This window comes from Rhodococcus sp. 7Tela_A2 (assembly GCF_049311045.1).
GTDB lineage: Bacteria > Actinomycetota > Actinomycetes > Mycobacteriales > Mycobacteriaceae > Rhodococcus.
Map to the genome: position 1 here is coordinate 1 of NZ_JAXION010000003.1, position 57671 is coordinate 57671.

A 57671-nucleotide genomic window follows, 5' to 3' on the forward strand; every position below is an offset into this window, starting at 1 on the left:
CTATGCGGGCCGGGCGGGGGATGGGTTCATCTGCACGTCGGGTAAGGGCATGGAGTTGTATACGGAGAAGTTGTTGCCGGCGGTGGCGGAGGGTGCGGCGAAGGCCGAGCGTGATGTCGCGGGGATCGACAAGATGATCGAGATCAAGATTTCGTACGACACCGATCCGGAGTTGGCGTTGGAGAACACCCGGTTCTGGGCGCCGTTGTCGTTGACGCCGGAGCAGAAGCACAGCATCGATGATCCGATGGAGATGGAGGCGGCGGCGGATGCGTTGCCGATCGAGCAGGTCGCGAAGCGGTGGATTGTGGCGTCGGATCCGGATGAGGCGGTGGAGTTGGTGCGGGCGTATGTGGATGCGGGGTTGAATCATCTGGTGTTTCATGCGCCGGGTCATGATCAGAAGCGGTTTTTGGAGTTGTTCGAGCGGGATTTGGCGCCGCGGTTGCGCGCACTCGCCTGACCGGTTTCCCACGCGAGTAGACGCGGGGTGTCCTCTCTCCGGGGACACCCCGCACTAGGGTGGCAACCATGAGTGCTGCTGAAGATTCCGTATCGAGCATCTACATCGCAGCCCCGGAAGGCGACACCGGGAAGTCGACGGTGGCCCTGGGCTTGCTGCAGACATTGTGTGCTTCCACCGCCCGTGTCGGCGTCTTCCGGCCCATCGCTCGATCCGACAGCGACACCGACCACATCCTGGAACTGCTGCTCGAGCGCACCACCGCGGATCTCAGCTACGACGACTGCGTCGGCGTGACCTACGACGAAGTGCACGCCAACCCCGAGGCGGCGCTCGGCGACATCGTGACCAAGTACCACGCCGTCGCCGACCGGTGCGACGCCGTGGTGGTCGTCGGCAGCGACTTCACCGAAATCGCCAACCCCAGCGAACTCGCCTACAACGCACGCATCGCCGCCAACCTCGACGCGCCCGTGCTGTTGGTGCTCCGCGGCGCGCGCCGCACCCCCGAGGAGATCGCACACCTCGCCGACCTGTGCGCGAGCGAACTCGCGTTCCACCACGCGCACCTGAGCGCCATCGTCGTGAACCGGTGTCCACCGGAGGCGCTCGAGGAGGTCGCTGCCGCACTCGGCGGCCGGAAGGAACCGGTATGGACCCTGCCGGAAGTGCCGATTCTCAACGCACCGACCGTCGCCGAACTGCAGACCGCGATCGGCGGCAAGCTCTACAGCGGCGACCCCGACCTGCTGCAGCGGGAAGCACTACGCATCATGGTCGGCGGCATGACCGCCGAACGCATTCTCGAACGCATCACCGAGGGTGTCGTCGTCATCGCACCGGCGGACCGCTCGGACGTCATCCTGACGCTCGTCAACGCCAATGCGGCAGATGGCTTTCCGACGCTGTCGGGCATCATCATGAACGGCGGACTGCTTCCGCACCCCGCCATCGCCCAGCTCCTGTCCGGTCTCGGCTCGAATCTGCCGATCCTCACCACCGACCTCGGAACCTTCGATACCGCTTCGGCAGCGGACCGCACCCGAGGACGCATGGCGCTCGGCGCGCAGCGCAAGATCGACACCGCGCTCGCTCTCGTCGAACAGCACGTCGACACTGCCGCGCTGCTGGAACGGTTGCGGCTGCCCCGGCTCTCGGTCACCACTCCGCAGATGTTCGAGTATCAGCTCATCGACCGTGCCCGCAGTGCACCACGGCACATCGTGCTTCCCGAAGGCGAGGACGACCGCATCCTGCGGGCTGCGGGGCGGGTACTGCAACGGCACATCGCGGATCTCACGATTCTCGGTGACGAGCCCGCGGTCCGGCAGCGCGCTGCCCAGCTCGGAGTGGACATTTCCGGTGCGCAGATCATCGATCCGCGCACATCCGAACTCGGCGAACGCTTCGCCGAGGAGTACCACAAGCTTCGTCAGCACAAGGGCATGACTCTCGACCGCGCGACCGAAATAATGCGGGACGTCTCGTATTTCGGAACGATGATGGTGCATTTCGGACTGGCCGACGGAATGGTGTCCGGCGCCGCGCACACCACCGCGCACACCATCCGCCCGTCGTTCGAGATCATCAAGACCGAGCCCGGAGTGTCGACGGTGTCGAGCATCTTCCTGATGTGCCTGTCCGACCGGGTCCTCGCGTACGGCGACTGTGCGGTCGTACCCGCGCCCACCGCCGACCAGCTTGCGGACATCGCCATCTCGTCGTCGGCGACGGCGGCGAAATTCGGAATCGAACCACGTATCGCAATGTTGTCGTATTCGACCGGAGAATCGGGTTCGGGCGCGGATGTCGACAAGGTGCGCACCGCCACGGCCCTCGTCCGGGAGCGCCGCCCGGACCTCGCGGTGGAAGGGCCGATCCAGTACGACGCGGCGATCGAACCGACCGTCGCGAGCGCGAAGCTTCCCGATTCGGAGGTGGCCGGGCGAGCCACGGTGTTCATCTTCCCCGACCTCAATACCGGCAACAACACCTACAAGGCGGTGCAACGCAGTGCCGGAGCCGTCGCGATCGGGCCGGTGCTGCAGGGGCTGAACAAGCCGGTCAACGATCTGTCGCGCGGGGCGTTGGTCCAGGACATCGTCAACACCATCGCGATCACGGCAATTCAGGCGCAGGGAGAAGAATCGTGAGCACATCCACCTCGTTGACCGCGGGGACCGTCCTGGTACTCAATTCGGGTTCGTCGTCGATCAAGTTCCAGCTCATTCACCCCGAAAGCGGTGAAGCTGTAGCGCACGGACTCATCGAGCGCATCGGTGAGCCGGAGGGGCGGATCATCTTCCACCACACCACCGGAACCGAGGAGCGGGTGGGCGAGATCCGCGACCACCGGGCCGGCTTACGCACGGTGCTGGACATGCTCGAGACGCTGGGCAGGCCGCTGCAGGAAGCCGGTATCGCAGCCGTCGGGCATCGGGTTGTTCACGGCGGCACAGTGTTCCACGAACCTGCCCTCGTCGACGACGACGTGGTGAAGGCCGTGGCCGAGTTGTCCATCCTCGCGCCCCTGCACAATCCGGCGAACGCCATCGGGATGGAGGTCGCGCGCGAGGAACTGCCCGACATCCCGCACGTCGCGGTGTTCGACACCGCGTTCTTCCACGCGCTGCCCGCGGCAGCCGCAACGTACGCACTCGAGCGAAACATCGCTCGCGAGCACGACATCCGGAGATACGGATTCCACGGGACGTCGCACGAATACGTCTCACAGCGCGCGGCAGCGTTCACCGGTCGCGACCAGGCCGAACTGAACCAGATCGTGCTGCATCTCGGCAACGGTGCATCCGCGTCGGCCATCGAAGGTGGCCGTCCCATCGATACGTCGATGGGGCTGACTCCTCTCGAGGGCCTCGTCATGGGTACGCGAACGGGCGATATCGACGCCGGCGTCGTCATGCACCTCAATCGGGTCGCGGGAATGAAGGTCGACGCGATCGACGACCTGCTCAACCGGCGCTCCGGACTCCGCGGTCTCTCCGGTGTGAACGACTTCCGCGCGCTGCTGAACCTTATCGACGAAGGCGACGAAGACGCGAAGATCGCGTACGACGTCTATGTGCACCGGTTGCGGAAGTACATCGGTGCGTACGTCTTCGAGTTGGGTGGCGCCGATCAGATCATCTTCACCGCCGGCGTGGGCGAGAACAATGTCGATGTCCGGCGTGACGCGCTCGCGGGCCTGGAACGGCTCGGCATCGTCGTCGACCTCGAACGCAACGCAGCCCCCGGTAAGGGGGAGCGGCGGATCTCCGCAGACGAGTCGGAGGTCGAGGTCTTGGTCATCCCCACGAACGAGGAACTCGCTATCGCCCGCGCCGCTGCGGAATTCGCGTAGCGGCCGGTACACCGGCTAGGCGGGGACGGTGGATTGCCGAACGACGAGCCGAGGAGTCAATGCCACCGACGACGCCGGTAATCCGTGGGTGACCGCGAGCAGCATCTCGGCCGCGCGCATGCCGATCTCCCGATGGGGACTGTGCACTGTCGTGAGAGGTACGGTCAGTTCGCTGCAGATGGAGATGTCGTTGTAGCCGACGACTGCGATGTCCTGTCCCGGGCGGAGTGAGCGCTCCCGCAGGACTCCGAGCACGCCGATCGCGCTGAAGTCGTTCGCGGCGAAGATCGCGGTCGGTGGCTCGGGTAACGAGAGCAACGCTTCGGCTCCGCGCCTTCCCGCGGCAGGATCGAATCCCTCTTCGCGCACGTAGGGGGCCGGCACGTCGATTCCGGCACCGTTCAGTGCCGCAATACAACCTTCCAGTCGATCGATGCCTGTGCTGGCCCACCTCGGTCCGGAGATGATCCCTACCCGGGTATGACCGAGGCGGGCAAGGTGCTCCCCGACGAGACGGCCGCCGAGGTGGTCGTCACACGTCGCCGACAGCGCTCCGGGATATCTTCGGCTGACGAGAACGAAAGCCACTCCGCGCCGAGAGAGTTCGTCCAGATTTGCGCTGTCGAGCCGAGCGTCTCCGAAGATGAGGCCGTCGACGTTGCGTCCGAGGAGGAGGTCGATCCGTCGGCGTTGCCGGGCAGCATCGTCATGGGTGTTCGCGACGAAGGTTTCGTACCCTGCCCGGTTGGCGGTGTCTTCGATCGCGTCGTACATGGCGGAGAGGACGATGTCGGTGAGGTGAGGGACGAGGACACCGAACGCCGTCGACTTCTTCGTCGTCAGGCTTGCTGCGTTGGGGTTGGGTACGTACCCCAGCTCCTGAGCGAGACGGGACAATCGGAGGTCGCTTTCGGTCGCGGACCCGGGACCTGCTGCCACGCGCCGCAACGCACGAGAAACCGTCGAAACGTGTACGCCCGCAGCTTCGGCGACCGTTTTCAACGTCACGTTTCCCGACGTCCTTTTCACCACGGTCGTTCCCTCCGCCGATCGCCAGTGCTGCCGTGATCTTGCTCGGCCCCTAAGCTAGCACCGCGTGCAATCGATTGCGCAACACGTTGCGCCGGCAAAGGAGTACACATGACCGGTCTCGGAGGCCTCAATCCGTCCCCATCTTCCCTGACTTTGGGCCTGGTGCAGCAGCAGGTTCCGCTGGTCGAAACAATGGCCGACGTCGACGCGGCCACCGATCGGGTGGTCGCGGCACTGCGCGACGCCAAGGAAGGGTTCTCCGCCCTCGACCTCGTCGTGTTTCCCGAGTACTCGCTGCACGGCCTCCGGAAATCCGGATGGGCCCGGGACGAACTCATGTGCGACCTGGACGGTCCCCAGGTCGAGCGGTTGCGCCTCGCCTGCAAGGAGGCCGCGGTATGGGGATGCTTCAGCGTGATGGAGAGCAATCCGAACGGCGCGCCGTTCAACTCGGGGATCATCGTCGACAGCGACGGTGAAATCGCGCTTTACGTGCGAAAACTGCATCCGTGGACCCCGAAGGAGCCGTGGGAGCCCGGCGACATCGGTGTGCCGGTGTGCCGGGGACCGAAGGGTTCGGTGCTGTCGCTGCTGATCTGTCACGACGGTATGTTTCCCGAGGTTGCGCGCGAGGCGAGTTACCGAGGAGCCAACGTCTTGCTGCGGACCGCGGGGTACAAGTTCCCTCTGAAGCAGTCCTGGCGGATCACCAACGAAGCCAATGCCTTCCAGAACCTTGCGTACACCGCGTCGGTGTGTCTCGCGGGGCACGACGGTAACGGCATCCCCTCGATGGGTGAGGCGATGGTCTGCGACTTCGAGGGAACGATCGTCGAGCGCGGTGACTCCACTCCCGACCGTGTCGTCACCGCGACCATCGAGCCTGCGCGGGCGGATGCTGCACGACGGGAGTGGGGCGTGGAGAACAACATCTACCAGCTGGGCCACCGTGGATACACCGCTCTCGCAGGCGGGGCGACGGATTGCCCTTACACCTACATGAGTGACCTCGTGGCCGGCCGTTATCGGGTCCCGTGGGAAGACGCCGTGCAGATCGTCGACGGAACGAGCGAAGGTTACGGGCCGCCCCGCCCGGCGGGATCCGGCGTGGACACCGCCCGGATCGGATTCGGCATTCGGTGAAGGGCCGGGCGTCCGGCGCGGAATGTGACGCGCACGTAACGGCAATGTGAAAGCTTCCGGATTCTGGGATGAAGCCTCGACAATTAGTCCGGGCTGCATCTATCTTTCGACTGACGCAATCGGTTGCACAACCAATTGCGCATCTCGACGGAGAGGCTTCACGTATGACATCCCAGAGCGGTGACCGCGCATCGGTCGCGGATCGGGCCCACTACGACATCGGTGCCATGACCGAAGGCGACGTGTACAAGTTGCTGTCGTGCGCGGTGCAACCCCGGCCGATCGCGTGGGTCTCTACCGTCTCCGCCGACGGGACTCGGAATCTCGCACCGTTCAGCTTCTTCACCGTCGCCTCACGAAACCCCGCGACCCTGGTGATCTCCATCGGCGAACGCATCGGGTCACCGGGCGAGCCGAAGGACACCCTGGTCAACGTCCGCGAGACCGGCAATTTCGTCGTCAACATCCCCGCCGCCGACACAGTGGAAGCCGTCACCGCATCGTTCGCCACCGTCGAACCGGACGTCGACGAGTTCACCCTCTCGGGCGCGACACCGATCCCGTCACACTCCGTTTCGGCACCGTCGGTACTCGAATCGCTCATCTCGCTGGAGTGCGAACTGCTCCGCGAAATAGACCTCGGCACCGACACCCTCGTACTCGGGACCGTCACGACCGTCACGTCCCGGCCGGGTCTACTGTCGGAGAGCCTGCACGTGGATACCCTGGAACACCCCTTTCTCGGCCGTCTCGCCGGGCCGTTCTACACAACGAGCATGAACAGGGTCGCGCAGTGACCGCGGCGGGCAAGCTGGACGCACCCGAAGCGCCCTCCGACGTGGATACCATCAATATCGCAGTGGTGCAGACGGAATCGCGCTCCGGTCAGTGGCAACGCAACATCGACATGGTGGCCGAAACCGTTCGCCGCCTCGCCGCCGAGGGCTCGGACATCATCGTTCTCCCGGAGTTCTTCGCCACCGGGTACGACCTCGAGGGCGACATCCGGTCCATCGCCGAAGAGGTGCCCGGCAGGACGTCCGACGCACTGGCCGACCTCGCCGCTCAAACAGGCACCGTCCTCGTTACCGCGCTCCCGCACCGCACCCCGGAAGGAACCGTCACGGACAGTTCCCTCGTGGTCGGTCCGGACGGACTGCTCGCCCTCGGGCACAAGCGATTCCTCTGGGGGCAGGAAAATTCGGTGTTCACCCCGGGTGCGCAGAGCGGACTCCTCGTGCCCACACCGTTCGGAACAATCGGCGTGGTCATCTGCTACGAAGCAGGATTTCCCGAAACGGTGCGGGCTCTGGCGCGCCGCGGAGCCGACATCATCGCAGTCCCCTCGGCGTTCGGTCATCCGCGCCTGCACGTGTGGAAGCTGCTGACGCGATCGCGAGCACTGGAGAACGGGGTTGTCGTCGCCGCGGCCGGTCTCACCGGCCGCACGGGCGGTGGCCCCCGGTTCGCCGGGCACAGCGTCATCGTCGGTCCGCGCGGCCGCACCATCGCCGAGTTGGACGAGAGCGTCGGTGCCGTCGCGGCAGTCGTCGCCCGCAATTCGCTTTCCGAAGCCCGCCGGGAAGTCCCGTACCTGCAGGACCTGCTACGTCTCGGAGGAATAGCCGAGAACACGAGCACCACCGAGAAGACACTGGAGAGGAACTGAGATGTTCGATCTGAGATCAGCCGATCTGCTGCGCGCGTTCACGCGCCAGCTCGAACTGTGCAAGGTCCGGCCCGGGGAACAAGTGGTGATCCTGGCGGAACCGGCCAGTCGCGGCGACTATGTTGCCGCCGCATTCGGTGCCGCCCAGAGTCTCGGCGCTCAGGTGCTGTCGGCGACCGTTCCGGGTGGTAGCGCCGCGCCGATGCCCAGCACCCACACCGGTGCCGGCCCTGGCCTGGTCTCCGTGATGAACAGCGTGGCGACGCAGAACCTGCTCAAGGCAGCCGATCTCGTCGTCGACCTCACGAGCGAGGGGTTCATCCACGCACCCATCCAGCAGGAGATTCTCGCCTCGGGCACCCGCATCATCTTCGTCTGCGACGCACCGGACGTGCTGATCCGCAATATGCCCCAGGAAGGCGACAAGGAGCGCGTACAGGCGGGCGTCGATCTGGTCCGGCAGGGATCGATCATGCGCATCACCAACGAGGCCGGCACCGATCTCACAGTGGAACTGCGTAATTCGCAGCCCGAGTTCCAGGTCGGCTTCGCGGACGACAAGGGACGATGGGATCACTGGCCCAGCACCATGGTGTTGTGCTGGCCCGAAATCTCCAACGGCCGGATCGTCCTGTCCGAAGGCGACATCCTGTTGCCCTTCAAGGAATACGTCCGCGAGCCCACGACCCTCACCGTGACGAACGGCCACATCGACGAGGTGACCGGCGGAGCGGAAGCAACATTGCTGAACATGTTCTTCGCCGACTCCAACGACAAATGGGCCCGTTACCTCTCGCACATGGGCTGGGGACTGATGAAGTCGGGCGACTGGTTCGCCGCAGCGATGTACGGCAAGGACGACATCATGGGCATGGATGCCCGGGCGTTCGCCGGGAGCTTCCTCTGGTCGACCGGACCTCACCCAGTTCTCGGGCGTGACTCCTACGCGCATCTCGACATCGGAATGCGCTCGTGCACCGTGTCCATCGACGGCATCGATGTCGTCACCGAAGGCCGATTGGTGGAGAACTGACATGGCACCCATCCAAGTAGTGATCGCAGGCGGAGGGCTCGGCGGACTCACGGCGGCACTCGCGCTGCGTCATCGGGGCCTGCAGGTCACCGTCCTGGAAGCGGCGGCCGAACTGGGCGAAGTCGGCGCGGGAATCCAGACCGCCCCGAACGCGAGCCGGATTCTCATCGGCCTCGGAATGCGACGCCAACTCGAGGCCATCAAGACCGAGCCCATGGATCAGGTGCGACGCCGATGGGAGAACGGCAAAGTTGTCGCGCTCACCTCGCTCGGTGAGTACTGCAAGGAGAAGTTCAACGCGCCGTACTGGCACTACCATCGAGCGGATTTGCATTCGGCGATCCATGTCAAGTGCCTCGATCCCGAGGGCCCCGGTCCCATCGTGGAGTTCGTGACCGACGCACAGGTGGTCGACGTCGACCGCACGAATCCCTCGCGCCCGGTGGCAGTCACGTCGAACGGCGGACGATACGAGGCCGATGTGGTCATCGGCGCGGACGGCATCCGCTCGACCGTGCGCGATGTCATCGGCCTACCGGACACGCTGGTCTTCTCGGGCGAAATGGCCTTCCGTGCACTGGTTCCCGGAGACCGCGTCGTCAAAGATCCCGCAACCCGCTGGCTCGTGGACCGTTACCAGAGCACGATCTGGTACGGCCCCGACCGTCACCTCGTCCACTACATGATCAGGGACGGGGAGTACCTCAACATCGTCGCTCTCGTCCCGTGCACCGACGAGGTGCGCGACGGAGGACCCAGGCTGGTGGGGCCCGAAGAGCTGATGGCGGCCTTCCCCGGCTGGGACGACCGCGCGCTCGCGATGATGGCCAAGGCCGACGAGAACGTGCTGTGCCAGGCCCTGTACTACCGCAGGCCCGATCCGAGATGGGTCGAAGGCCGGGTCGCCCTCCTGGGCGACGCGTGCCATGCCATGCTGCCCTACCAGGCCCAGGGCGCCTCGCAAGCCATGGAGGACGCCGCAGTCCTCGCGGAAGAACTCGGCAGGGTAACCGTCGCCGGAATCGATGAAGCGTTGGCGCGCTACGTATCTCGTCGCGCGCGGCACGCTCGCATGGTGCAGGATGCAAGCCTGCAGAACAAGACCTTCTATCACCTACCCGACGGACCCGAGCAACAGCTGCGGGACGCGACACTGGCGTCGTTCTCTGGGGAATCCGATATCTCGTACGACTGGCTCTGGAGCGGCACACCGCTCGACGACAGCGACGACGAGAAATTCCACTACGCGTTCGTCCGATAGCGAAATCGGATGCAGCGCACTCATATCCGCGCCGGAGGGTTGCGATGAAAACTGGTGACCAAGTAGTACAGGAACTCCCCTGGAAGTGGGGAGTGCAAGGGAAAATCTTCATCATCGGCGGTCTCGGGTACATGTTCGATGCCTGGGATGTCGCACTGAACGGGTTCTTGACGCCGCTGCTCGGCACCTACTGGGATCTGACCACCGCCGAGCGGGGCCTGGTCGCCACCGGAAACCTGGTGGGCATGGCGGTCGGTGCCGTGGTGTGGGGCACTCTCGCCGACCGGATGGGCCGCAAGCGTGCCTTCTCCCTGACGCTGCTGATCTTCGCGCTGTTCTCGGTGCTCGGCGCTTTCTCGCCGAACTTCGAAGTCTTCATTCTGCTCCGCTTCCTCGCCGGCTTCGGCCTCGGTGGTTGTATCCCCGTCGACTACGCACTGGTCAGCGAGTTCTCGCCCCGAAAGATTCGCGGCAAGGTCCTCTCGGCTATGGACGTGTGGTGGCCCATCGGCGCCACCGTGTGCGGCGTGGTCGCTACGCTCCTCGTGCCGATCGACGGCGACGTGCGCTGGCGATACATGTTGCTGTTCATGGTTCTGCCCGCACTGCTGCTCTTCTGGGTACGACGCGGCATTCCGGAGTCACCGATCTATCTCGCCAAGGTCGGCCGCGAGGCCGAGGCTCGTGCAGTCATCGACGACATGGTCGAGCGAACCGGTGCGCCGGTGGTCGAGTACGTCATCGTTCCGGAAACCGAATCGCGCGGTCCCGGCGGCCTGAGGGCCGGCTGGACGCAGCTCAAGTCCGTGTGGACCTACAGCCCCGGCATCACGGCCACCGCATGGATGTTGTTCGTCTCGATCATGCTGCTCTACTATGCCGCGCTCAGTTGGATGCCCTCGATCCTGCGGGCCGAAGGCTACGGGGAGTTTGCGGCCTTCGCCGGCACGACACTGATGACCGGCGTCGGAATCGTCGGCGTGCTCACCTCCGCGCTTTTGGTCGAGGTGTTCGGACGTAAATGGGTCATCGGGTTGTCCGGACCTGTCGCCGGTGCCGCGCTGGTGCTGTTCGCGATGATGCTGGACGTGCAGTCCGTCGCCCTGATCTGGCTCGGCATCTTCGGATTCGTCATCCAGCTCACGATTCCCGTGCTGTACTGCTACGTCTCCGAGCTGTATCCGACGACGATCCGCGCATCCGGCTTCGGCTACGCCTCGTCCGTCAGCCGTGTCGCTACCGGTTTCGCACCGTTGCTGTTCGGATCGGTGATGTGGCCGATCCTCGGCCTGCCGCTGACCTTCGGCATCGTCACCGCATTCGTCGTGTTCGCCGTGCTCTGGATGTCGTACTTCGCACCCGAGACAAAGAACCGCGAACTCGACACGCTCGTAGACGATTCCACGATCGACGGCGGAACCCCCGACGCTGTCGGGGGAGAGGTCCGGGTCTGATGAAGCCCGCACGATTCGACTATCACCGCGCACGCGACGTACAGGGCGCACTCCGGTTGCTTTCCGATCTGGGTGAGGACGCGAAGATCATCGCGGGCGGTCAGTCACTGGTCGCCATGATGAACTTCCGTCTCGCCCGCCCGGCTCACCTCGTCGACGTCGGTGCACTTCACGCGCTGCGTTACGTTCGCAGGGAAGACGACGGGCTCCACATCGGAGCGCTCACCACCCATCTCGAAGTGGAGTCGGGCGGCCTCGATGCGGACTTCGCTGTGCTCGGCGAAGCGATGCGATGGGTCGGCCACTACCCGATCCGGACGCGGGGCACGGTGGGCGGGAGTATCGCGCACGCCGACGCGACGGCGGAATGGTGCCTTCTCGCAGTGCTTCTCGACGCCGTGATCGTCGTCGAAAGCGTGCGCGGACGGAGGTCGATCGATGCGGGCTCGTTCTTCTTCGGTTTCTATTCCACCGAATTGGCATTCGACGAGATGATCGTCGAGATCGTCTTCCCGCACGCGGCTCCCCACGCCGCGGTAACGGAGTTCGCGGAACGGCAGGGCGACTTCGCGATCGTCGCAGCCGCCGTTTCGCTGGATCTCCGCGGGGTCGAGGTCGTGGGCGGGAGGGTCGCACTGGGTGGTGTCGGGGCCACGCCGGTGCGATCACCCGAGGCCGAACGGGTACTGGCCGCCGGCGGCACGTTCGACGACTGCGCCGAGGCCGCCGCCGACGCGCTCGAACTCGAGGACGACGGCGCGTACACCGCCGATTATCGCCGCACCCTCGTCCGCACGCTGGTGGCCCGAGCGTGCGGAGACGCACTGGTCTCCCAAGGAGTTTCGTCATGACGACTGTTGCACCCAGCCATGGGGAGGGCACCCCGGGGAAGTTCGTAGGAAGATCCGTGGCACGTCGAGAAGACCCGCGGTTGCTCACCGGCCGCGGCCGGTTCGTGGACGACATCTCCATGCCCGGCATGCTGCACGCCCAGTTCGTTCGTAGCACGGTGGCTGCGGGTTCGGTGACCGCGCTCGATGTGTCGGATGTCGTCGGCGTCGACGGTGTGCGTGCGGTGTTCACCGCCTCCGATCTCGCACTGAAACCGATCCGGGCCGAGCTGAGCAGGCCGCTCGAGGAGTTCGTTCCGACCGACATGCCGATTCTGAGCAGTGACCGGGTCCGGTACGTCGGTGAGCCGCTGGCACTCGTCGTCGCCGACGATGCCTACACCGTCGAGGACGGACTCGAAGCCGCCCGGGTGGCTTACGACACCGTTGTCGCGGTGACCTCTGCGGATCAGGCGCTCACACCGGGCGTGCCGCTGGTGCACGACGAGGCGGTGAACAACACGGTGGTGGACGTGCAGATGTTCGCGACCGAGGGCATCGACGAGATCTTCGATGCCGCGCACACGGTCGTATCGGTGCAGTCGCGCACCGGGCGCCAGAACGCGCTCCCACTCGAGACGCGGGGATGCATCGCATACTGGGACGACCGCGACGAGCAGTTGATCATCCATATCTGCACGCAGATTCCCCACCAGGTACGCACCGTGACGGCCCACTGCCTCGGGCTCGACGAGCGTCAGGTCCGGGTGATCGTTCCCGACATGGGTGGCGGATTCGGCCAGAAATGTGTGGTCGGGCGCGAGGAGATCGCCGTTGCCGCCGCCGCTTTGAAGCTGCGCCGACCGGTGAAATGGATCGAGGACCGCAAGGACGCTCTGACCGCGTCGTTCCTCGCCCGCGAGCAGCAGTACGACGTGCGTGCCGCGTTCGACGCCGACGGACATATTCTCGGGCTCGACGCCGACGTGATCTGCGACATGGGTGCGTATTCCTGCTACCCGTTCACCGCCGGCATCGAACCGCTGATGGCCGCAGCCGAAATGCCCGGTGTCTACCAGGTGCCTGCCTACCGTGTCCGGGGACGGTCGATCTTCAGCAACAAGACCCCCACTGCCCCGTACCGCGGAGTGAGCCGGCCCCAGTATGTGATGGTCATGGAGCGGCTGTTCGAGAGAGCTGCCCGGGAGTTGGGTCTCGACGCGGTGGAGATCAGGCGTCGCAACGTGATCACGGCGTTCCCGTACACGGGGATCAACAACGTGACCTACGACCCCGGCTCCTACCTGGAGGCGCTCGACGAGTGTGAGAAAGCCCTTCGCGACGAAGGCTGGTACGAGTTCAGGGAACGCGCGGAAGCGGAAGGCCGGCACGTCGGGATCGGCTACTCGTGTTTCAGTGAACGTACTGGTTATGGAAGCACGGCATTCGCAGCACGGAAGATGAAAGTCGTGCCCGGATTCGACATCTCGGAGGTCCGCATGGATGTCTCCGGGACAGTGTCAGCCACCACGGGCACGATGAACCATGGCCAGAGTCACGAGACCACGATGGCGCAGATCGTCGCAGATCGTCTCCGTGTCCAGGTAGAGCAGGTCAAGATCGTGCAAGGCGATACCGAGCGGATCACCTACGGGTTCGGCTCGTTCGCTTCGCGCTCGATCACGATCGGCGGGAGCGCCGTGTCCGTCGCGGCAGATAAACTCGGCCGGAAACTGTGCGAGATTGCGGCGCACCTGCTGGAGACCCGCAGCGATAATGTGGAACTCGCCTCCGGTCGCGTCCGGCAGATCGACGACCACTCGAAGTTCGTCAGTTATCAGGACATCGCGGACGTGGCCTATCTCCGTGCGCAGTTGCTGCCCAAAGGCGTCGATCCCGGATTGTCCGCAACTGCAAGTTTCGACGTGTTCAACGACGGAACGTTCTCCAACGCGACGCACGGTGTCGTGGTCGAACTGCACGAAGGCACCGGAAAAGTGGAGATTCTCAGGTATTTCTGCGTGGAGGACTGCGGGGTCGCCATCAACCCGAAAGTCGTCGAAGGGCAGTGCCGTGGCGGTATCGCCCAGGGCATTGCGGGTGCGTTGTTCGAGCAGGTCTCGTACGACGACAACGGGAACCCGTTGTGCGCGAGCTTTATCGACTACAAGGTACCGACAGCCTGTGAGATACCGGAGGTCGGGATCCACCATCTCGAAACCCCCTGTCTGTTCACCGAATCCGGTGCCAAGGGTGCCGGTGAGGGAGGGACGATCGGTGCGCCCGCCGCAGTCCTCAATGCTGTCAATGACGGCTTGCGCCGCACGGGTGTGGAACTGAACAACACGCCCATCACACCGGTAGCCGTTCAGCACGCTTTGGCGAAGGGAATCGCATGACGAACAAGCAACTGCTCGAATTGACCGTCAACGGTGTGCATCACGAGGTGATCACTGAACCGCGCCGCACGCTGGTGGACGTGCTGAGACACGATCTGAGGTTGACCGGTACGCACGTGGGATGTGAGCACGGTGTATGCGGCGCGTGCACAGTCCTGATCGACGGCAAGCCCGCCCGCGCGTGCCTCACCTTCGCTGCGCAGGTAGAGAATTCCGAGGTCCGCACAGTGGAGTCGCTGGGCAGCGACGGGATACTGACCGACCTGCAACAGGCGTTCGCCGACCACCACGGTTTGCAGTGCGGGTTCTGTACACCGGGCTTTCTGATGCTCGCCGAGGGCTATCTCGCCGAGAATCCGGACGCCACCAAGGACGAAATCCGCGAGGTGGTCGCGTCGAACTACTGCCGTTGCACCGGATATCAAACCATCGTCGAGGCGATCGATGCCTGTGCCGAGCAGCGTCGCTGCGCCGGTTGCCTGAAGCCCTGACGTCAGACCCGAACGGAGAAATGCTGTGTTATTGACCAATACACTCGACATCGATGCGGCAGCCGACGACGTATTTCGTTTGATCAACGATGACGTCGAAAAGGTGGCGACGTGCGTACCCGGCGCAGCGATCACCGGCAAGGACGGTGACACGTTCCTCGGAGGAGTCAAGGTCAAGGTCGGGCCGATCAGTGCGTCTTACTCCGGTACCATTCGTTTCCTCGAGATCGACCGGGATGCAAGGACACTGAAGCTCGCGGCCAAGGGTGCCGACTCGCACGGCAATGGTGACGCGGAGGCAGAGGTAGCGATCACCGTAGAACAGGTCGGCAACGGATCGCGGCTCACACTCGTTACCGACCTGGTGATCAGCGGCAAGATCGTCTCGTTCGGCAAGGGCGCGATCGTGGCCGTGTCCAACAAGGTGCTGCAACAGTTCGCTGTCAACCTCGGCGCGATGCTGGCCGGTGGCCAAGCGGTGCCGGCGGCTGCGTCCGTGCCGGTTACACACACATCCCATTTCACTGGTGCGCCACAACAGTTCGCTGCTCCGGGAGGTGGATCGGTAGCGGGAGAATTCGATGCGCTGGCCATGATTCCTGCACCGGCTCGCAAATACGGGCTCGTGACCGCAGTCTTTCTTGCAGGCATGGTGGAAGGTTGGCTCGTCACGCGTGCCTTCCGCCGGCGGTAGGCACCCGCCGTCACCGATGTCAGATCAGGCTGCGGGGACGGATGGCGTTCGCGAGATCGACCAGGACGTAGCGATGCGCGCGCTCGGGGCACTTGCGGGCGAGTTCGCGAAGGGCGGCTTCGGTGCCGCGGCGCAGACCGTTCTCCGTGAACCGGCTGTCGAGGATCCGGCCGTGGTCACGCCGGGGGGATCGTCCGGCCCGGATCCATTCGAGGGCGGTGCCGAGAACCAGGGCGCGCATCTGCAGGGCGCGGCCCTCGTCGGCGGGCAACGACGACACACGCTTCGCGGCGTCGAGGAGGTCGGCATCGGTCAGCTCGTCGATGTTGCCGTGACGCAGCAGGATCAGCGCTGCGGTCATGTTCGCGACGTTGTGGTGTCGTGACGTGTGGGGAACCTGGTCGAGGACGTCGACCGCGTCGCCGGTCCTGCCGCTGCCCGCGAGTTGGCGGGCGAGGCCGAAGGCGGCACTGACCACGCTGTGATCGGTGCGCCACACCGTGCGGTAGAAGTTCTCGCAGAAGGCACGCCAGGACGCGGGATCATCGCTCTCCCAGTGTTCGAGCGTCAATTCCGCGGTGGCGGCCAGCGCGAGTTTGGGTGCGAGTTCACCCGGCAATGCCTGCAGCACCCGATCGAAGCGGGCGAATGCGCCTTCGTAGTCTTCTTGTAGCAGGGCAGCGTTACCGGCGTACCAGTCGATACGCCAATCGGCGCCGGTCTCTCGTTCGAGCCGGGTGAGGATCTCGATGGCTTGTTCGCCGCGCCCCAGATCCAGATTGGCCCGCACTTCGGCGAGAGTGATCTCGCGGGAGAACGCGGCGTCGGTGGTTCCGGACACGCGCTCGAGTCCGTTGTCTCGGGCGTGCCGCAACGAGTCGAGGGTCTGCTGGGGTTCGCTGTGCACGGCTGCGGTGAGAAGGGCGGCACTCGGATCCGCGGGGTCGAGCAGCGGCACGGGCAGCGCCGCCGTAACGGCGCGAGGGGAGAGCACCACCGTACGATCGACTCCGTCGGCAAGCGCGTCGGTGCGAGCCACATCCTCATCGGTGCCGAAGGTCGTGCGTTGCGGGCTGAACATCGTGGAGAACCCGGGATGTTCGGTGCGGGTCTGCTGCGACAGGATTTCACGGAGCACTCCGGTGAGCTGGCCGGCAACCTCGTCGGCCGACGAGAACCGCAGGGCTGGATCCGCGTTCGTCGCGCGCAGGAGCAGGCGGTGGAACGAGTCGAATTCGGCGAGCAACGGAGCCTTTGCCGGTGTGGGCAGTCCGTCGAGGTACCGGCCCTTCTCCGAGGGCATTTCCAAGGTGAGTACCGCGAGCGTGCGGCCCACGGTGTAGATGTCGCTGGCGACGGTGGGACCCGTCCGCACGATTTCGGGAGCTTGATATCCGGGGGTGCCGTACAGGTACCCGTAGTCCTCGATGCCTGCCACGGCGCCGAGGTCGATCAGTTCGAGTTGCTCGTCGGTCACCATGATGTTCTCGGGTTTGAGGTCGTTGTAGACGAGACCGATCTCGTGCAGATACTGCAGCGCCGGAAGAACTTCCAGCATGTAGGCGATGGCCTGCTCCACCGGCATCCGTTGTGGCTTCGAGTACGTGTCGAGGACTTCCCTCAGCGTGTGCCCGCCGACGTACTCCATGACGATGTAACCCATCGGCGTGCCGTCGGGGAGTGGGTGCTCGACGAAGTTGTAGATGCGCACGATGCTCGGGTGGCTGACTTCCGCGAGGAATTGCTGCTCGGCGACCGCGACGGCTTGCGCCTCCGCATCACCCGAGTGCAGCAGACCCTTGAGGACAACCCACCGATCGCTGACATTGCGGTCCACAGCGAGGTAGATCCAGCCGAGCCCGCCGTGCGCGAGGCACCCTTGGATCTCGTACTGGCCCGCCACGAGGTCTCCGCGCTGCAGGACAGGGGTGAAGGAGTAGGGCGACCCGCACCGCGGGCAGGTGCCCGCTGTCGGTCCCGGGCCGGACGGTGTGCTGCGCCCGACCGGTTCGCCGCACTTCCAGCAGAACCGTTTCCCCTCCGCGACATGCGGCGTGCGCAGCACGGCGTGCATCGGGTCCTGTGGCGCAGCGACCGGGACGTCGACCAGTCCTGCGATGCGGCGACGGCCCGTTCCGCGCGGCCGGGTACGCCGGCTCGAGGAACGCTGAGAGGGAATCGAACGCTCGGACGGACCCGTGGCCGGGAGCGGGGCCCGCTGCGTTCCCTGCCCCGGCGCGGTCTCGCTCTGCGCGCTCGTGGAAGCGGAGTCTGCGTCGTCGGGCGTGCGGTTGGCGGACATCACTTCCTCAATCCACATACGTGGGTGCCGGTGGCTCCGGCGCGGGCCCCAGTACCGATAGGTACCTGTCGTAGAGCGCGGTCCAGGTGCCGTCCGAGCGGATACGTTCCAGTGTGCGGTTGACGAACCGAACCAGGTCGTCGTTGCCCCGGGTGATCCCGATTCCGTACGGTTCCGTGCGCAGCGAGTCCCCGACGACTTCGACGTACGGGTCCTGGGCGGCGAAGCCCGCCAGGATCGTGTCGTCGGTGCTCACGGCGTCGACCTGCCGTTGCTGGAGCACCACCAGGCAGTCCGCCCAGGACGGGACCGTCAGAATCGACGCGGACGGCTGTACCTCGCGCATCCGCTCGAGCGAAGTGGTGCCGTCGACGATGCACACGCGTCGCCCCACGAGGTCGGAGACGTTGCGGATCCCGGAATTTCTGACCACGAGCACACGTTGCTCGGCGCGCAGATAGGTTGTGGAAAAGTCCACGAGTTCGCGACGCGCGCACGTGATGCTCATCGTCTTCGCCACGATGTCCACCGTCGAAGTCTGCAGCGCCTCCTCGCGCTCGGCGGAACTGAGAATCCGGAAATCGACCGATTCGGGACTGCCGAGGAGATCACGGGCGATTTCACGAGCGATGTCGACATCGAAGCCGGTGATGTCACCGGTGGTGGGGTCGCGATAACTCAGCAGATTGCTCCCGGCGTCGAGTCCGACGATCAGGCGGCCCCGGGCGCGGATCGCGTCGAGGGTCGGTCCGGAGTCGGCGCCGTTCGGGCGCAGGCTCGCGGTGGGGTCACCACATTCCGGTGAGGCGGATGTCGGCCCGGACGGTTCGGCGATCCTGGCGCCTTCCGGAAGCGGGAAGGTTCTCTCGGCGGTCTCGACGACGGAGGGACCAGGGGAAGGCTGTGTGCCGCAAGAGGATACGAGAGCAGCAGTGGCACACAGTGCAGCGGCGAAGGCGGAGGTGCGGCGCGATCTCATTGGTACTCCCTGATCCGTCGCCACAGTCCGATGCCGCTTCCCGTGAGCGCGATGACGACGAGGATCACGGCGGCCGGAACGAGCCCCGACAATGTGCGGGAGGCACGGGACTCGTTGTCGCGTAGTTCGGTACGTGATTCTGCGATGGCGGTCGAGAGGGCACCGTCGAGTGTTGTGAACTGTGCGGTGGATTCGTCCGGGCCGGGTCCGATCACCAGGACGACGGCGGCCTCGTAGTCGCCGCGTTCGAGAGCGTCCGTCGTGCGCGCATGAGAATTGATCCACGCGTCGCGGGCTGCCTGCGCACGCTGTACCGCTTCGGCCCCGGCTTCGGTCGGGTCGGCGCCGCCGTACCGTTCGAGAAGTTCCCCGAGCCGGGTGATCCGCTCGCCGTACGTTCCGTCGTACGCGCCGGTGGAGTGGCGTTGCGCCAGCAGCAGCGTTTCGGCGGTGCGTGACTGCTGGGCGAGGATTCTGCTCTCCGTGAGGACCGCCAGTGGTTCGGCGCCCTGTTCGAGGGCGCGTTCGGTGGCGTCGGAGGACACCAGTCCCGCGACAAGAAGCCAGGCGAGCAGCGACCCGGCCGCGGCGATGGCCACCAGCAGACCGAGATTGAACGTGCGGCGGGTTTTGCGGCTGACCAGCATGTGAACCGCGACGAGCGCGGCGACGGTGACGAGCAGCAGTCCGATCGCCGGCCAGGGTGGCCGCACCGCGGCACGCTGAGTGGCCTCGACCGCGGAGATCCCTTCCGACTGCAGTTCCTGCGCCGCGGGCAGCAACACGGACTGCATCATGTACGACGCTTCCCCGAGGTAGGCGGAGGCGACGGGATTGCCGACGCGCGAATTGGCGCGCGCGGTCTCGATCAGCCCGGTGTAGACGGGCAGCATGCGTCCGATCTCGGTGAGGTTGCGGGTGCTGTGGGCCTGGTCCGCGGTGAGACCGGCCGCGGCGATCACGAGATGGTCGGAGGCCTCGGCGAGGGCGTCGAGATAACGCTCCCGAACCTCGGCGGGCTCGATGCCCCCGGAGATGAACCCTGTCACCGCGGCGGCGTCCGCGACGGACAGCGCGCTGTACAGGTTTTGGGAAGCGTTCGCGAGCGGTTCGGTCGTCGCGAGGAGCCGGCCGTGCGTGTCCTGCCGTGCGCCCACGAGTTGCACCGTCACCACGCACGACGCGACGAGCAGGACGGCGAGCACACCCGCGAGGACCGCGAAGAGCACGGGAGTGGACTGCAACGTGCTGCCGCGTCGGCGGGCAGCGCGTACAACCGGGTTTTTGGGATCCTCGGTACGCTGGTTGTGGTTCTCGACCGGTAGAACAGTAGGGGTCAGGCGAATATCCACCGCATAACCCCCTTCTCAGGTTGCCGGTTTTGTGGAGCATATAAGCAGCACGCGAAAGAATGTGCCGACCACGGACACGGGATCTCCTCGCCCGAGCACTTCCGTGACGGCTGGGACCAGGGAGCGGACAGGATGCGCGGTGACGGGGACGGCTGGGCCGTCGGGCCGGACGGTGACAAGCGGTGGGGACGGCACGGTGCCGCCGGATTGCTCCTGCGCGCGCCGCTTCCGGACGGGACTCCCGCTGTTCTCCTGCAGCACCGGGCGGCGTGGAGTCATCAGGGCGGAACGTGGGCACTGCCCGGCGGCGCTCGCGACTCGCACGAAAGCACCGTCGACGCGGCGGTCCGCGAAGCGCACGAGGAGGCCGGGATCGAGGTGACGGCACTCGCCGTGCGTGCCGTGCGGGTCACCTCCGGGTCGGTGGGCGGGTGGACCTACACCACGGTCGTCGCCGACGCTGCTGCTCCGCTCGACACCACGCTCAACGGTGAGAGCACCGAACTCCGCTGGGTGCCCGAAGAGCAGGTCGGCGAGATGCCGTTGCACGCGGGTTTCGCGGAGGCGTGGCCCGCCCTGCGCACCCGCCCGGTACGGATGCTGCTCGACACCGCGAATGTCCTCGGCTCGACCGGGCCGACGGGCTGGTGGCGGGATCGTCCGGGCGCGACGAGTGCTCTGCTCGCGAATCTCGCCGCCGTCCTTCCCCGGACCGTCGAGCTTCCGGACGGCCTGTTCGGATGGGTGCCGCAGGTCGAGGCGGTCCTCGAAGGAGCTGCCCGCGGTGCGGCGACGGACGACGCCCGCATTCCCGTGCACACCGCGGAGGGGAGCGCAGACGACGAACTGGCCCGCCTCGCGGCAAGTACTGCGACCGCGGTCGACCCGGGGGTCACGGTCGTGGTCACCGCCGACCGCGGACTTCGTGACCGGCTTCCCGGCAACGCGGTGACACTGCCCCCGTCCGCTGTCCTGGCGTGGCTCTAGAGCGCGCCGTTCACGGTGTGGGCAGCGCGGCTTTCAGCGCCGCTGCGGCGGCGCGCGGATCGGCGGCTTCGGTGATGGCCCGCACGACGGCGATCCGGGTGGCGCCCGCGTCGAGGACCTGAGGCAGCCGCTCGAGATCGATCCCGCCGATCGCGAACCACGGCCTGCGCGGATGCGACTTGTGGACCTCTCGCAGCACGCTCAGACCCGCTGCCGGACGACCCGGTTTGGTCGGGGTGTCCCACACCGGACCCGACGCGAAATAGTCGACTCCCTCTTCGATGTCGGCGAGCGACGCCTGCCCGCGGGTGCCGGTCGACCGGCCGATCACGATGTCGTCGCCGAGGATGCTTCGCGCATGCTCGACCGGCAGGTCGCCCTGGCCGAGGTGGAGGATGTCGGCACCCGCGGCAAGGGCGATGTCGGCTCGGTCGTTGACCGCCAGCAACGCACCGTGGCGCGCGCATGCGTCGGCCAGGATGGACAGGGCTGCGAGTTCGTCACGCGCCTCGAGCCGGCCGTACTTCTTCTCACCCGCCGAACCCTTGTCGCGCAGCTGAACGATGTCGACACCGCCGGTCAGCGCCTCGTCGATGAAACGGGCGAGGTCGCCGGTGTCGCGGCGCGCGTCGGTGCACAGGTACAGCCGGGCGGTCGCGAGACGCCCACGGGGGTCGGGATGGTTGCCGCGGTAGGTGGTCACGGTCAAGACGGTAACCTCTCGGGTAGACGAGATACGACACGGGAGTCCCGAGGTACACGGGGCTGAGAGGGGGCCTGCCGGCCCCGACCGTTATGACCTGAACCGGATCATGCCGGCGCAGGGAGTGAGGTGGACCGATGACAACAGTGGCAGTCGTGGGTGGCGGAGTGATCGGTCTGTCGATCGCGTGGCGCGCGGCCCGCTCGGGGTATGTCGTCACCGTCCACGATCCGGATCCCGGTTCGGGTGCGTCCTGGGTGGCAGGCGGAATGCTCGCCCCGTTGTCCGAAGGGTGGCCCGGCGAAGGCCACGTCCTCGAACTCGGTGCCGCGTCGCTGCAGCGCTGGCCCGAGTTCGCGGCACTCCTCCGGTCCGGGACCGGCATCGACCTGGTGACCTCCACCGCGTCGATGACGGTGGCTCTCGACGCCGCAGACGCCGCGGACCTGCGCACGGTCGCCGAGTGGGTTCAGGCGCAGGGCCACGAGATGCGGGTGCTCTCCCGTGCGGAGGTGCGAGACCTCGAACCGTCCCTCGGGCCTCGCATCCGTCTCGGTTTGCTCGCGTCGGCGGAATTGTCCGTGGACAACCGGGCGCTCGTCGTCGCCCTGCGTCGTGCCGCTGTCGATGCCGGTGTCCGATTCTCCGAGGCGCCGGTCGCCGACCTCGCCGACCTCGACGCGGATCGCGTGGTGCTCGCGGCCGGTTCCGCCTCCTCCCGGTTGTGGCCGGCCCTGCCGGTACGGCCCGTCAAGGGCGAGATCCTGCGGTTGCGGATGCGCCCCGGAGCGACTCCGCTTCCGGAGCGCACCATCCGGGGCAACGTCCACGGCAGACCCGCCTACCTGGTACCCCGCCGCGACGGTCTCGTGGTCGGTGCCACCCAGTACGAGGCGGCGGATACGCAGGTGACCGTCGCGGGGGTGCGCGACCTGATCGCCGATGCGGAGGCACTGCTGCCGGCGATCGGCGAGTACGAACTCCACGAGGCGAGCGCGGGACTGCGCCCCATGACACCGGACAACCTTCCGCTCATCGGGCGGTTGTCGGAACGCGTGATCGCCGCGACGGGACACGGCCGCAACGGCGTGCTGCTCACACCCCTGACCGTCGACGCAGTGCTCGCAGAATTGTCCGAAGATCCCTTGTCCGAGGTGAAGCATGCTTCCCCTCAACGATTTACGGAAGTGGTAGCGCAATGACCAACGGAACCGGGTCGAACCGAACTCAGGTGGGCGTCACCGTCAACGGTGAGGACAAAGACTTCGCGGTGGCACCGACGATGTCGGAACTGCTGGCAGGTATGGGGCTGCCCGAGAAGGGCCTCGCCGTCGCAGTCGACGGCGTGGTGTTCCCCCGCAGCCGCTGGAGCGAGCGGGTCGCCGCGGGCGCACAGATCGAGATTCTCACGGCGGTCCAGGGTGGCTGAATTCCTCGACGGCCCTCCCGGCGACCCGGCCGCGGACCTGCCCCCGTTGACCATCGCCGACCGCACCTTCGGGTCCCGGCTGATCACCGGAACGGGCGGAGCGGCGAGTCTCGCTGCGCTGGAAGACGCGCTGGTCGCGTCCGGAACCGAACTGACGACCGTCGCGATGCGCCGCGTCGATCCGACATCGGGCACCGGTGTCCTCGACCTGGTGCGCCGGCTGGGGATCGCGCTGCTGCCGAACACCGCCGGTTGCCGCGGCGCGAAGGAAGCCGTGCTCACCGCGCAACTCGGACGTGAGGCGCTCGAGACCGACTGGGTCAAACTCGAAGTCATCGCCGACGAGCGGACACTGCTCCCCGACGCGATCGAACTGGTCGCGGCTGCCGAACAACTGGTCGACGACGGGTTCGTGGTCCTGCCGTACACGACGGACGATCCCGTGCTCGCGCGCCGGCTCGAGGACATCGGCTGTGCCGCGGTCATGCCGCTCGGCTCGCCCATCGGGACGGGCCTGGGCATTGCGAACCCGCATCACATCGAGATGATCGTCGAGGCGGCCGGGGTGCCGGTGATCCTGGACGCCGGAATCGGCACCGCGTCGGACGCCGCGCTCGCAATGGAACTCGGTTGCGACGCAGTGCTGCTCGCGACCGCGGTCACGCGCGCGAAAGAACCCGCGTTGATGGCCTCGGCGATGCGGCACGCGGTCGAAGCGGGATTCCGCGCACGCCATGCCGGACGGATTCCGAAACGGTTCTGGGCGCAGGCGTCGTCGCCTCTCGAACCCTGATGACGGGGCGGTAGCTGCGCGCGCGGTCCCGATCGTGCAGAGTATGGCCCATGATCGAAGTGACCGGACTGACCAAGACCTTCGGGTCCACGACCGCGGTCGACGATGTGACGTTCACGGTCCGCCCCGGCATCGTCACCGGGTTTCTCGGCCCCAACGGCGCCGGGAAGTCGACGACGATGCGCATGATCCTGGGCCTGGACCGCCCGACCTCGGGCAGCGCGCTCATCGGAGGCAAGCCGTATCGCAGCCTGACACGGCCGCTCCAGACGGTGGGAGCGCTCCTCGACGCGAAGTGGGTGCACCCCAACAGGACGGCGCGTGCGCACCTTCGGTGGCTCGCGGCGTCCAACGGCCTGCCGGCCTCCCGCGTGGACGAGGTGCTGCGCCAGGTCGGTCTCACCGAAGTCGCCGGGAAGCGCGCCGGTGGGTTCTCTCTCGGCATGTCGCAGCGGCTCGGTCTCGCCGGGGCGCTGCTCGGCGACCCGCAGGTGCTGCTCTTCGACGCGCCCGTCAACGGGCGCGACCCGGAGGGCATCATGTGGATCCGGCGCTTCATGCACGCCCTTGCGGCAGAGGGTCGCACCGTGCTGGTGTCGAGCCACCTGCTCTCGGAGATGGCACAGACCGCCGACCATCTGATCGTCATCGGGCGGGGACGCCTGATCGCCGACACGTCGGTGAAGGACTTCGTGGACCGGGCCTCCGAATCGGTCGTCGTGGTGCGCAGTCCTTCTGCCGGCGAGCTGCGCAGCGCCCTCACCGAGCGGGGGTACACCGTCCGCGAAGAGGACGGGGCGCTGCTGGTGCCGAACGTGGGCATTGCCGAGGTCGGTGAACTCGCCGCGTCGCGATCACTCGTGCTGCACGAACTGTCCAGCCGTAACGCGTCGCTCGAAGACGCATTCATGAAACTCACCGGGGGCCACGTGGAATTCCACGGCACCGGAACCGACGACGTCATGAAAGGCGGACTGTGATGGCGGGGACCGTGCTCGACACGCTGCGGGCCGAACGGATCAAACTCACCTCGGTGCAGTCGCCGTTGTGGTGCACGGTGGTGATCGTCGCGCTCGGGCTGGGCCTGGCCGCGGTTCTCGGTTCGGTCGCGCGCAGTTCGCTCACCGCGGACGACGAACTGATGCAGTTCTATCCCACTGTCGACGTCGCCGTCAGCGGTGTCACGGGATTCGGCGTGTTGGTGCTGATGATCCTGGCAGCACTGTCGGTCACCAGCGAATACCGGTTCGGCGTCATCCGCACGACCTTCCAGGCCACGCCCAACCGGACGCTCCTCCTGACGGTCAAGGCCGCGCTCATCGGTGTGCTCGGCGCGATTCTCACCGGCGTGCTCGGTCTCGCGTCGTTCCTTCTCGCGAAGATGCTGGCGGGACCGGATGCCGGACGAGATCTCGTACTCAGCGGCGAGCCGGCGTGGCGGGCGATCTACGGAATTCCGCTCTACGCGTTCCTCTGTGTGGTGCTCGCGATCGGTGTCGGTACGCTGCTGCGCCAGTCCGCCGGGACGATCGCGCTGCTGCTGCTGTGGCCACTGCTCATCGAGTCGCTGTTCGGATTGTTCGGATCGGTCGGACGTGAAATCCAACCGTTCCTGCCCTTCGCCAACGCCAACAACTTCCTCAGCATGGAGCAGGGCATCGAATTCCACTGGGGTGCATGGGGTTCCCTCGTGTATTTCGCGGTTTTCACGGCTGTGGTGTTCGCTGTGTCACTGGTCGTGGTGAACAAGCGGGACGCCTGAGCACCACGCGCGGACCCCACCGGTCGATTACGCTCTGCCCATGGCGCGCGGACGGTGGGGACGGGCGGGGTTGTCGATCGCGGTAGCGGTCCTGTCGGTCGCGGGATGTGCGGCCGACGACAGTACCGAGGGCGGTGGTTCCGGCAGCGGGGGTTCCGGCAGCGTCGATTCCCCCAGCGGGCAGGCACCGCCGTCGCTCGACCCGTACGCGATCGCCGACCGGGTGCAGATCGAGGCGGTCACCGCACATCTGAGCGAACTCGAACGCATCGCCGGCGAGAACGACGGCAACCGCGCGCTCGGCACCCCCGGATACGACGCGAGTGTCGACTACGTCGCCGGCCGGTTGCGCGACGCCGGGTTCGAGGTGCAGACACCGGAATTCGACGTGACCGGGTTCGACGTGGAGACCGAGACCCTCGACATCGACGGCACCCCCGTGGGCGTGCGCGCGCTGGGCTTCTCGCCCTCGACCGGGCCGGACGGACTCACCGTGCGCCCCGTGCGGATTCCGGCCGACGAGACGCCGGGCTGTGAGCCCACCGACTACGACGGCCTCGACGTCTCCGGATCGGTGGTACTCGTCGACCGCGGTGCGTGCACGTTCTCGGTGAAGGAGCAGGTCGCCGCGGACCGGGGAGCGGCCGCGGTGCTGGTCGTCAACAACGAGGACGGGCCGCTGTCCGATGCGGGACTCGCCGAAGACGAGAAACCCCGGATACCTGTCGGAGGACTCGCCCGGCAGGACGCCGACACGGTCGCAGGGGCATCCTCGGTGAATCTGACTCTCGACACCACGACCGAGAGGCAGCGTTCGCGCAACGTGATCGCCGAGACCTCCACCGGCGCGGCCGACAATGTGGTGGTCGTCGGCGCACATCTCGACAGCGTCCCGGAGGGGCCCGGCATCAACGACAACGGCACGGGAGTCGCCTCCGTGCTCGAAACCGCACTGCAACTCGGCGCGGAACCGGATGTTGCCAACAAGGTGCGCTTCGCATTCTGGGGAGCGGAAGAAGTCGGGCTCGTCGGATCCGCTCGTTATATCGACGGATTGTCCGACGACGAACGCCGCGACATCGCGCTGTATCTCAACTTCGACATGCTCGGCTCCCCGAACCCCGGGTACCTCGTCTTCGACGGAGACGACTCCGACGGCGAAGGGGAAGGTCCCGGGCCGGAGGGATCGGCGGGGATCGAGCGGACGTTCGCACAATTCTTCGCGGAGCGCGGCATCACCGTGTCGGGCACCGATTTCGACGGCAGGTCCGATTACGGACCGTTCGTCGCCGTCGGCATTCCCGCCGGTGGGGTGTTCAGCGGTGCAGACGATGTGAAGACCGCCGAACAGGCGGAGCTGTGGGGCGGTACCGGCGGGGAGGCATTCGACCCGAACTACCACACCGCCGAGGACGACGTCGCGAACGTGGACCGCGCCGCGCTCGCCGCAGCCGCGGCGGCGGTCGGGTACGGCACGGCGTTCTACGCGTTGTCGGTGGATGGGCCGGACGGGGTGCCCGTCGGCGACGCACGAGTGCAGGCACGCGAGGCGTTCACCGAGTAACCCGCACCGGCTGCGGTCACTTCTCCTGTAGCCGCCACAACGGGTTGACCGGTCCGTGTCCGCGCCCCAGGTCGTACGACCATTCGAGGCACTTGGTGATCCACTCCTTCGCGAACGCCACCGCGTCGGGCACCGACCGGCCGTGTGCGAGAGCCGAGGCGATCGCGGCGGCCAGGGTGTCGCCGCCGCCGTGATCGTTGCCCGTGTCGATCCGGGGGGTGGTGAATTCGAGGAACCGATCCCCGTCGAACAACAAATCGGTGCTCGACGACGACGTGCGCAGATGCCCGCCCTTGACGATGGCCCATTGCGCACCGAGAGCGTGCAGGGCCTCGGCCGCGCGCCGCGCCGACGGGTCGTCCACCACGTCGATGCCCGTGATGAGACGGATCTCGTCCAGATTCGGGGTGACGACGGTGGCCCGCGGGATCAACACCGAACGGATCGCGTCGAGTGCATCGGCATGGACCAGCGGGTCGCCGTGCATCGATGCGCATACCGGGTCGACGACGAGCGGTACCGGCAGATCGCGGCCGATGCCCATCTCGGTGCACACGGCGGCGACGGCTTCGATGATCGAGGTGGACGGGAGCATTCCGGTCTTGGCAGCCGAGATGCCGATGTCGTCGACGACGCACCGAACCTGTGCGGCGACGGTCTCGGCAGGAATCTCGTGGAACCCCTCTACTCCCACCGAGTTCTGCACCGTGACCGCGGCGACCGCGACGCACGCGTGCACACCGCACATCGCCATGGTCCGGGTGTCGGCTTGGATGCCGGCGCCGCCGCCGGAGTCGGTGCCGGCGATGGTGAGGGCGCGAACCGGCGTTTCACCGGCAGCTGACAAGGGCAGAAGTTCCACGGCGCTCACCCTACCGAGGCTGTGGGGGCTCACCCTCGGCAGCGGCTCCACGGCGGGCCCGTCACGAAAGAATGGGAGCTCGGAGGTTCTTGCAGGAACGTGTTCTATAGTGGTCCAGGTCACAGTTTGATCAGGAAAACACCGCTTGGAGATGCTCTTGGACACCAGTACGCCGAGCGCCGATGTGTCCGACAACGCCGACCAGAACCGCTTCGAACTGCGGCTCAACGGAGATCTCGTCGGCATACTCGGCTACTACGACACCAACTGCCCGTCCGGAGTGCCCGGGCCCTGCGATCCGATCGTGGACTTCATGCACACCGTGATCGTGGAAGACTTCGGTCACCGCGGACTCGCGGCCGTCCTGGTGGGCGGCTCCCTCGATATCGCACGGAAACGCGGCTGGCGGGTCCGGCCGATCTGCACCTATGTCCAGCGCTACCTCGACTCACACGGCGGTTACGAGAACGTCGTGGTCTCGCCCGGTCCGGTCGCGCGCAGGCGGGGTGCCTGACCTCCTCGCAGCCGGACTCACAGCCCGGCTCCCTGCCGCGGAACTCCGGGCCATGGGACTTCGGGACACCGACGTCGCTACGCGGGTTCGTCCGCCAGATCGACGATGACCGGAGCGTGGTCGCTCGCGCCCTTGCCCTTGCGCTCGTTGCGGTCGATCTCGGCGCCCGTGACCCGTGCGGCAAACGCGGGAGAACCGAGCACGAAGTCGATCCGCATGCCCTGCTTCTTGGGGAACCGCAACTGCGTGTAATCCCAGTACGTGTACACCCCGCGGCCCGGCGCATGCGGGCGCACCACGTCGGTGAACCCGGCGTCGGCGAACGCATGGAAGGCGTCGCGCTCGGGCTGCGAGGTGTGCGTCTTGCCTTCGAAGAATGCGGGGTCCCAGACGTCGTCGTCGGTGGGTGCGACATTCCAGTCGCCGACGAGGGCGATCTGCTGATCGGGATCGGCGGAGAGCCACGCCTGCGCGTCGGCCCGCAGCTTCGCCAGCCAGTCGAGTTTGTAGGCGTAGTGCGGATCGTTGAGGTCGCGGCCGTTGGGCACGTACAGGCTCCACACCCGCACACCGCCGCACGTCGCGCCGATCGCGCGGGCTTCGAGCGCGGGAGAGATTTCGGGATCCTTGGAGAAGCCGGGCTGGTCTTCGAAACCGACCTGCACGTCTTCCAGGCCGACGCGGGAAACGATGGCGACGCCGTTCCACTGGCTCAACCCGACGTGCGCGACCTCGTAGCCCAGTTCTTCGAACCGCTCCGTCGGGAACTGCTCGTCCTTGCACTTCGTCTCCTGCATGGCGAGCACATCGGTGCCTGTCCGCTGCATCCAGTCGACGATCCGGTCGGTCCGGGCCCGGACCGAGTTCACATTCCACGTTGCCAATCGCACGCCCACACTCTAGGCCAGGGGTACGACGCGACGACTACGCGCGATCGGCGGACGACGGAGCCGGGGGTTCGGTCGCGTACGTGTAGTGGTGATGGTCGACGAACCCGAGTTCCCGGTACATCGTGCGCGCGGCCACGTTCTCGTCGTGGACCTGAAGATAGGCATGGGTGGCTCCGGCGTCGCGGGCCCAGGCGAGCAGCGACCCGCACAGCAGGGTCCCGAGGCCGCGGCGCCGGTGCTCCGGGGCGACCTCCACCGCGGAGAGTCCCACCCAGCGGCGACCGTCCGGGGCATGGGTCACCGCGGCCCGCCCGATGGCGAGGGGCGGTTGCCCGGGCGCTCCGATCCGGCCGAATCCGAGGGTTCCGGCGGCGACGGCGCCGAGCACGGCCTGCCCGACCGGGGGAACCGTGCCGTTCCGGTACAGCGACAACCATTCCTCGTCCGGTTCCCCGGCGACCGCGACGGGTACCGGCCCCTCCGGCAGCGGCACGTTCTCGAGATCCGCACCCATCACGACCACTCTGTCGCCGGTGGGCCAGCCCTGCGGAATCCGGGCCAGCCGGTCGGGGACGAGGAGACGCAGCGGAAGGCCACGCGCGGCGAACCAGTCACGCAGGCGTGCCCGCACCTCGGGATCGGCAGGGTCCGCGACGGTGCCGGGAGCCCCGATCGGGGTCGCCGAGTTGGCGCGGCCGGTGAAACCGCCGCCCGCCCGCAGGAACCAGCCGTCGATCCACGCCTGTTCCAGGCCTGGCCATCCGGCTGCGGCGGCATGTTCGAGCGACCGGATCTCGGAGGTCCGGATCGGTCGTGCGGCGATCTGCTTCACGGCCACCACGGCGCTCGGCGAGACCTGCACAAGTCGCTTGTCCGCGGGGCCCCCCCCCACGACCGGTTCCATCGAGACGAGTTCGCCGATCACATCGGTCATGGGATGGCTGTATCCCGCGGGGAGGCGATAGCGCAGCACCACACGGCTGCCGAGCGGTACTGCGGGTACGGCAGGTTCGTCAGTCGTCATCGTCGTGCCCGAACGGGTCCTCGACCGTTCCGGGCATCCACGTCAGACCGGGAGTTCCCCATCCGGCACGCTTGATGGTCTTCTTGGCTGCGCGCGCGTTGCGGCCGATCAGCACGTCGACGTAGAGGTACCCGTCGAGGTGGCCGACCTCGTGTTGCAGCATGCGCGCGAAGAAGCCGTGGCCCTCGATCTCGACGGGGTTGCCGTCGGCGTCCGTTCCGGTGACCTTCGCCCACTCGGCGCGGCCGGTCGGGAAGTTCTCGCCGGGCACGGACAGGCACCCTTCGAGGTCGTCCTCCGGGTCCGGCATCGTCTCGGGGATCTCGGACGTCTCGAGTACCGGGTTGACGACAACTCCCCGGCGGCGCGCGACGTGCCCGGATTCGTCCCGGTCGGGGCAGTCGTAGACGAACAGGCGCTTGGCGACGCCGACCTGGTTGGCGGCGAGCCCGACCCCGTTCGCGGCATCCATCGTCTCGTACATGTCGGCGATCAACTGAGCGAGCTCGGCGGGGGATTCCGTCACCGGTTCGGTCGGGTTGTGCAGGACGGGGTCGCCGACGATGACGATCGGAAGAATGGCCATGGTGGAACAGGATAGTGCGCGTCCGAGGTGCTCGTCGGGCCGGTACGTGTCGGAACCGCGTGGTTGAATTACGGTCGGAAACACACAGGTGTAATTGTCGCCCGAGTGATCCGGGCTTCGAGGAGTGACATGGACGGCGCAGCAGCGCACGATGGGGGCCGGTCCGGTGCAGAGCCCCAGCGCAGTGACGACAAGATCGCCGGCGCGGCTGATCCGAATGCAATCGGAGACGACGGCCTGAGCCGGCGCGACCACGACATTCTGGCTTTCGAGCGGCAGTGGTGGAAGTACGCCGGCGCCAAGGAAGAAGCCATCAAGGAACTGTTCGGCCTCTCCGCGACCCGCTATTACCAAGTGCTCAACGCGCTCGTCGACCGGCCGGAAGCTCTTGCCGCCGATCCCATGCTGGTCAAACGACTCCGTCGGCTCCGGGCGAGCCGCCAGAAGGCACGCGCCGCACGACGCCTCGGATTCGAAACGACGCGTTAGCCGAGCGTCAGCGCGTGAACCGTCGGCCAACTATGGTCGAACGCGTGAGCAGAACCGCCGAGAAACCCAACCGAGCACCGTCGTCGTCGGGGCCACCCCTCCGGGCCTTCGCGATGGTGTTGATCTCCCTCGCAATTCTGTTCGCCGGGATCGGGATGGCGTCACTCGGCGGCTCCGACGACGAGACGACCACCACCGCGAGCAGCGAACCCTCCGAGGCCGCTCCGTCGGCGTCGGCCGCGAGTGCGTTCGGCGGCGCGGCATCGGCGGCACCCAACGCAGCGCAGCCACCCGCTGCGACGTCGGCTGCCCCGGCCACCACCACCCCCGCATCGTCGGCGGCGGCAGCGCCCGCAACTCCGGCGCCCGTCCGCGTCCTCAACAACAGCAACGTCGCCGGCCTCGCCGCCCAGACGGCAAGTCTGCTCGAGGACGAAGGCTTCACGATCGAGGACACGGGCAACTACAGCAACGGCACCGTCGGTATGACCACCGTGTACTACGGGACGACACCCGGCGAGGAGGAAACCGCGCTCGAGGTCGCCGACGCGCTCGGCGTCTCCGCGCAACCTCGCCTTCCGGGACTTGCCGACGAAGCCCCAGGCGTGATCGTCATCGTCGCTGCGTCGTAGACGGACCGACGGTGCCGCACGCGACCGATCGGGCTTTCCGGTAGCAGGGCAGGAGCGGCGCGCGGGGTCCCGGCTATGATCGGTTTACTTTTCGGCACTTCGAAGGAGCGGTTTGATGGTCTCCAGTTCCACCCGTCGCATGTCTTGGCGTGCTCTGGCCCCGATTGTCGCGATCGCTGCCGTCGGCCTGACCGCATGCTCGAACAACGAGGAACCGACCGACGTGCCGGGTACGACACCGCCGGTGTGGACCGGTTCCGCTGCCCCCGGCGACTCCCACGGGGACTCCCACGGCAGCGAATCCGGAGCAGGCGGAGCGCAGGCCGGCAGCGCGCAGGGCGGCGGCGCCGCAGGTGCGGCCACTCTGACCGCCGGCCTGAAGGCGGTCGACGGCGCTGATGCAGGCACCGTGTCCTTCGCCGAACAGGACGGTGGCGTGCAGGTCACGATCGACGTGGAGGGACTCGCGCCCGGCTACCACGGTGTCCACGTCCACGCGGTCGGCAAGTGCGAACCCGAGTCGGTCGCTCCCACGGGTGGCGCACCGGGAGCATTCCTGTCCGCCGGCCCGCACCTGCAGGTCGAAGGCAGCACCTCCGTCCCGGAGAGCGGTGACCTGGTGTCGGTCGTCGTCCACGAAGACGGAACGGCCACCACGACCGTGACCACGAACGCGTTCACCCTCGAGGATCTGCAGGGTGAAGAAGGTACCTCGGTGGTCGTGCACGAGGACAACCTCGGCGCCCGCCAAGCGTGCGGCGTAATCGAGTGACGTTTCCCCGGAGACCGCACACGCGGTAATTCCACTCACAGGGCCTCGCGGGCATGATCGGTTCGCGGGGCCCTTGTGGTTGGATCGAATCGTGGCAGTCGAGTTTCCGGGTTCTCCCCGTCCGACAGTAGGCGTGGAGTGGGAGATCGCCCTGGTCGACAAGACCACCCGCGATCTGTCGAACAGTGCAGCGGACGTGTTCGACTCCGTCGGCAGGATCGCAGGTGAGACACCGCGTCTGACGAAGGAGTTCCTGCGGAATACGGTCGAACTCGTCACCGACGTCCACGACACGGTGGGCGAAGCGGTCGACGACCTCTCCGAATCGCTGTCGCTGTTGCGCCGCGCCGCGGACCCGCACGGTGTCGATCTGATGTGCGCGGGCACCCACCCGTTCGCGCAGTGGACGGACCAGATCGTCACGAGCGCCCCGCACTACGACGAAATGATCGATCGCACCCGCTGGTGGGGCCGGCAGATGCTGATCTGGGGGGTGCACGTCCATGTCGGCGTGTCGTCGCCGCACAAGGTCATTCCGATCCTCAACGCCCTGCTCGTGAAGTATCCGCACATGCTCGCGTTGTCGGCGTCGTCGCCGATCTGGGCGGGATACGACACCGGTTACGCCAGCAACCGGGCACTGATGTTCCAGCAGTTGCCCACCGCCGGTCTGCCCTACCACTTCTCCGACTGGGCGCAGTACGAACGCTTCATCGAGGATCAACTCAAATCCGGGGTCATCAACACTCCCGGTGGGATGCACTGGGACATCCGGCCCGCCCCCAAATGGGGCACGATCGAAGTGCGGGTCTTCGACGGCATCACCAACCGCGCGGAACTGGCGGCACTCGTCGCGTTCGTCCACTCGCTCGTCGTCTACTTCGACGAGTGTCTCGAGCGCGGTGAAGACCTTCCGATCCTGCAGCCGTGGCACGTCAAGGAAAACAAGTGGCGCGCGGCGCGGTACGGGCTGGAGGCGGAGGTGATCCTGGACCCCGAATGTCACGAACGCCTCGTCACCGACGACCTGCACGACCTGCTCGAGCAGATCACGCCGACCGCTGCCCGGCTCGGGTGCGCCGACGAACTGGCGCGGGTCGCCGACATCCCGGTGCGCGGAGCGTCGTATCAACGGCAGCGACGTCTCGCGGAGGCTACGGGAGGCGATCTCGTGGCCGTGGTGGACTCGCTGGTCGACGAACTACGGGCCTGAACGCCCCCCGCCGGTCAGGTTCCGTCGCCGGGGAACTCTTCTTCGAGCAGTCCGTCCCGGCCGAGCTGTTCCCGGTAGGCGATGCGTCCCACCCGGTGCGCGATCACCGGTGCGGTCAGCACCATGAACATGCCGGCGAGCGCCATCATCCAGATATCCACCGACCCGCGCAGGATCAGCATCGCCCCGCCGAGCACGAAGAGGAGCCCGATCACCTGCGGCTTCGTCGCGGGGTGCATCCGCGAGAGGGTGTCGCGGAAGCGCACCACCCCGATCGCCGCGGTGAACGAGACGACTGCCCCGATGAGAATCAGGATGTGGCCGATCAGGTCGAGAACTGTGCTCATTGTTCGTCACGCACCCGGAAGCGCGCGATGGATACCGACCCGATGAATCCGACGAGCGCCAGCGCGACGATCGCGGGCGCGACGGTGGTGTCGCGACTGTAGACCGCCCAGACGGCGAGCCCACAGATCGCGATCGCCAGCAGGGCGTCGACACCGACCAACCGGTCGAGCGAATTGGGGCCGCCGAAGGCCCGGTAACAGATCAGGACCGCCGACACGAACAAGAGCACGCCGGAGATCACCAGCAGCACGGTCATCAGATACTCTCCGTTCCGCTTCGCCAGGGGCTCGGCTGCCATTCGGAATCGCGCTCGAAAGTCCTGATCAGGAGGCGTTCGATCAGTCGTGCCGAACGGTAGAAGTCCGACACCGCGCGGTCGGTGCTCACGTCCAGGACGTGGACGTACACGATGCGGCGCACCTGGTCGATCTCCAGAACCATGGTGCCGGGGATGTTGTTCATGATGTCCGTCCACAGTGTGAGCACCAGGTCGGACTTGATGGTCAGGCGGCAGCGCAGGACACCGGTCACCGGAGGTGGCGCCGGACGGATCGCGAGCCAGCCCACGGACACCGTCGAGCGCATCGATTCGATGAAGATGTACATGCCCAGCCGGACTGCCGACAACAGGTGCACTCTGCCTTCGACGGGAACGCGCGGGAGCGGTAGCAGCACCATGACGATGATCGACACGACCAGTCCGCCGAGGATGTTGGCGATACTGAAGGTGCCCCACAGCAGCACCCACACGAAGGTCATCCAGCCGAGCACGAACAGCCTGACGACGTTGGCGCGTTTCATCATCGTCCGTCACCTCCCAGCACGGCTTCGATGTACACCGAGCGGTCCAGCAGGTTCTCGGCGGCGCGGTGGCTGATATCGAGAAGCGGACCCGCGAACACCGTCAGCGACACGCCGATCGTCACGAGCCAGATGGTCGGCACGAGCATCGCGCGGGGCATCTTGCCCACGTCCTCGCGCTCCTCGAGAAGGATGTCCGTTTCGGATTCGTCGATGAGCGCGGAGGGACCGATGTCGGCGAGTTCGCCCTCGGGAGCGTCGGCGCGGGCCCGCCAGAACGCCTTCGTCCAGATCCGCGCCACGACGTACAAGGTGAGAAGACTGGTCAGCACGCTGCCGCCGACGAGCAGCCACGCGAGAACCGAGCCGTCCTCGGCGCCGGCCTGCAGCAACGCGACCTTGCCGATGAATCCGGAGAACGGCGGGATGCCGCCGAGATTGAGCGCCGGGATCAGGAACAACACTGCGAGCAGCGGGCTGGCGAGGGCGAGCCCGCCGAGGCGGCGCAGCGATGCCGAACCGGCCTGCCGCTCGATCAGGCCGACGACGAGGAACAGGGTCGTCTGCACGAGAATGTGGTGGCCCACGTAGAACACCGCGCCGGCCAGGCCCGTCTCGGACGACAGCGCGATACCGAACACCATGTAGCCGATGTGGCTGACCAGGGTGAACGACAGCAGACGTTTGATGTCGTTCTGGGCGATCGCGCCGAGAATGCCGACGACCATCGTCAGCAGGCCCGCAACCATCAGCACCCCGTCGAGTTCGCCGCCGGGGAACAGCAGGGTGTGGGCACGGATGATCGCGTAGACACCCACTTTCGTGAGCAGCCCGGCGAACACGGCGGTGACGGGTGCGGGAGCGGTGGGGTACGAGTCGGGAAGCCACGACGACAACGGGAACACCGCCGCCTTGATGCCGAACGCGACGAGCAGGACGCCGAAGATCGCCGCACGGGTGCCTTCGGGCACGTCGTCCATCCGGACCGCCATCTGGGCGAGGTTCAAGGTGCCCGTCGCGGCGTAGGCGAATCCCATGCCGGCGAGGAACACCATCGACGACACCATCGACACCATCACGTACGAGACACCGGCCCGGACGCGGTCGGCGCTCGCCCCGATGGTCAACAGCACAAACGATGCCGCGAGAAGTACCTCGAATCCGACGAACAGATTGAAGAGGTCACCGGCGAGGAACGCGATGTTCACGCCCGCGGTGAGGGCGAGGTAGGTCGGCAGGAAGATGGAGACCGGCTGTTGTTCGTCGCCGTCGTGGATGCCCTGCCCGACCGCGAAGAGCATCACCGACAGCAAGACGATCGCCGACACGACGAGCATCAGCGCGGCGAGACGGTCGACCACCAGGGAGATACCGATGGGCGCTTCCCACCCGCCGACCTGCATCACTTCGATGCCGTCACGGTCGGCGAAGTACAGCAGCGCAACCGCGACGACGAGCGTCGCGACCAACGCGAACACGGTGATTCCGCGCTGGGCACGCGGCCGGCGGCCGAGGATCAGGGTGACGGCGGCTGCGAGCAGCGGGATGAGGACGGGTAGCGGGATGAGGGCGGCCGAGGTCAATATCATCGGCGGTCACCCTCTCCGTGTGTGTCGTCGTGCCGGTCGCTGTCCTCGCCCGAACCGCTGGTGTGCGGTTCCGCACCGCTGTGGATCGGGTCGTACGCGGAGTCGGTGGGGTCGTCGAAATCGCCGTCGTGCAGGTCTTCGTACACCTCGAGGTCCTCGATGTTGGTGAGTGCCTCGAGGGGAATCGGGTTGCCTTCGGCGTCGAAGGCGTCGCCGCTTTTGCTGGGCTCGCCGGTGAGCGGGTCGTCGGAGCGGTCGCGCCCCGGCGCTTCCGCCGGACTGCGCCGCCGCGACACCAAGGTGTCTTCGGGGTCGTTCTCGATCTCGTCGCGAGCACGGAACGTGTACGACCGGTACGTCAGGGCCAGCACGAACGCCGCGATACCCATCGTGATCACGATGGACGTCAGGATCATCGCCTGGGCCAGCGGGTCGGCCATGTCCTCGTGCAAGTCGCTCTCCGTGCCGACGATCGGGGCTTTGCCCGACGGGCCGGAGAGCGTGAGGATCAGCAGATTGATGGCGTTGCCGATGAGGAGCAGCCCCAGCAGCATCTTGATGATGCTGCGTTCGAGGAGCATGTAGACACCGCACGCGGCGAACACGCCGACGACGCCCATCAGGGTGAGGTTCGCGGTCATCATCGCTTTGCCCCCACGACCTCGGCGTCGAGTCGCGCGCCGAGACTGCGCAGCACGTCGAGGATCAGTCCGACGACGATCAGGTACACGCCGAGATCGAAGAACAGGGCGGTCACGATCTTGATGTCGCCGAGCACCGGCAGGGTGAACTGCAGGGTCGCCGACGACAGCGCCGGGGCGCCGAGCAGCACGGACACCAGGGCCGTGCCGGCGGCGAGGGTGAGACCGAGACCGAGGATCTTTCCCGCGTCGATGGGAACCGCCTCTCCGAGCTCGTAGCGTCCTCCGGCCAGGTAACGCAGCACGAGCGCCAAGCCTGCGACGAGCCCGCCGGCGAAACCGCCACCGGGGGCGTTGTGCCCGGAGAAGTAGAAGTACACCGACAGCACCATCATGGTGGGAAACACCAGACGGGTCGTGACCTCGAGGACCAGCGACCGGTATCGCGGATCGATGAGGTCACCGCCCAGCAGCCACGTCGTGTCGTTGTTTGCCGATGCCGCATCGAGCTGCGCGGCGGGCGCATCCGACACGCGGGGTGCGGTGCCGAAGCGGCGGGTTCGGAACACCAGGCTGGCGACGCCCGTCGCGGCGACCAGCAGCACCGAGATCTCACCGAGGGTGTCCCAGGCACGGATGTCGACGAGGAGCACATTGACGACGTTCTTGCCGTCGCCCATGTTGTACGCGGCGTCGGGAAGCAGCAACGAGATGGGGTCGGCGCTGCGCGCGGCGACCGCGTAGACACCGATACCCGTCACGACCAGGCCGACGGCGATGCCGAGCAGTGCCCGCGGCAGCCTGCTCTGGGCATCGGTTGCCGGGTCGGACTCGGGAGGCAGCTTCCGCAGCACCAACACGAACATCACGAGGGTGACGGTCTCGACGAGGAACTGCGTCAAGGCGAGGTCGGGCGCTCCGTGCATCGCGAAGAGCAGACCGAGACCGTAGCCGGTGACGCCGACGACCAGAACGCCGCCGAGGCGGTTGCGCAGCACGGTTGCGGTGATCGCGGCACCGGCGACGATCACGCCGACCGCCAGCTCCCACGGGGTGTCCCAGAGGCGCGTCTCCGGCATGGTGCCCACCCCGAACACGAACATGAGAATGGTCGGGAGCAACGTGAGCGTGACGAGGATCGTCGCCTGGGTGAGCGGCAGCGAACCCCGCTGGAGGAAGCCGGTGAGCCGCAGCGACAACAGGTCCATGCCGCGCAGCGTCGCGTCGTACATCCGGTCGGCGTTGCCGAGGGGCGGATGCTCGAACTTGAGTCGCGCGATGGTGCGGTGCGCGAGGAACAGTGCCGTACCGCCCGCGATCACCACTGCCGTGAGACCCAGCGGCAACGTCGGCCCGTGCCACAGCGCGAGATGGTAGGTCTTCGAGAGCCCGGACGGGAGCGTGTCGGCGTAGGGGGTGACCAGCCCGTCGATCCACGACGCGCCGAACCCGGCGGCGAGACCGGCGACGGCAAGCGCGGTGGGCGCCGACATCAGCAGCCACCCGGGGGCGTGCACGTTCTGCACCGCCGGACTCGGGCGCTTGAGTTGCTTGCGGCCGAACGCGCCCCAGATGAACCGGATGCTGTAGGCGAGCGTGAGGATCGAACCGACCACGATGCCGGCGGTGGTGGCCACCCTCGCCCACTCGGGCAGGACGTCGGCGACGAGTGCGCCCTCGAGCGCAGCTTCCTTCGCGACGAAGCCGATGAGCGGTGGTAGCCCGGCCATGCTGGCAGCGGCCAGTACCGCGACTCCGGCGAGCAGCGGCGTCGCCTTGCCGAGGTGGGCGAGCTTGCGGATGTCGCGGGTGCCCGTCGAGTGGTCGATGACGCCCACGACCATGAACAGGCATGCCTTGAACATCGCGTGCGCAATCACCATGGTGAGCCCGGCCAGTGCCGCTTCACGACTGCCGATCCCGACGAGTGCGGTGAGGAAGCCGAGCTGACTGACCGTGCCGAACGCGAGGATCAGTTTGAGGTCGAAGGCCCGGAACGCTCGCCAGCCGGCGAGGATCATCGAGGCGAGACCGAGTCCGATGACGATCGGTCGCCATGCGGCGCTGTCCGCGAAGCCGGGCGCCAGCCTTGCGACGAGGTAGATGCCGGCCTTGACCATGGCGGCGGCATGCAGGTAACCGGACACCGGGGTGGGTGCCGCCATCGCGCCGGGCAGCCAGAAGTGCAGGGGGACCACGGCCGACTTCGACAGCGCGCCGATGAGGACGAGCACGATGGCAACCCCCGCCAGCCAACCGTGCGGAGCAGCCTCCACGACCGCCGACAGGTTGTAGCTGCCCACCATCTGCCCGAGGATGATGATGCCGACGAGCATTGCGAGACCGCCGGCGGTCGTGACCAGGAGTGCCTGCGTCGCCGCACGGCGGCTCGATGCTCGCTCCGCGTAGTGGCCGACCAGCAGGAACGACAACACGGTCGTCAGTTCCCAGAAGGTGTAGAGCAGCAGCATGTTGTCGCTGACGACCAGGCCGAACATCACTCCGGCGAAGGCGACCATCTCCGCGGCGAACAGCCCGAGCCGAGGTTCGTCGTCGTCGAAGTAGCGGGAGCAGTAGAGCAGGATCAGCGATCCGATGCCGAGCACCAGCAGGCACATGATCGAGGCGAGCGCATCGAACCGGAGGTCGATATCCATCGACAGCGAGGTCGCCCACGGGATCTGCACCCGCTGCTCGGTTCCCCAGTTCGCGATGACCCAGCCCAGGCTGCCCAGCGGCACGAGTGCCAGCGGCAGGAAGGCGTTTCTCCCCATGACTCTGACCAGAGACGGCGCCAGCAGAGCGGCAACCGCGTGAGCGAAGAGTATGGCGAGCAAAAGGCACTCCGTCGGGGTCGAGCCAGGCGGCGGTGTCTGACTGTGCGGCGTAACACGTTTGTCAAGAAATACGGCACAATGCCGAAACGCGGGACGCCCCGACATGCGTTCGTTCTGCCTCTAGTAGGCGAAACGGAATGAGTCCATCTTAACGGTTGGCTTCGCACGCTTGCGAATCGGGTGGAAACGCCCTTCGCATCACGTGCCTGCGCGGTTCGCCGAATTGGATGTACCTGTCATCGAATTGGAGAGTCGCCCGGGCACCCGATAGGCCGATCGGGCTACCGCACCTGCCACGCACACGCGCCGACGGTCGCGGCGAGCGCGAGCACGATCCACCGTGGGTCGGCCGGCAACACCCACACCGCTCCGATCACTGCCGCGGCCGGCACGGGGAGCGCGAGCCCCAGCGCCGCGATCGATGCCGATCCCGGCAGTGACGCGGCGAGGGCGAGACCGGTCCCGGCGGCGACGAGCGCGGCACGCACCACGAGCGGAATTCCCTCGCCGATCTCTTCGGGAAACCAGACCGCGGCCACGGACACGACCATCGCGACCGCGAATCCGGCGAGTGGGCTGGGGAAGTACCGGGCGAGACGAACCCCCACGAGTACGGCACCGACCGTGACCAGGAGAACCCACCGAGGTGCGCCCGCCCACAGTTCGACAACGATCGGATATCCCGCAGCGACCGCCCCGGTGGCGGCGAGCACGAACCGGTCGTTGCCCGGCGGGAGGAGGCGGGCGGTGATCTCGGCTGCGATCACGATCGCAAGGAGGGCCACAACCACGACGAGCCACATCCGCACGGCGGTTTCGGCCGCCTGCGACGTGACGAGATCAGCGAGAAGCCGGTAGCCGAGCGTGAGGACACCGGCTGCCACGACCGCGATGACGGACACCCGTGGGTCCAGCCGTTGCACGCGCATCCCGGGCCGGGCGGTAATCGCGGCGCCGACCAGCGTGACGAGTGCGAGCACCAACAGCCACTGCGGCACTGTCCAGCGCATCACCGCGACCGGCACCACCGCACCCACGGCCGCTGCCGTGAGAAAAGCCGCCCCGGCCCCGGCGCCGCGCGCCCCCGGGCCGCGCGCCGACCCCCCCGCCCCGGCGGCCGCCGCGCCCAGCAGCACACCGGTGGTCGCGGCCGCCACGAATCCCACGACGGCGAGCGTCTCGGACGATGCGTCGACCGGAACGATGTACCGCACCGAGCCGAGCACCAGACCGGCACCCGCCCCGATCGCCCACGCGGTCCGCCGCGAACCCGACCGCTGCAGCCCGGTCGCGGCCAGCACCGCGAGCACCGCGGTGATCACCGGCGTGTAGTCGTTGCTCGTACCCGCGGGCAGGACGGAGTCACCGACGGCGAGCACCATGACGGCCGCCGCCGCCGCAGCGACCGCGGCGAGCGTGGACACCGGATCGGCGAGCCGCACGGCCGTCGAGGCGGGAGACACGTCAGCGACCCTCGGCGTACGTGCGCAGGTGCTCGACCTGCACCGGGTCGAGTGACGGACGCACCTTGTCGCGCGCCACGGCCATGTCCTCGGAGGTCACCACCGCGGCATCCACGTTGCGGCGCATCGCGGCGAGCGCGGCCTCACGCAACAGTGCGGAACAATCCGCCGCCGAATACCCGTCGAGTTGCCGGGCGAGGTCCCCAAGGTTCACGTCGTCGGCCAGCGGGACGGACCGGCCGGCCGTTTCGAGGATGGCGGCGCGGGCCTCGGCGTCGGGCGGCGGTACGAACACCAGCCGTTCGAGCCTGCCGGGACGCAGCAGTGCCGGATCGATGAGATCCGGACGGTTCGTCGCGGCCACCACGACGACGTCCCGGAGCGGTTCCACGCCGTCGAGCTCGGTCAGCAGTGCCGCGACGACCCGATCCGCGACACCCGAATCCGAACTCTGCCCGCGCCGCGGTGCGAGTGCGTCGACCTCGTCGAGGAACACGAGCGCCGGGGCGGAGTTGCGGGCACGCTGGAAGAGTTCGCGCACGGCCTTCTCCGACGCACCGACCCACTTGTCCATCAGCTCGGCGCCCTTGACCGCGTGCACACTCAGCTGTCCGGTGCCGGCGAGTGCCCGGACCAGGTAGGTCTTGCCACAGCCGGGCGGCCCGTAGAGCAGCACACCTCGCGGCGGATCGACCCCGAGCCGGGCGAACGAATCGGGATGCTGCAACGGCCACAGCACGGCTTCCGTCAGTGCCTGCTTGGTTTCGACCATGTCACCGACGTCGTCGAGGCTGACGCTGCCGATCGCGAGCTCCTCGGTTCCCGATCGCGACAGCGGGCGGATGACCTCGAGGGCACCGATCAGGTCGTCCTGGGTGAGTTTCGGCTCGTCCGCGGCGCGGCTCGCGCGGGAGGCCGCGCGGAGTGCGGCCTCGCGGCACAGTGCGGCGAGGTCCGCGACGACGAAGCCCGGGGTACGGCCGGCGACTGCCGGCAGGTCGAGGTCTGCCGACGGAACCGTGCGCAGCAGCACCTCGAGCAACGCGCGTCGCGTGGTGCCGTCGGGTAGTGGCAGCGACAGCTCACGATCGCAGATTTCGGGCGCGCGGACCCTGGCGTCGAGGTCGTCGGGATGGGCGGTCGTGACGACGAGTGCGACGCCGGGGGTGTCCACCGCGCGCCGGAGTTCCTCCAGGATCAGCGTGGCGACGGGCTCGGCGTCGGAGGGAAGAAGCGCATCGGCATCGGTGACCAGCAGGACGCCACCACTGCGGACGTCCTGTGCGGCCGCGGCGACGCGGCGCAGGCGCTCGTCGGCCGCGAGCGCGCCGATGCCGGGACCGTCGAGTTCGAAAACCCGCCTGCTCGCGAGGACCGAGCGCACGAACGTCGCTTTGCCGACGCCGGCGGGGCCGGTCACCAGTACGCCCAGGTGCGGCGACGCACCGAGCGTCCGGAGCAGTTCGGGTTCGTCGAGCGCGAGGGTGAGCCATTCGCTGAGCTTGGCGACCTGCGGCTGTACGCCGACGAGGTCTTCCACCGGAGGCGGCGGAGGAGCGGGGGCCGGGTCGGGAGTGCGGGTGATCCCCGCGTCGTGGACGACGGCGGGAGCGGTGCCCCCACCGGTTCCGGCGCCACTTCGCCACGTGACCGCGCTGTTGGGCTGCACGCTCACCGGACCCTGAGGATCGACCGTGGTCACGGTGAGCAGTTCCGACGTCCACGCCACCCCGAACGTTCGGGACAGCGTCCGCGTCGTGTCGGCACTGCTCGTTCCCGGACCGAGGTCACGGGGGAGCAGGGAGACCGCGTCACCGACGGTGAGGACCTTGCCGAGCAGGGCCTGTCGCAACGTGGCGTCGGAAATCGACTGTCGCGCGAGTGCAGATCCGGTGACCGTCACGGTGCGGGCGCCGTACACGGTGACGGATTCGACGACGACCGTGGCGTCCTCACGGAGTCCGGTGTTCGACAGCGTCACGTCGTCGAGCAGGATCGTGCCGGTGGGTGTCCCGGGTGGCGCGAGCCCCGCGACCGCGGCGGTGCGCCGTGCCCCCACCAGCGCGATCGCGTCCCATTCCCGGATCCCCAGAGCGGCGAGAGCCTCCGCGTGGAGGCGGACGACGCCGCGGCGCGCGTCGGCCGCGGAGGTGTTGAGTCGGACGGTCAGCGCGAGTTGTGGAGAGGTCACGCGCCGAGCCTAGAACGTGCTCACTCCCCGCGGGGACGACGCAGGCCCAGGCGCGTCGCCGACCGTGCTGTCGTGGTCACCCGGCGGGCGCCCGCGCGGTGTGGCCGAGCGGCGCGGGTTCGGGCACGGATCGCGCGTCGTTCCGCCGGTTTGATGTCCCATGTCTCGGGCCGCGCCGCGACCCAACGCTTGGATCGGATGGCGAAGGGGATGTGCAGCAGGTAGACGCCCACGAGCACGATCATCAGGACGAACGGGTAGGTGACGAGCGCAGCAGCCGCGACGGCGACGAGGGCGAGGAGCAGCACGGCCAGCCGCGCGGGCACCGATGCGGACTTCATCGCGAGGGTGGGTACCCGGCTGACGATCAGGGCCGCCGATATCAAGGTCCACACCGCGACGAGCGGCATCGACGACCACCAGCCGTCACCCCACTGGATGTAGGCGGCGACCGGAGCGAGCGCGACGAGCGCGCCCGCAGGGGACGGCACGCCCACGAAGTACTCGCGTGCGTACGCCGGCACGCTGTCGTCTTCGAGCAGTGTGTTGAATCGGGCCAGTCGCAGCACGATGCTCACTGCGTACAGCAACGCGACGATCCAGCCGAACGCGCTGCCGTCGAGCAGCGTCACGTACAGGACGAGTGCGGGCGCGACACCGAAGGCGATGGCGTCGGACAACGAATCGAGTTCGGCGCCGATCTTGCTGGTCGCATCGAGCATGCGCGCGATGCGGCCGTCCAGCGAATCGAGGACGGCGGCAGCGCCGACAAGTCCGATGGCGGTGCCGAGTTGTCCGTCGAGTGCGAACTTCACCGCCGACAGACCCGCCGACAACGCGAGAATCGTGATGACACTGGGGAGTAGGCGGACCACCTGCGGCCGGTTACGGGTCTTCCGAACCGGGGCCGGGCGGACTGCCGGACCGGGAGGATTCACGACAGCGGCGTAGTCGGCAACTGCGCGATCACCGTCTCGGCGCCGATTGTGCGCTGGCCGCGCTCGACGAGCAGTGTGCTCCCGGGCGGGAAGTAGGTATCGACGCGCGACCCGAAGCGGATGAGGCCGTACGTGTCGCCGATCGGAAGGGTGTCGCCGATCTGTGCGTCGCACACGATCCGGCGGGCGAGCAGGCCGGCGATCTGCACGACCACGACCTCGCACCCGTCCCGTGTTTCGAGCAGCATGCTGTTGCGCTCGTTCACTTCGCTCGCATCGGCGAGGTCGGCGGAGAGGAACTTGCCCGGCGTGTGCACGACCTTTCGTACGGTGCCGCCGACGGGGCTGCGCTGTACATGCACGTCCAGCACCGACAGGAAGATGCTCACCCGCGGGCGGGGCTCTGTGCCGAGGCCGAGTTCGGCGGGAGGCGCTGCGGTATCGACGAGCGCGACCTCGCCGTCGGCGGGAGCCACGACGACGCCGACCCGGTTCGGCGGTACCCGATGCGGATGCCGGAAAAAGGTGGCTGTGGCAGCCGCAGACGCCAGGCCGGCGCGCCGCACCCACTTGTGGCGGCGGCCGAGAGCGGCTACCGCCAGGGGCGCGGCGACGAACGGGACGCCTCCGGGGTGGAGCGGCGGAATCACGTGCCGGACCAGATCGACGACGTGGGCTATACCGCTGGTGGGGGGTTCTCCGGCGGGGGACGGCTTACGTGCCACGGCTCCTCTTATGTGTCGCGTTCGGTGTGTCGCCACGGCCGGGGGCCGCGGGCTACCCGGCCGCAAGGCCTTGGGCTACCACAGGGTACGTGAGCGACGTCGGGGATGCGCGGAGCCGAAGCGTCAGACGGTGGCTCCGGCTTCGACCTCGTTCTTGATGCGTGCGAGGGTCGCGTTCATTCCCTGGATCATGTCGTCGTCGAACGGTTCGCTGCCCCCCAGAACGTATTTGATGAGGGTCTGCGACACCTTGCTGGTGCCCTGCGGTGCTTCGCGACGCTGCACGATCCGCGTTCCGGTCGCCGTGGGCTCCAGGGTGAACGACCAGATCGACCGGTTCTCGTTGATGCGGAACCGCAGTTCGCGTCCGGGTTCGAAGGCGATGACCTTCGAGGTGGTGGGCCACACGAGCAGGCCCTTCTTGTTGATGTTGATCGTTTTGGTGCCGCGCGCGACGGTGCCACCCCGAATGATCATTTTTCGGCACTGAGGGCTCCACTCGCCCATGCGCTTCAGGTCGGAGATCACACTCCATACGCGCTCGGGTGATGCGGCGATGTCGACGGTGGCTTCGAGGGTCTGGGACACGGGGGACTCCTGTGCTCGTCGGTTCGGTTCCGGTCTACCGGCGCCGATATCTGATACTTCCGGTTACAGATGTGCGTCGATCGTAGCGGACATTGTGTCGCGGGTCACCGGCGCGCCTCCGGGCGTGGCGACGTAGCCGGGTCATCGCAACCGCCGGTGAGGCGAAGGAATGCGCCGAGTTCGGCGAGCGCGTCGGGAGTTGTCGGAAGGCAGTCGGTCAGAACTCCCGATTGCACGACGATCGCGCACCACTGCCCACGCGACATAGCCACGTTCAGCCTGTTCCTCGACAAGAGAAACGACATGCCCCGAGGAACGTCCTCGAGCGCAGACGCGGTCATCGATACCAGGACCACCGCCGCCTGTCGCCCTTGGAATTTGTCGACGGTTCCGACGGGGACGCGCTCGAGACCGGCAGCGGACAGTGCCGTGCGGATGGAGGCGACCTGCGCGTTGTACGGCGCCACGACGAGGATGTCGGCCTCGTCGAGGGGACGCGCCGGCATATCGGGGTCGCCCGTCCATGCAGCACCCAGCAACTTTTCGACCTGTCCGACGATTTCTGTGCTCTCCTCCTCGGAGCAGGTGGCGTTGCCCCGATGGTCGACCCGGACCGTGTGGACGCCGGGCAGCACCCCGTCGAGTGCCCGCGCGGACGTCACCTCTGTCTTGGACAGCAGTCTGCCGTCGTACGACAGGTCGGACACTCGCGCGCAGAGGTCCGGATGCATGCGCCATGTCAGCGACAGGAAGTAACCGCGCTCCGCGGGGAGTGCGCCGTGTCCTTCCGCGAGCCACCCGAGAGCGGATTCGTCCACCGCTTCCGGATGTGTCCCCTGGCTGACCTGGGGCAACTGCTGGGGGTCGCCGAGGAGCAGCAGGTTCTGTGCGGCGCGAGCGACCGCAACCGTGTTCGCCAGGCAGAACTGTCCCGCCTCGTCGACGACGAGCAGATCGAGACTGCCGGGCTCGATGCACGGCGGGTTGGTGAAATCCCATGCCGTACCGCCGACGACGCATCCACCCTCGCTCGCGTTCAGGTACGAGGCCACACTCCGGGCATCGGGCACCGCGGTCCACGCCGGGTCGGCGGTCTTGGTTTTGGCCTTCACCACCCGGTCTCCGGGGACGCCGGCAGCGACGATGCCGTCCAGCATGTTCTCGACCACCGAGTGCGATTGGGCGACCACGCCGATGCGCCATCCGTGTTCGCGCACCAGCGCTGCGACGACCCGCGATCCGGTGTAGGTCTTTCCGGTGCCCGGTGGGCCCTGCACCGCCAGGTACGACTCGTCGAGGTCGAGAACCGCGGCGGTGATCGCTGCCGCGAAATCGGCGTCCTCGACCTCGGGCAGCCCGGCCCCCGACCGGGTACGCGGCGGGATGCGGCGCAGCACGTCCACGGCCGCCGTGCGGGGGAGTGTGGGCAGTTGGTCGCACATTGCCGAGGCGGCCGATTCGATCGCAGCCTCGAGGCTGGTCGACGGGATCGGGCTTCCGGGCGTCACCGCCATCGGCAGCGACGAGTGCTCGTCGCCCTGCAGCAGTTCCTCGACGACGAGCACATCGTGGAAATGCGGGTCGACCGTCCGTTCCACCACCTCGGCGCTCGACCACGACCGAGTGCCCGCGCCTCCGCTGGGCAGTCCCTCCGGGCCGGGAGACTCGTACAGCAGGAACACCTTGTCCTTCGGCCGCAGTGTGCTTCCGGTATCGAAATCGCCGACGAGACGCACACGCCGTCGCAATTTTCGCTGTCGCGGCGTGGCCTTGTGCCAGTCGGCGTCGAGCGTGACCGACGACGCGATCAGGGTGTCGCCGGTGTCGGCCCATTCGTCCGCCGGCGCCGCCAGCCGATCGAAATGCGCCCACCAGAACGGTTTCCGCTCACGGCGGTGGTATCCGAGCGAGGCCGCCATGAGCGCGGCCGCTTGCTGGTCGTGGGTGCGATTGCCCGTCGTTGCGTCGCCCGCGTAGGCGAAAAGACGCGTTTCCTCCGGGCGCGGTTCGGCTTCCGGCCTCGCTTCATCGTGGACAGCGCCCGTCGGCGCGATGCCGTGTTCGCGGGCCCGGTCGAGCAGCCAGTTCCGCAATTTCACCGTGGAGTCGCAATCGGCCTCGTTGTATGCGGCAATGGAGTCGAGCATCTGCTGCGCCCGATCCGACAGTCCTGCGTCGCGCAGGTCGCAGTAGTCGGCGTACGCGACGATCGAGGCACCGGCATCGACCACGTCTCCTCCGCGGCCGTCCATGTACAGCGGTTCGAGCTTCTTGATGCTGTACGACGATGCTCCGATCCGGATCGACCCCCGCACAAGGGGATACAGGTCGACGAGTACGCCGTCACGTAGGAGTTGGTCGACCGCGTCTTCTCCGGCTCCGTGCCGCCCGGCCAGTCGGAGCAACGCAGACTTCTCGTATGCCGCGTAGTGGTAGACGTGCATTCTCGGGTGTTTCCGGCGGCGTTCGGCGACGTATTCGAGAAAGTCGAGCAGCGCCCGTCGCTCGTCGCTGCGGTTGTGCGCCCAGAACGGGCGGAAGGCAAGGGTTCCTGCGCGGCCTTCGACGACTCCGAACAGATACTCGAGCCCCCAGTCCGGGTTGCCGTCCTCGCACCACAGCGGATCGCCTTCGAAGTCGAAGAAGATGTCGCCGTCGTCGGGTGCGGGAAGCGAGCCGAGAGGAGCGGCGTCGAATACCTCGGCGAACGGGGTACCCGTCCGCTCTTGCGTGAGCTGTGCCCTGGCTTGCGCACGCAGCGATCCGAATGCCCGGTGCGACAACCCTTCCACCGGCTCGCTCCGCGCGGCGAGGTCGTCGATGGTCGACACCCCGCCGGTGCGCAGGCGTGCGCGCTGGGTGGCCCGCATCCCCGCGACGAGCAGGAGGTCGCGGTGCGTCCGGAGATGTGAGCGGCACGTGTCGCATCGTCCGCAGGCAGTGTGGTGCCCCGCTTCCCACCGGGCGGGTGCGCCGACGCGGCGGTGCTCGTCGACGAGTGTCTCCAGATGGGCACGCCGACGCTTGTATACCGGGGCGATATCGGCGTACGAGTGGGAGGACACGATTCCTTGACCGAGAATCAGACGGGTGTGCGTGGCGACGGGCACCCCGCTGCCCTCGAGTGCATCGGCGTACGCGGCGAGTTGCAGCAGCGCCTCGACCTTGGCGTGCCGGGAGAGCTTGGTGTCGTATACCGCGTAGGCGTCGCCTTCCCGGACGAGGAAATCGCAGAACCCGACGAGGCGCCCGTCGAAGAACGCGCCCTGGTAGACGACGGGGGCACCGTCGCGGACGGCCGAGAGGGTGGCATGGGCAGCCTCGGCCAGCCCACCTGTCGTGGACTCGGGGCGGGGGATCTCGACGACGCCCGACCCGTGTTCGGCACGGAAATCGGCAAGGATCCGCTGTTCGTGACGACTGCCGAGTCGCGCGGTGCGTTCGAGCATCGGATCGTCGGCAGCCGGAGTCTGCCGCGCGAGCCCGAGAACGGCGTCGAGTTCGCAGAGCACGGCGAACTCGCACGAGGCTGCGGCAGCGAGATCGCGGGCACTGTAGACCAGTACGTTGTCGAGCAGGAACATCGCGCCGCCTCCCCCGTGTGATGTCACCGACTATCGCAGAGACCGCCGACACGGTTGCCGTTGTGTCGGCGCCGTTGCGGTGAGAGCATCTATCCCAAAATGGAGAATACGATTCTTGGGAGGCTCGTGTGACGTCAGACGGAGTGGTCCGGCAGCAGCGGCGGGGTCGGGCGATCGCCATGACCGCAGAGGAGATCGACGCCTTTCTCTCGGAAGAGAGGACGTGCCGGGTCGCGACCGTCGGTAAGGACGGCAGTCCGCATGTGGCTCCGCTGTGGTTCGTGTGGGACGGGACTTTCGTCTGGCTCAATTCGGTGGTGCGAAGCCAGCGGTGGACCGATCTCGAGCGCGATCCGCGTATTGCCGTCGTCGTCGACGGCGGGGTCGAGTTCGGAGACCTGCGGGGAGTGGAGATCCGAGGCGCCGTACGGGCTGTCGGTGATGTGCCCCGCGGAACGGATCCGGACGGCACGCTTCACGGGGTCGAACTGGCGTTCGCCCGGAAATACACGGGCAGAGACGAATTCGTTGCCGACGGGCGGCATGCCTGGCTCCGGGTCACCCCCGAGTCGATCGCCAGCTGGGACTTCCGTAAGTTCCGCCGGGGCCACTGAGAGCGCGTACGTGCCGCAGGGCGTGCGCGTGCGACGGGCTCTCGATGCCGAGCACCGTTCGGGTGAGGAGTACGAGTCCCCACGGTCCGATCACCCAGATCGGCCACGGGTAGACCAGCGAGGTCGTGGCGAGCGAGACGAGTACCCAGACCAGGACGTTGATCGCGCCCACACTCGCCCATATGGACCACTCGATGCGCTGGTGTGCCGAAAGCCGGCGGCGGGAGCGGCCGGCCGCCGAGGGGCGTTCCGGCGACATGCTCACCGGAAGGCCGGTGAACTGTTCGCGTGCTTCGGCGACGGTGTCGGACGCGTAGATACGGGCTGCTCGCCGGTCGAATTCGTCGACCGTCAGGCGACCGGCGCCGACATGACGGACGAGTTCGTCGACGTACCGCGCGCGCTCGGGTTCTGATATCCGCAGATTCTCGGTGGACATGGGGTCCTCCAGGAGGATTCCGAGGGAGATTCCATTGTGGAATGTCGGTGTGTCCATGGTGGATATGCCACAGTGGAATGTCAACCCCTCGACGACAGGAAAAACGCATGGCCGGACGTCCCCTCAACGCCACAGCGGCGTCCCTCCTGGGGTTTCTCCACGAAGGCCCCAAAACGGGTTGGGACCTTGTCACCACGGCGCAGGAGCGAATCGGGAAGTTCTGGTCGCTCACCACCAGCCAGGTCTATCGAGAACTCTCGGCGATGGAACGCGACGGCCTGATCGAAGCGGGAGAGACGGGACCGCGAGCCCGCAAGCCCTACGCTCTCACCGACGACGGCCGGCGCGCGTTCGCCGACTGGCTCGAGCGTGATCCCGGGCCGGAGAACATCCGGCATCCTCTTCTGCTCACCGTGGCTTTCGCCGAGCATCTGCCGGCGCACAGGCTGGTCGAGATCCTCGCCCACTATCGGGCCGAGCACGAACGGCAACTCTCCGAGTACGAACAGTTGCTGGCAAGCCACGTACTGCCGGACTATCCGGCCGCTACCGTGGAATTCGGCATCGCGTACGAGCGCGCTGTCCTGAGCTGGCTTCGCGGCATGGACGAGCGACTCGGCGGAGCGGTCAACGCAGCGGATCGAAATGCGCCGACAACGGATCCTGATGTCCGGTAATCGCATTCGCCAGCATCCGGCCCGTCATCGGTCCCAGCGCGACGCCCCACATGCCGTGCCCGCCCGCAACGAAGACCCGAGGTGAACGTGTGCCTCCGATCAGGGGCAGACCGTCGGCGGTGCAAGGCCTCGACCCCACCCACTCCTCGTGCCGCCGGTCCCAGTCGATCCGCGGCAGGAGCGGACGGGTCGCGTCGACGATCGCCGTGATCCGCCGCGGATCGAGCGGGGCGTCGGGACTGCGGAACTCCATCATTCCGGCGATGCGGAGCCGGTCGTGCAGCGGCGTGCACGCCACGCGCTGGGCAGGGAAGTAGACGGGATGGTCGAGTGGCTCCTCCGGACGAACGGTGAAGCTGTAACCGCGCCCGGCCTGCACTCGCGTGCGGACACCGAACGGACGCGCAAGCGCATCGAGCCGCGCTCCGGTTGCGAGCACGACGGCATCGGCGGCCGCCCGCCGCCCGTCCGCCGAGACGACCTCGACCGTGCCACCCGAGTCGCGTACCGCCGTCACCTCGTAGCCCGCCACCACCTCTCCGCCCCGGACGCGAACGGACTCGGCGAGCGCCGACATGAAGCGGGGCGGATCGAGGAACCGCTGCCCCCGGATGCGCAACCCCGCGCACACCGGGTCGCCGAGCGCCGGGGCCAGCGCGTGCAGGCTGTCCGCATCCAGCAGATCGAAGTCGACCTCTCCGCCTGCTGCCCGTGAGTGGTCCAACTCCGTTATCAGGTGGTCGCGGTCGGATTCGCTCGTGAACGCGGCGAGGAACGGGTCTGCTTGCCGTGTCCGTTCGGCCACGCCGCCGGCTGCGAGGACGTCGTACGCCTCGGGTGCGATCCGGTCGGTGCGGGCGAAGATCTCCGCCGAGCGCTTCCAGCGCCGCGTGGTGCAGTGCCGGGCGAAATCCGCGAGGAACCGCAGAAGCCGCAGGTCGGTGGTGAAAGGCACGTATACCGGCGACGACGGCGTGAGCACCGAACGAAGCCCGTACCTCAGCACGGACGGTTCCGGCAGCGGCAATGTCAGTGCCGGGGCGAGCCAACCGGCATTGCCCCACGAGGCGTCGGCTGCCACGCCGGTACGGTCCAGCACCGTCACCTCGAGGTCGTGTTCCTGGAGGAACCACGCCGTCGACAGCCCGACCATGCCCGCGCCGACAACCACCACCCGACGAACTGCCATGACGCACTCCCGTCGTTCGAGTGACCCCGCCACCATGATGGACCCCGGCGGCGCGCGCCGCGAATCGCGGTGAGCAACGGGAGTGTTACTGCCGGGTAACGAGTTTCGTCGGAGACCGGTGTCGCGGGGGATTGTCGGTTACGGTCGGCGCAGTCCCATGCGCGAAGGGTTGTTGCCGATGCCGCTCTACGAATACCGCTGCGTCGACTGCGGTCCGTTCGACGTATCCGCTCCGATGAGCGACGTCCGCCCCACCACCGCATGCCCCGCGTGTGCCGCCGAGTCACTGCGCGCGGTGACCGCGCCACGACTCGGGCGCGGCCGCACGGCGGCGATGCGCGTGCTCGATTCCACCGCGCGCACCGCGTCCGAACCCGCTGTGGTGTCGGGTGCGATACCCGGTAGTCCGCGCACGCCACCGCGTCCGGTCACCACCGATCCTCGTCATCGAATGCTTCCCCGGCCCTGACCTGGCCGGAATACGGCTCGCACCCCCGGTCGCTCAGCCCCCGGTGCTCACTCCAGGAGGTTCCCTTGCCCGACGTCATCTTCCCGCTCGACTCCAATCGCAAGTTCACCGAGCAGGAGAAGATCGGCCACAACCGGTGGCACCCCGACATTCCGCCCGTCGCGACGGTCAAGCCGGGAGACTCGTTCCGGGTGCACTGCCGCGAGTGGTTCGACGGCGAGATCCACAACGACGACAGCGCCGACGACATCCGCAATGCTCCGCTGCACACCGTGCACGCGTTGTCCGGGCCGTTCGCGGTGGAAGGTGCGAAACCCGGGGATCTGCTGATCGTCGACATTCTCGACCTCGGGCCCATCCCGCAGGAGGATTCCGGGCCGCTCGCGGGACAGGGCTGGGGGTACACCGGCATCTTCGCCAAGCCGAACGGCGGCGGGTTCCTCACCGACCAGTTCCCCGACGCGTACAAGGCGGTCTGGGATTTCTCCGGTCAGACGGCAACGAGCCGGCATATTCCGCACGTGTCTTTCACGGGCATCGTGCATCCGGGACTGATGGGCACGGCCCCGTCGCACGACCTGCTCTCGACGTGGAACACGCGCGAGGCCGCACTCATCGCGACCGACCCGGAGCGTGTTCCGCCACTGGCGCTTCCGCCGGAACCGAACGGGGCGATTCTCGGTGCTCTGACAGGCCCCGAGTTCGATCGGGTCGCGGGGGAGGGCGCTCGTACCGCACCGCCGCGCGAGAACGGCGGCAACCAGGACATCAAGAACCTCACCAAGGGCAGCCGCATCTTCTATCCCGTGTTCGTCGACGGCGCGAATCTGTCGGTCGGTGACCTGCACTTCTCCCAGGGCGACGGCGAGATCACGTTCTGCGGCGCCATCGAGATGGGCGGGTTCATCGATCTTCGCGTCGACATCATTCCCGGCGGGATGACGACCTACGGCGTGAGCGAGAACGCGATCTTCATGCCGGGCAACACCGACCCGCAGTTCTCGGAGTGGCTGGCGTTCTCCGGAACGTCGGTGACGCTCGACGGTGAACAGCGGTACCTGGATTCGCAACTGGCGTACCAGCGCGCGTGTCTGCACGCCATCGACTACCTCACCAAGTTCGGTTACACCCCGGAACAGGCCTATCTTCTGCTCGGCGCCGCGCCCATCGAAGGCAGATTGTCGGGAGTCGTCGACATCCCGAACTCGTGCGCGACCGTCTACATCCCGACCTCGATCTTCGACTTCCCGGTCTCCCCGAGCGTCGACGGCCCGTTCCGGATCGATCCGGGTGCGGGGGCGCCCCGCTCGCCGGCGTAAACACGTCCTAAGATCCCGTTCGAAAGTTCTGCTGCCGAAGGGGACAAGAATGAGCACACACGTCGAACAGCGTGAGTTCCAGGCCGAGACGCGCCAACTGCTCGATCTGATGATCCACTCGATCTACTCCAACAAGGACACGTTCCTTCGTGAGTTGATCTCCAACGCCTCCGACGCGCTGGACAAGCTCCGGCTCGAATCCTTCCGCGACAAGGATCTGCAGGTCGACACGTCCGACCTGCACATCGAACTCGAGGTCGACAAGGAGGCCCGCACCCTCACGGTCCGCGACAACGGCATCGGCATGACGCGCGACGAAGTCGTCGATCTGATCGGCACGCTCGCGCGTTCGGGCACCGGTGAACTGCGGCAGAAGTTGCGCGAAGCCAAGGACGCCGCCGCATCCCAGGAACTGATCGGCCAGTTCGGCATCGGTTTCTACGCCTCGTTCATGGTCGCCGACAAGGTCACGCTGGTCACCCGCAAGGCGGGCGAAGCCTCGGGAACCAGGTGGGAATCGAGCGGAGAATCCACCTACACGATCGAGACCGTGGACGACGCCCCGCAGGGCACGTCCGTCACCCTCCACCTCAAGCCGGAGGATGCCGACGACCACCTCTTCGACTACACCTCGCAGTGGAAGCTCGAGGAGATCGTCAAGAAGTACTCCGACTTCATTGCCTGGCCGATTCGTATGGAGGTCACGCGCACCACCAAGGGTGAGGACGGTACCGACGAGGTCGGCGTCGAGACCAAGACGCTCAATTCGCAGAAGGCACTGTGGGCGCGCTCGCGGGACGAGGTGTCCGACGAGGAGTACACCGAGTTCTACAAGCACGTCGCGCACGCATGGGACGAACCCCTCGAGATCATTCCGATGCGCGCGGAGGGGACGTTCGAGTACCAGGCGCTGCTCTTCATTCCGAGCCATGCGCCGTTCGACCTGTTCACCCGGGAGCGGACGACAGGCATCCAGCTCTACGTCAAGCGCGTCTTCATCATGGACGACTGCGAGGATCTCGTTCCCGAGTACCTGCGGTTCGTCAAGGGTGTGGTCGACGCGCAGGACCTCTCGCTCAACGTCTCCCGCGAGATCCTGCAGCAGGACCGGCAGATCCGCGCGATCCGCCGCCGCCTCACCAAGAAGGTCCTGTCGACGGTCAAGGACATGGCGACGCAGGACGCCGAGAAGTACCGGACCTTCTGGAACGAGTTCGGCCGCGTCCTCAAGGAAGGCCTGATCTCCGATACCGACAACCGCGACACGCTTCTCGAGATCGCGTCCTTCGACTCGACGGCGAGTGACGACGAGCAGACGACGCTCGCCGGATACGTCGAACGCATGAAGGACGGCCAGGACGAGATCTACTACATCACCGGCGAGTCCCGGCAGCTGCTCGAAAGCTCGCCGCACATGGAGGCGTTCGCGGCGAAGGGCATCGAGGTGCTCTTGCTGACCGACCCGGTCGACGAGATGTGGGTGACGTCGGTTCCGGAGTACGACGGCAAGCCGTTCCGCTCCGTCGCCAAGGGCGAGGTCGATCTCGACACCGAGGACGAGAAGAAGGCGGCCGAAGCCGAACGCGAGGAGCAGGAGAAAGAGTTCGGCGACCTGCTGACGTGGATGAAGGACACCCTCGACGAACACGTCAAGGAGGTGCGGCTCTCGTCGCGCCTCACGACATCGCCCGCCTGCATCGTGGGCGACACCTTCAGCATGTCGCCGGCGCTCGAACGCATGTACCGGGCATCGGGCCAGCCGATCCCGCGAACCAAGCGCATCCTCGAACTCAACGCCGGACATCCGCTCGTCTCGGGTCTTCGCACGGCGCACGCGGAACGCAACGACGATCCTGCGCTCGCCGAGACCGCGGAACTGCTGTACGGGATGGCGCTGATCGCCGAAGGCGGTGAGGTCGAGGACCCGGCGCGCTTCACACGGCTCCTCGCCGACCGCCTCGCCCGCACGGTGTAGTCGGGCCCAAGGGGGCGGTGTGATCGGGCCCGGGGGCGGTGCGGAACCGACGTCCGCTTCCGCCCCCCCTGGCTCTGCCCGCCACGTCATCGATAGGGTCGGTTCATGAGTGACGTGGGTGGAGTTCTGTTCGACATCGAGGGCGTGATCGTCACCTCGTGGAAGCCGGTGCCGGGGGCCGCCGACGTGCTGGCCCGGTTGCGCGAGGACGGCGTGACCCGGGCATTTCTCACCAACACCACTTCGCGCACGCGCTCCGCGATCGCGCGCTCGCTCACCGATCTGGGAATGCCGGTCGATCCGGACGAAATAGTGACGGCCGCGGGACTCACCGCGGAATACGTCCGGCAGACCTACCCGGGCCGCCGCTGCTGGGTACTGAACGACGGTGATATCGAGGACGATCTCGAGGGCATCGTGCAGGACGACGTCGATCCCGAGGTCGTCGTCCTGGGTGGAGCAGGTCGTCATTACGACCACCGCGCGCTGAGCAGGGTCGCGGACCTGATGCTCGGCGGAGTGCCTGTCGTTGCGATGCACCGGGCGATGTCGTGGCAGACGGACGACGGGTTGCGCCTCGACACCGGGTCGTACCTCGCCGGGC

At 67.1% G+C, this 57671-nt stretch carries 54 protein-coding genes and 1 riboswitch (1 of these 55 running past the window's edge); of the genes, 31 read left to right on the forward strand and 23 right to left on the reverse strand.

What is annotated here, in order from left to right; translation table 11 throughout:
• The 3 genes from TVH25_RS00975 to TVH25_RS00985 all read left to right on the forward strand — a co-directional run.
• Nucleotides 1–463, forward strand: a 463-nt coding sequence (locus TVH25_RS00975; RefSeq protein ID WP_422423159.1) for an LLM class flavin-dependent oxidoreductase, incomplete at its 5' end; no start/stop codon positions are given.
• Nucleotides 464–531: 68 nt separating this feature from the next.
• Nucleotides 532–2616 carry a phosphate acetyltransferase gene (pta, locus tag TVH25_RS00980; protein WP_169619174.1) on the forward strand — a complete coding sequence of 695 codons (2085 nt, stop codon included), beginning with the start codon at nt 532–534 and terminating at the stop codon, nt 2614–2616.
• A gap of 14 nt (nt 2617–2630) precedes the next feature.
• On the forward strand, nt 2631–3821 hold the full coding sequence (locus tag TVH25_RS00985; RefSeq protein ID WP_422423195.1) for an acetate kinase: 1191 nt from the start codon (nt 2631–2633) through the stop codon (nt 3819–3821).
• A 15-nt stretch (nt 3822–3836) separates the two neighbouring features.
• Here TVH25_RS00985 and TVH25_RS00990 read toward each other — a convergent pair whose 3' ends face one another.
• Nucleotides 3837–4829 carry a LacI family DNA-binding transcriptional regulator gene (locus TVH25_RS00990; protein WP_422423160.1) on the reverse strand — a complete coding sequence of 331 codons (993 nt, stop codon included), beginning with the start codon at nt 4827–4829 and terminating at the stop codon, nt 3837–3839.
• Between the two features lie 132 nt (nt 4830–4961).
• Here TVH25_RS00990 and TVH25_RS00995 point away from each other — a divergent pair, with 132 nt between their 5' ends.
• From TVH25_RS00995 to TVH25_RS01040, 10 genes are all read left to right on the forward strand, one after another.
• Nucleotides 4962–5996 carry a formamidase gene (locus TVH25_RS00995; RefSeq protein WP_169651340.1) on the forward strand — a complete coding sequence of 345 codons (1035 nt, stop codon included), beginning with the start codon at nt 4962–4964 and terminating at the stop codon, nt 5994–5996.
• Between the two features lie 164 nt (nt 5997–6160).
• Nucleotides 6161–6793 (forward strand): flavin reductase family protein, encoded by a 633-nt coding sequence (locus TVH25_RS01000; protein WP_422423161.1) that lies wholly within the window; start codon nt 6161–6163, stop codon nt 6791–6793.
• Complete coding sequence (locus tag TVH25_RS01005) at nt 6790–7665, forward strand: carbon-nitrogen hydrolase family protein (protein WP_422423162.1); 876 nt, start codon at nt 6790–6792, stop codon at nt 7663–7665. Before TVH25_RS01000 ends, TVH25_RS01005 begins: the two co-directional genes overlap by 4 nt.
• Before the next feature lies 1 nt (nt 7666).
• Nucleotides 7667–8698, forward strand: coding sequence for a hypothetical protein (locus tag TVH25_RS01010; protein ID WP_169651337.1), 1032 nt, complete (start codon nt 7667–7669; stop codon nt 8696–8698).
• A 1-nt stretch (nt 8699) separates the two neighbouring features.
• Nucleotides 8700–9959 carry an FAD-dependent monooxygenase gene (locus tag TVH25_RS01015; protein ID WP_422423163.1) on the forward strand — a complete coding sequence of 420 codons (1260 nt, stop codon included), beginning with the start codon at nt 8700–8702 and terminating at the stop codon, nt 9957–9959.
• A gap of 44 nt (nt 9960–10003) precedes the next feature.
• Nucleotides 10004–11413, forward strand: a complete 1410-nt coding sequence (locus tag TVH25_RS01020) for an MFS transporter (RefSeq protein WP_169651335.1) — start codon at nt 10004–10006, stop codon at nt 11411–11413.
• Nucleotides 11413–12264, forward strand: a complete 852-nt coding sequence (locus TVH25_RS01025) for an FAD binding domain-containing protein (RefSeq protein WP_422423164.1) — start codon at nt 11413–11415, stop codon at nt 12262–12264. Before TVH25_RS01020 ends, TVH25_RS01025 begins: the two co-directional genes overlap by 1 nt.
• A gap of 56 nt (nt 12265–12320) precedes the next feature.
• Nucleotides 12321–14642: a xanthine dehydrogenase family protein molybdopterin-binding subunit gene (locus TVH25_RS01030; protein WP_422423165.1), complete on the forward strand. Its 2322-nt coding sequence runs from the start codon at nt 12321–12323 to the stop codon at nt 14640–14642.
• Nucleotides 14639–15133 carry a (2Fe-2S)-binding protein gene (locus TVH25_RS01035; protein ID WP_296550899.1) on the forward strand — a complete coding sequence of 165 codons (495 nt, stop codon included), beginning with the start codon at nt 14639–14641 and terminating at the stop codon, nt 15131–15133. Before TVH25_RS01030 ends, TVH25_RS01035 begins: the two co-directional genes overlap by 4 nt.
• A gap of 25 nt (nt 15134–15158) precedes the next feature.
• Entirely contained in the window at nt 15159–15827 is a 669-nt protein-coding gene (locus tag TVH25_RS01040) for an SRPBCC family protein (RefSeq protein ID WP_422423166.1), read from the forward strand.
• A gap of 19 nt (nt 15828–15846) precedes the next feature.
• Here the strand turns inward: TVH25_RS01040 and TVH25_RS01045 are convergent, their stop codons facing one another.
• The 3 genes from TVH25_RS01045 to TVH25_RS01055 are packed head-to-tail and all read right to left on the reverse strand — an operon-like array spanning nt 15847 to nt 20460.
• On the reverse strand, nt 15847–18129 hold the full coding sequence (locus TVH25_RS01045) for a tetratricopeptide repeat protein (protein WP_422423167.1): 2283 nt from the start codon (nt 18127–18129) through the stop codon (nt 15847–15849).
• A gap of 7 nt (nt 18130–18136) precedes the next feature.
• Nucleotides 18137–19108 carry a glutamate ABC transporter substrate-binding protein gene (locus TVH25_RS01050; RefSeq protein ID WP_169619178.1) on the reverse strand — a complete coding sequence of 324 codons (972 nt, stop codon included), beginning with the start codon at nt 19106–19108 and terminating at the stop codon, nt 18137–18139.
• Complete coding sequence (locus TVH25_RS01055; RefSeq protein WP_169651328.1) at nt 19105–20460, reverse strand: hypothetical protein; 1356 nt, start codon at nt 20458–20460, stop codon at nt 19105–19107. Before TVH25_RS01055 ends, TVH25_RS01050 begins: the two co-directional genes overlap by 4 nt.
• 132 nt (nt 20461–20592) lie before the next feature.
• Between TVH25_RS01055 and TVH25_RS01060 the strand changes: the two genes are divergently transcribed.
• Nucleotides 20593–21447, forward strand: a complete 855-nt coding sequence (locus TVH25_RS01060) for an NUDIX domain-containing protein (RefSeq protein ID WP_422423168.1) — start codon at nt 20593–20595, stop codon at nt 21445–21447.
• A 10-nt stretch (nt 21448–21457) separates the two neighbouring features.
• Here TVH25_RS01060 and thiE read toward each other — a convergent pair whose 3' ends face one another.
• Nucleotides 21458–22150 (reverse strand): thiamine phosphate synthase, encoded by a 693-nt coding sequence (gene thiE / locus TVH25_RS01065; RefSeq protein WP_169619183.1) that lies wholly within the window; start codon nt 22148–22150, stop codon nt 21458–21460.
• 28 nt (nt 22151–22178) lie between these two features.
• A riboswitch (TPP riboswitch) is annotated at nt 22179–22291 on the forward strand.
• Between thiE and thiO the strand changes: the two genes are divergently transcribed.
• The 6 genes from thiO to TVH25_RS01095 all read left to right on the forward strand — a co-directional run bounded on the left by thiO (nt 22288) and on the right by TVH25_RS01095 (nt 27698).
• The gene (thiO, locus tag TVH25_RS01070) at nt 22288–23352 is read left to right on the forward strand and encodes a glycine oxidase ThiO (RefSeq protein ID WP_422423169.1); all 1065 of its coding nucleotides are present in this window, start codon (nt 22288–22290) and stop codon (nt 23350–23352) included. It overlaps the preceding riboswitch by 4 nt.
• On the forward strand, nt 23349–23579 hold the full coding sequence (gene thiS, locus TVH25_RS01075) for a sulfur carrier protein ThiS (protein ID WP_169619187.1): 231 nt from the start codon (nt 23349–23351) through the stop codon (nt 23577–23579). The genes thiO and thiS overlap by 4 nt, the downstream gene beginning before the upstream one ends.
• Nucleotides 23572–24372: a thiazole synthase gene (locus tag TVH25_RS01080; RefSeq protein WP_422423170.1), complete on the forward strand. Its 801-nt coding sequence runs from the start codon at nt 23572–23574 to the stop codon at nt 24370–24372. The genes thiS and TVH25_RS01080 overlap by 8 nt, the downstream gene beginning before the upstream one ends.
• 50 nt (nt 24373–24422) lie before the next feature.
• Nucleotides 24423–25352: an ABC transporter ATP-binding protein gene (locus TVH25_RS01085; protein ID WP_422423171.1), complete on the forward strand. Its 930-nt coding sequence runs from the start codon at nt 24423–24425 to the stop codon at nt 25350–25352.
• Complete coding sequence (locus TVH25_RS01090; RefSeq protein ID WP_296550903.1) at nt 25352–26134, forward strand: ABC transporter permease; 783 nt, start codon at nt 25352–25354, stop codon at nt 26132–26134. Before TVH25_RS01085 ends, TVH25_RS01090 begins: the two co-directional genes overlap by 1 nt.
• A gap of 40 nt (nt 26135–26174) precedes the next feature.
• Entirely contained in the window at nt 26175–27698 is a 1524-nt protein-coding gene (locus tag TVH25_RS01095) for a M20/M25/M40 family metallo-hydrolase (protein ID WP_422423172.1), read from the forward strand.
• Between the two features lie 16 nt (nt 27699–27714).
• Here TVH25_RS01095 and thiD read toward each other — a convergent pair whose 3' ends face one another.
• Entirely contained in the window at nt 27715–28560 is an 846-nt protein-coding gene (thiD, locus tag TVH25_RS01100) for a bifunctional hydroxymethylpyrimidine kinase/phosphomethylpyrimidine kinase (RefSeq protein ID WP_169619195.1), read from the reverse strand.
• A gap of 151 nt (nt 28561–28711) precedes the next feature.
• Here thiD and TVH25_RS01105 point away from each other — a divergent pair, with 151 nt between their 5' ends.
• Nucleotides 28712–29074 carry a GNAT family N-acetyltransferase gene (locus tag TVH25_RS01105; RefSeq protein WP_206036473.1) on the forward strand — a complete coding sequence of 121 codons (363 nt, stop codon included), beginning with the start codon at nt 28712–28714 and terminating at the stop codon, nt 29072–29074.
• Between the two features lie 77 nt (nt 29075–29151).
• Here TVH25_RS01105 and TVH25_RS01110 read toward each other — a convergent pair whose 3' ends face one another.
• The 3 genes from TVH25_RS01110 to TVH25_RS01120 are packed head-to-tail and all read right to left on the reverse strand — an operon-like array spanning nt 29152 to nt 31574.
• Nucleotides 29152–29964, reverse strand: a complete 813-nt coding sequence (locus tag TVH25_RS01110; protein ID WP_422423173.1) for an exodeoxyribonuclease III — start codon at nt 29962–29964, stop codon at nt 29152–29154.
• A 34-nt stretch (nt 29965–29998) separates the two neighbouring features.
• A complete protein-coding gene (locus tag TVH25_RS01115) occupies nt 29999–30988 on the reverse strand; it encodes an N-acetylglutamate synthase, CG3035 family (protein WP_422423174.1) in 990 nt (329 codons plus the stop codon).
• On the reverse strand, nt 30978–31574 hold the full coding sequence (locus tag TVH25_RS01120; RefSeq protein ID WP_169619201.1) for a peptide deformylase: 597 nt from the start codon (nt 31572–31574) through the stop codon (nt 30978–30980). Before TVH25_RS01120 ends, TVH25_RS01115 begins: the two co-directional genes overlap by 11 nt.
• A gap of 129 nt (nt 31575–31703) precedes the next feature.
• Between TVH25_RS01120 and TVH25_RS01125 the strand changes: the two genes are divergently transcribed.
• The 4 genes from TVH25_RS01125 (at nt 31704) to TVH25_RS01140 (ending at nt 34680) form a co-directional block, all read left to right on the forward strand.
• Nucleotides 31704–32063, forward strand: coding sequence for a DUF3263 domain-containing protein (locus tag TVH25_RS01125; protein ID WP_422423175.1), 360 nt, complete (start codon nt 31704–31706; stop codon nt 32061–32063).
• A 32-nt stretch (nt 32064–32095) separates the two neighbouring features.
• A complete protein-coding gene (locus TVH25_RS01130) occupies nt 32096–32695 on the forward strand; it encodes a LytR C-terminal domain-containing protein (RefSeq protein WP_296550314.1) in 600 nt (199 codons plus the stop codon).
• 115 nt (nt 32696–32810) lie between these two features.
• Complete coding sequence (locus TVH25_RS01135) at nt 32811–33467, forward strand: superoxide dismutase family protein (RefSeq protein ID WP_169619207.1); 657 nt, start codon at nt 32811–32813, stop codon at nt 33465–33467.
• A gap of 91 nt (nt 33468–33558) precedes the next feature.
• Nucleotides 33559–34680 carry a glutamate--cysteine ligase gene (locus TVH25_RS01140; RefSeq protein WP_169619208.1) on the forward strand — a complete coding sequence of 374 codons (1122 nt, stop codon included), beginning with the start codon at nt 33559–33561 and terminating at the stop codon, nt 34678–34680.
• Between the two features lie 14 nt (nt 34681–34694).
• On the opposite strand, the gene mnhG is transcribed toward TVH25_RS01140, so the two are convergent.
• From mnhG to TVH25_RS01200, 12 genes are all read right to left on the reverse strand, one after another.
• Nucleotides 34695–35027: a monovalent cation/H(+) antiporter subunit G gene (gene mnhG / locus TVH25_RS01145; protein WP_169651323.1), complete on the reverse strand. Its 333-nt coding sequence runs from the start codon at nt 35025–35027 to the stop codon at nt 34695–34697.
• Nucleotides 35024–35284 carry a monovalent cation/H+ antiporter complex subunit F gene (locus TVH25_RS01150; RefSeq protein ID WP_169619218.1) on the reverse strand — a complete coding sequence of 87 codons (261 nt, stop codon included), beginning with the start codon at nt 35282–35284 and terminating at the stop codon, nt 35024–35026. Before TVH25_RS01150 ends, mnhG begins: the two co-directional genes overlap by 4 nt.
• Nucleotides 35284–35829 (reverse strand): Na+/H+ antiporter subunit E, encoded by a 546-nt coding sequence (locus TVH25_RS01155; RefSeq protein WP_169619597.1) that lies wholly within the window; start codon nt 35827–35829, stop codon nt 35284–35286. The genes TVH25_RS01150 and TVH25_RS01155 overlap by 1 nt, the downstream gene beginning before the upstream one ends.
• On the reverse strand, nt 35829–37418 hold the full coding sequence (locus tag TVH25_RS01160; protein ID WP_169619220.1) for a Na+/H+ antiporter subunit D: 1590 nt from the start codon (nt 37416–37418) through the stop codon (nt 35829–35831). Before TVH25_RS01160 ends, TVH25_RS01155 begins: the two co-directional genes overlap by 1 nt.
• Nucleotides 37415–38059, reverse strand: a complete 645-nt coding sequence (locus TVH25_RS01165; protein WP_422423196.1) for a Na(+)/H(+) antiporter subunit C — start codon at nt 38057–38059, stop codon at nt 37415–37417. Before TVH25_RS01165 ends, TVH25_RS01160 begins: the two co-directional genes overlap by 4 nt.
• Nucleotides 38059–40896 carry a Na+/H+ antiporter subunit A gene (locus TVH25_RS01170; RefSeq protein WP_169651322.1) on the reverse strand — a complete coding sequence of 946 codons (2838 nt, stop codon included), beginning with the start codon at nt 40894–40896 and terminating at the stop codon, nt 38059–38061. The genes TVH25_RS01165 and TVH25_RS01170 overlap by 1 nt, the downstream gene beginning before the upstream one ends.
• Before the next feature lie 281 nt (nt 40897–41177).
• The gene (locus TVH25_RS01175) at nt 41178–42359 is read right to left on the reverse strand and encodes a hypothetical protein (RefSeq protein ID WP_422423176.1); all 1182 of its coding nucleotides are present in this window, start codon (nt 42357–42359) and stop codon (nt 41178–41180) included.
• Nucleotide 42360: 1 nt separating this feature from the next.
• Entirely contained in the window at nt 42361–44550 is a 2190-nt protein-coding gene (locus TVH25_RS01180) for an AAA family ATPase (protein WP_296550312.1), read from the reverse strand.
• 20 nt (nt 44551–44570) lie between these two features.
• Nucleotides 44571–45425, reverse strand: a complete 855-nt coding sequence (locus tag TVH25_RS01185; protein ID WP_296550311.1) for a CDP-alcohol phosphatidyltransferase family protein — start codon at nt 45423–45425, stop codon at nt 44571–44573.
• A 59-nt stretch (nt 45426–45484) separates the two neighbouring features.
• Nucleotides 45485–46213, reverse strand: coding sequence for a phosphatidylserine decarboxylase (locus TVH25_RS01190; protein ID WP_296550310.1), 729 nt, complete (start codon nt 46211–46213; stop codon nt 45485–45487).
• A gap of 123 nt (nt 46214–46336) precedes the next feature.
• A complete protein-coding gene (locus TVH25_RS01195) occupies nt 46337–46801 on the reverse strand; it encodes an SRPBCC family protein (protein WP_169619230.1) in 465 nt (154 codons plus the stop codon).
• 104 nt (nt 46802–46905) lie between these two features.
• Complete coding sequence (locus TVH25_RS01200) at nt 46906–50385, reverse strand: TM0106 family RecB-like putative nuclease (RefSeq protein WP_422423197.1); 3480 nt, start codon at nt 50383–50385, stop codon at nt 46906–46908.
• A gap of 179 nt (nt 50386–50564) precedes the next feature.
• Here TVH25_RS01200 and TVH25_RS01205 point away from each other — a divergent pair, with 179 nt between their 5' ends.
• Entirely contained in the window at nt 50565–50999 is a 435-nt protein-coding gene (locus TVH25_RS01205) for a pyridoxamine 5'-phosphate oxidase family protein (protein ID WP_169619599.1), read from the forward strand.
• Here TVH25_RS01205 and TVH25_RS01210 read toward each other — a convergent pair.
• Nucleotides 50944–51495 carry a DUF1707 SHOCT-like domain-containing protein gene (locus tag TVH25_RS01210; RefSeq protein WP_296550309.1) on the reverse strand — a complete coding sequence of 184 codons (552 nt, stop codon included), beginning with the start codon at nt 51493–51495 and terminating at the stop codon, nt 50944–50946. The genes TVH25_RS01205 and TVH25_RS01210 overlap by 56 nt on opposite strands.
• Nucleotides 51496–51545: 50 nt before the next feature.
• On the opposite strand from TVH25_RS01210, the gene TVH25_RS01215 reads away from it, so the two are divergent.
• Entirely contained in the window at nt 51546–52115 is a 570-nt protein-coding gene (locus tag TVH25_RS01215; RefSeq protein ID WP_422423177.1) for a PadR family transcriptional regulator, read from the forward strand.
• On the opposite strand, the gene TVH25_RS01220 is transcribed toward TVH25_RS01215, so the two are convergent.
• On the reverse strand, nt 52066–53304 hold the full coding sequence (locus TVH25_RS01220; RefSeq protein ID WP_422423178.1) for an NAD(P)/FAD-dependent oxidoreductase: 1239 nt from the start codon (nt 53302–53304) through the stop codon (nt 52066–52068). The genes TVH25_RS01215 and TVH25_RS01220 overlap by 50 nt on opposite strands.
• A 178-nt stretch (nt 53305–53482) precedes the next feature.
• On the opposite strand from TVH25_RS01220, the gene TVH25_RS01225 reads away from it, so the two are divergent.
• The 4 genes from TVH25_RS01225 to TVH25_RS01240 all read left to right on the forward strand — a co-directional run.
• The gene (locus TVH25_RS01225; protein ID WP_169651574.1) at nt 53483–53773 is read left to right on the forward strand and encodes an FmdB family zinc ribbon protein; all 291 of its coding nucleotides are present in this window, start codon (nt 53483–53485) and stop codon (nt 53771–53773) included.
• Between the two features lie 65 nt (nt 53774–53838).
• Nucleotides 53839–55092, forward strand: a complete 1254-nt coding sequence (fmdA, locus tag TVH25_RS01230; protein ID WP_422423179.1) for a formamidase — start codon at nt 53839–53841, stop codon at nt 55090–55092.
• A gap of 49 nt (nt 55093–55141) precedes the next feature.
• The gene (gene htpG / locus TVH25_RS01235; protein ID WP_422423180.1) at nt 55142–57067 is read left to right on the forward strand and encodes a molecular chaperone HtpG; all 1926 of its coding nucleotides are present in this window, start codon (nt 55142–55144) and stop codon (nt 57065–57067) included.
• A gap of 105 nt (nt 57068–57172) precedes the next feature.
• Nucleotides 57173–57671: the 5' portion of an HAD-IIA family hydrolase gene (locus tag TVH25_RS01240; RefSeq protein ID WP_422423181.1), read on the forward strand. It continues 278 nt past the right edge of the window; 499 of the gene's 777 nt are visible here — the first part of the coding sequence; its start codon is at nt 57173–57175; the stop codon falls past the right edge of the window.

Bases quoted from the DNA above. Each gene is read 5' to 3' on its own strand.
- TVH25_RS01120 (WP_169619201.1), bottom strand. From the start codon at position 31,574: ATGGCCATTCTTCCGATCGTCATCGTCGGCGACCCCGTCCTGCACAAC.
- TVH25_RS01015 (WP_422423163.1), top strand. From the start codon at position 8,700: ATGGCACCCATCCAAGTAGTGATCGCAGGCGGAGGGCTCGGCGGACTC.
- TVH25_RS01060 (WP_422423168.1), top strand. From the start codon at position 20,593: ATGCGCGGTGACGGGGACGGCTGGGCCGTCGGGCCGGACGGTGACAAG.
- TVH25_RS01215 (WP_422423177.1), top strand. From the start codon at position 51,546: ATGGCCGGACGTCCCCTCAACGCCACAGCGGCGTCCCTCCTGGGGTTT.
- TVH25_RS01020 (WP_169651335.1), top strand. From the start codon at position 10,004: ATGAAAACTGGTGACCAAGTAGTACAGGAACTCCCCTGGAAGTGGGGA.
- TVH25_RS01150 (WP_169619218.1), bottom strand. From the start codon at position 35,284: ATGACCGTGCTGCTGGTGATCTCCGGCGTGCTCTTGTTCGTGTCGGCG.
- TVH25_RS01105 (WP_206036473.1), top strand. From the start codon at position 28,712: ATGCTCTTGGACACCAGTACGCCGAGCGCCGATGTGTCCGACAACGCC.
- TVH25_RS01130 (WP_296550314.1), top strand. From the start codon at position 32,096: ATGGTCGAACGCGTGAGCAGAACCGCCGAGAAACCCAACCGAGCACCG.
- TVH25_RS01225 (WP_169651574.1), top strand. From the start codon at position 53,483: ATGCCGCTCTACGAATACCGCTGCGTCGACTGCGGTCCGTTCGACGTA.
- TVH25_RS01205 (WP_169619599.1), top strand. From the start codon at position 50,565: ATGACCGCAGAGGAGATCGACGCCTTTCTCTCGGAAGAGAGGACGTGC.
- TVH25_RS01125 (WP_422423175.1), top strand. From the start codon at position 31,704: ATGGACGGCGCAGCAGCGCACGATGGGGGCCGGTCCGGTGCAGAGCCC.
- TVH25_RS01000 (WP_422423161.1), top strand. From the start codon at position 6,161: ATGACATCCCAGAGCGGTGACCGCGCATCGGTCGCGGATCGGGCCCAC.
- thiO (WP_422423169.1), top strand. From the start codon at position 22,288: ATGACAACAGTGGCAGTCGTGGGTGGCGGAGTGATCGGTCTGTCGATC.
- TVH25_RS01090 (WP_296550903.1), top strand. From the start codon at position 25,352: ATGGCGGGGACCGTGCTCGACACGCTGCGGGCCGAACGGATCAAACTC.
- TVH25_RS01095 (WP_422423172.1), top strand. From the start codon at position 26,175: ATGGCGCGCGGACGGTGGGGACGGGCGGGGTTGTCGATCGCGGTAGCG.
- TVH25_RS01210 (WP_296550309.1), bottom strand. From the start codon at position 51,495: ATGGACACACCGACATTCCACAATGGAATCTCCCTCGGAATCCTCCTG.
- TVH25_RS01085 (WP_422423171.1), top strand. From the start codon at position 24,423: ATGATCGAAGTGACCGGACTGACCAAGACCTTCGGGTCCACGACCGCG.
- TVH25_RS01050 (WP_169619178.1), bottom strand. From the start codon at position 19,108: ATGAGATCGCGCCGCACCTCCGCCTTCGCCGCTGCACTGTGTGCCACT.
- TVH25_RS01155 (WP_169619597.1), bottom strand. From the start codon at position 35,829: ATGAAACGCGCCAACGTCGTCAGGCTGTTCGTGCTCGGCTGGATGACC.
- TVH25_RS01200 (WP_422423197.1), bottom strand. From the start codon at position 50,385: ATGTTCCTGCTCGACAACGTACTGGTCTACAGTGCCCGCGATCTCGCT.
- pta (WP_169619174.1), top strand. From the start codon at position 532: ATGAGTGCTGCTGAAGATTCCGTATCGAGCATCTACATCGCAGCCCCG.
- TVH25_RS01135 (WP_169619207.1), top strand. From the start codon at position 32,811: ATGGTCTCCAGTTCCACCCGTCGCATGTCTTGGCGTGCTCTGGCCCCG.
- TVH25_RS01165 (WP_422423196.1), bottom strand. From the start codon at position 38,059: ATGACCGCGAACCTCACCCTGATGGGCGTCGTCGGCGTGTTCGCCGCG.
- TVH25_RS01160 (WP_169619220.1), bottom strand. From the start codon at position 37,418: ATGATATTGACCTCGGCCGCCCTCATCCCGCTACCCGTCCTCATCCCG.
- TVH25_RS01025 (WP_422423164.1), top strand. From the start codon at position 11,413: ATGAAGCCCGCACGATTCGACTATCACCGCGCACGCGACGTACAGGGC.
- mnhG (WP_169651323.1), bottom strand. From the start codon at position 35,027: ATGAGCACAGTTCTCGACCTGATCGGCCACATCCTGATTCTCATCGGG.
- TVH25_RS01220 (WP_422423178.1), bottom strand. From the start codon at position 53,304: ATGGCAGTTCGTCGGGTGGTGGTTGTCGGCGCGGGCATGGTCGGGCTG.
- thiS (WP_169619187.1), top strand. From the start codon at position 23,349: ATGACCAACGGAACCGGGTCGAACCGAACTCAGGTGGGCGTCACCGTC.
- TVH25_RS01045 (WP_422423167.1), bottom strand. From the start codon at position 18,129: ATGTCCGCCAACCGCACGCCCGACGACGCAGACTCCGCTTCCACGAGC.
- TVH25_RS01115 (WP_422423174.1), bottom strand. From the start codon at position 30,988: ATGACGACTGACGAACCTGCCGTACCCGCAGTACCGCTCGGCAGCCGT.
- TVH25_RS00995 (WP_169651340.1), top strand. From the start codon at position 4,962: ATGACCGGTCTCGGAGGCCTCAATCCGTCCCCATCTTCCCTGACTTTG.
- TVH25_RS01010 (WP_169651337.1), top strand. From the start codon at position 7,667: ATGTTCGATCTGAGATCAGCCGATCTGCTGCGCGCGTTCACGCGCCAG.
- htpG (WP_422423180.1), top strand. From the start codon at position 55,142: ATGAGCACACACGTCGAACAGCGTGAGTTCCAGGCCGAGACGCGCCAA.
- TVH25_RS01035 (WP_296550899.1), top strand. From the start codon at position 14,639: ATGACGAACAAGCAACTGCTCGAATTGACCGTCAACGGTGTGCATCAC.